Origin of the sequence: Flavobacterium arsenatis (assembly GCF_031456785.1) — a bacterium.
Lineage (GTDB): Bacteria > Bacteroidota > Bacteroidia > Flavobacteriales > Flavobacteriaceae > Flavobacterium > Flavobacterium arsenatis.
In genome coordinates this window covers 1-56,726 of record NZ_JAVDVI010000015.1, presented here as the reverse complement: position 1 = coordinate 56,726, position 56,726 = coordinate 1, and the positions used below count along the sequence as shown (strand labels likewise).

General features: G+C 37.0%; 58 protein-coding genes and 1 tRNA gene (1 of these 59 running past the window's edge). 25 read left to right on the top strand and 34 right to left on the bottom strand.

The window, feature by feature from the left end:
* A protein-coding gene (locus tag J2X31_RS15130) for a gliding motility lipoprotein GldH (RefSeq protein ID WP_310027781.1) crosses the window boundary here: on the bottom strand, positions 1-443 show its 5' portion. It extends 43 nt beyond the left edge of the window; 443 of the gene's 486 nt are visible here — the first part of the coding sequence; the start codon lies at positions 441-443; its stop codon lies beyond the left edge, outside the window.
* Positions 427-1,842: a PSP1 domain-containing protein gene (locus J2X31_RS15125; RefSeq protein WP_310027780.1), complete on the bottom strand. Its 1,416-nt coding sequence runs from the start codon at positions 1,840-1,842 to the stop codon at positions 427-429. The genes J2X31_RS15130 and J2X31_RS15125 overlap by 17 nt, the downstream gene beginning before the upstream one ends.
* A gap of 176 nt (positions 1,843-2,018) precedes the next feature.
* Between J2X31_RS15125 and J2X31_RS15120 the strand changes: the two genes are divergently transcribed.
* Positions 2,019-2,438 carry a lipocalin-like domain-containing protein gene (locus tag J2X31_RS15120; RefSeq protein WP_310027779.1) on the top strand — a complete coding sequence of 140 codons (420 nt, stop codon included), beginning with the start codon at positions 2,019-2,021 and terminating at the stop codon, positions 2,436-2,438.
* Positions 2,439-2,482: 44 nt separating this feature from the next.
* Here the strand turns inward: J2X31_RS15120 and trhO are convergent, their stop codons facing one another.
* The gene (gene trhO / locus J2X31_RS15115) at positions 2,483-3,832 is read right to left on the bottom strand and encodes an oxygen-dependent tRNA uridine(34) hydroxylase TrhO (protein WP_310027777.1); all 1,350 of its coding nucleotides are present in this window, start codon (positions 3,830-3,832) and stop codon (positions 2,483-2,485) included.
* 150 nt (positions 3,833-3,982) lie between these two features.
* Between trhO and J2X31_RS15110 the strand changes: the two genes are divergently transcribed.
* Entirely contained in the window at positions 3,983-4,480 is a 498-nt protein-coding gene (locus J2X31_RS15110; RefSeq protein WP_310027775.1) for an Xre family toxin-antitoxin system antitoxin, read from the top strand.
* Positions 4,480-4,947, top strand: coding sequence for an RES family NAD+ phosphorylase (locus J2X31_RS15105; protein WP_310027773.1), 468 nt, complete (start codon positions 4,480-4,482; stop codon positions 4,945-4,947). Before J2X31_RS15110 ends, J2X31_RS15105 begins: the two co-directional genes overlap by 1 nt.
* A 294-nt stretch (positions 4,948-5,241) precedes the next feature.
* Here J2X31_RS15105 and J2X31_RS15100 read toward each other — a convergent pair whose 3' ends face one another.
* The 4 genes from J2X31_RS15100 to J2X31_RS15085 all read right to left on the bottom strand — a co-directional run bounded on the left by J2X31_RS15100 (position 5,242) and on the right by J2X31_RS15085 (position 9,780).
* Positions 5,242-5,652: a BrxA/BrxB family bacilliredoxin gene (locus J2X31_RS15100; RefSeq protein ID WP_026703694.1), complete on the bottom strand. Its 411-nt coding sequence runs from the start codon at positions 5,650-5,652 to the stop codon at positions 5,242-5,244.
* A 112-nt stretch (positions 5,653-5,764) separates the two neighbouring features.
* Complete coding sequence (locus tag J2X31_RS15095) at positions 5,765-6,910, bottom strand: lycopene cyclase family protein (protein WP_310027771.1); 1,146 nt, start codon at positions 6,908-6,910, stop codon at positions 5,765-5,767.
* 60 nt (positions 6,911-6,970) lie between these two features.
* The gene (locus tag J2X31_RS15090) at positions 6,971-7,417 is read right to left on the bottom strand and encodes a thioredoxin family protein (RefSeq protein WP_310027769.1); all 447 of its coding nucleotides are present in this window, start codon (positions 7,415-7,417) and stop codon (positions 6,971-6,973) included.
* A gap of 101 nt (positions 7,418-7,518) precedes the next feature.
* Positions 7,519-9,780 carry a TonB-dependent receptor gene (locus tag J2X31_RS15085; RefSeq protein ID WP_310027768.1) on the bottom strand — a complete coding sequence of 754 codons (2,262 nt, stop codon included), beginning with the start codon at positions 9,778-9,780 and terminating at the stop codon, positions 7,519-7,521.
* Positions 9,781-9,868: 88 nt separating this feature from the next.
* Between J2X31_RS15085 and J2X31_RS15080 the strand changes: the two genes are divergently transcribed.
* Both J2X31_RS15080 and J2X31_RS15075 read left to right on the top strand, forming a co-directional pair.
* Positions 9,869-10,522 (top strand): metal-dependent transcriptional regulator, encoded by a 654-nt coding sequence (locus J2X31_RS15080; RefSeq protein ID WP_310027767.1) that lies wholly within the window; start codon positions 9,869-9,871, stop codon positions 10,520-10,522.
* A 1-nt stretch (position 10,523) separates the two neighbouring features.
* Entirely contained in the window at positions 10,524-11,342 is an 819-nt protein-coding gene (locus J2X31_RS15075) for a ZIP family metal transporter (RefSeq protein ID WP_310027766.1), read from the top strand.
* Here the strand turns inward: J2X31_RS15075 and J2X31_RS15070 are convergent.
* Genes J2X31_RS15070 through J2X31_RS15055 form a run of 4 tightly spaced genes read right to left on the bottom strand, consistent with a single transcriptional unit; the run spans position 11,339 to position 14,539 of the window.
* Positions 11,339-11,467 carry a FeoB-associated Cys-rich membrane protein gene (locus tag J2X31_RS15070; RefSeq protein ID WP_310027765.1) on the bottom strand — a complete coding sequence of 43 codons (129 nt, stop codon included), beginning with the start codon at positions 11,465-11,467 and terminating at the stop codon, positions 11,339-11,341. The two genes, J2X31_RS15075 and J2X31_RS15070, sit on opposite strands and share 4 nt — an antisense overlap.
* Entirely contained in the window at positions 11,468-13,570 is a 2,103-nt protein-coding gene (gene feoB, locus J2X31_RS15065) for a ferrous iron transport protein B (protein ID WP_310027764.1), read from the bottom strand.
* A 6-nt stretch (positions 13,571-13,576) separates the two neighbouring features.
* Entirely contained in the window at positions 13,577-13,810 is a 234-nt protein-coding gene (locus J2X31_RS15060; protein WP_310027762.1) for a FeoA family protein, read from the bottom strand.
* Positions 13,811-13,867: 57 nt separating this feature from the next.
* Complete coding sequence (locus J2X31_RS15055) at positions 13,868-14,539, bottom strand: SCO family protein (RefSeq protein WP_310027760.1); 672 nt, start codon at positions 14,537-14,539, stop codon at positions 13,868-13,870.
* A gap of 130 nt (positions 14,540-14,669) precedes the next feature.
* Here J2X31_RS15055 and J2X31_RS15050 point away from each other — a divergent pair, with 130 nt between their 5' ends.
* Positions 14,670-16,718 carry a M13 family metallopeptidase gene (locus tag J2X31_RS15050; protein WP_310027759.1) on the top strand — a complete coding sequence of 683 codons (2,049 nt, stop codon included), beginning with the start codon at positions 14,670-14,672 and terminating at the stop codon, positions 16,716-16,718.
* 159 nt (positions 16,719-16,877) lie between these two features.
* Here the strand turns inward: J2X31_RS15050 and J2X31_RS15045 are convergent, their stop codons facing one another.
* The 14 genes from J2X31_RS15045 to hemA all read right to left on the bottom strand — a co-directional run bounded on the left by J2X31_RS15045 (position 16,878) and on the right by hemA (position 30,054).
* Positions 16,878-17,756 carry a cation diffusion facilitator family transporter gene (locus tag J2X31_RS15045; RefSeq protein WP_310027757.1) on the bottom strand — a complete coding sequence of 293 codons (879 nt, stop codon included), beginning with the start codon at positions 17,754-17,756 and terminating at the stop codon, positions 16,878-16,880.
* Between the two features lie 63 nt (positions 17,757-17,819).
* Positions 17,820-18,533 carry a 3'-5' exonuclease gene (locus tag J2X31_RS15040; RefSeq protein WP_310027756.1) on the bottom strand — a complete coding sequence of 238 codons (714 nt, stop codon included), beginning with the start codon at positions 18,531-18,533 and terminating at the stop codon, positions 17,820-17,822.
* Positions 18,534-18,588: 55 nt separating this feature from the next.
* Positions 18,589-19,743, bottom strand: a complete 1,155-nt coding sequence (locus J2X31_RS15035) for a serine hydrolase domain-containing protein (protein WP_310027755.1) — start codon at positions 19,741-19,743, stop codon at positions 18,589-18,591.
* 59 nt (positions 19,744-19,802) lie between these two features.
* Positions 19,803-20,276 carry a methylated-DNA--[protein]-cysteine S-methyltransferase gene (locus tag J2X31_RS15030; RefSeq protein WP_310027754.1) on the bottom strand — a complete coding sequence of 158 codons (474 nt, stop codon included), beginning with the start codon at positions 20,274-20,276 and terminating at the stop codon, positions 19,803-19,805.
* 171 nt (positions 20,277-20,447) lie between these two features.
* Entirely contained in the window at positions 20,448-20,834 is a 387-nt protein-coding gene (locus J2X31_RS15025) for a c-type cytochrome (protein ID WP_310027753.1), read from the bottom strand.
* A 140-nt stretch (positions 20,835-20,974) separates the two neighbouring features.
* Entirely contained in the window at positions 20,975-21,973 is a 999-nt protein-coding gene (gene hemB / locus J2X31_RS15020) for a porphobilinogen synthase (RefSeq protein ID WP_310027752.1), read from the bottom strand.
* A gap of 90 nt (positions 21,974-22,063) precedes the next feature.
* Entirely contained in the window at positions 22,064-22,966 is a 903-nt protein-coding gene (gene hemF / locus J2X31_RS15015; RefSeq protein ID WP_310027750.1) for an oxygen-dependent coproporphyrinogen oxidase, read from the bottom strand.
* The gene (locus J2X31_RS15010; RefSeq protein WP_310027749.1) at positions 22,966-23,346 is read right to left on the bottom strand and encodes a hypothetical protein; all 381 of its coding nucleotides are present in this window, start codon (positions 23,344-23,346) and stop codon (positions 22,966-22,968) included. Before J2X31_RS15010 ends, hemF begins: the two co-directional genes overlap by 1 nt.
* Before the next feature lie 63 nt (positions 23,347-23,409).
* Positions 23,410-24,435: a uroporphyrinogen decarboxylase gene (hemE, locus tag J2X31_RS15005; RefSeq protein WP_310027747.1), complete on the bottom strand. Its 1,026-nt coding sequence runs from the start codon at positions 24,433-24,435 to the stop codon at positions 23,410-23,412.
* Positions 24,436-24,532: 97 nt separating this feature from the next.
* Positions 24,533-25,204, bottom strand: a complete 672-nt coding sequence (locus tag J2X31_RS15000) for a uroporphyrinogen-III synthase (RefSeq protein ID WP_310027746.1) — start codon at positions 25,202-25,204, stop codon at positions 24,533-24,535.
* 11 nt (positions 25,205-25,215) lie between these two features.
* The gene (locus J2X31_RS14995; RefSeq protein ID WP_310027745.1) at positions 25,216-25,902 is read right to left on the bottom strand and encodes a potassium channel family protein; all 687 of its coding nucleotides are present in this window, start codon (positions 25,900-25,902) and stop codon (positions 25,216-25,218) included.
* A gap of 11 nt (positions 25,903-25,913) precedes the next feature.
* On the bottom strand, positions 25,914-27,656 hold the full coding sequence (locus J2X31_RS14990; RefSeq protein ID WP_310027744.1) for a TrkH family potassium uptake protein: 1,743 nt from the start codon (positions 27,654-27,656) through the stop codon (positions 25,914-25,916).
* Positions 27,657-27,829: 173 nt separating this feature from the next.
* Positions 27,830-28,756: a hydroxymethylbilane synthase gene (gene hemC / locus J2X31_RS14985; protein ID WP_310027743.1), complete on the bottom strand. Its 927-nt coding sequence runs from the start codon at positions 28,754-28,756 to the stop codon at positions 27,830-27,832.
* A 47-nt stretch (positions 28,757-28,803) separates the two neighbouring features.
* Entirely contained in the window at positions 28,804-30,054 is a 1,251-nt protein-coding gene (gene hemA, locus J2X31_RS14980; RefSeq protein ID WP_310027742.1) for a glutamyl-tRNA reductase, read from the bottom strand.
* Between the two features lie 228 nt (positions 30,055-30,282).
* On the opposite strand from hemA, the gene J2X31_RS14975 reads away from it, so the two are divergent.
* The 11 genes from J2X31_RS14975 to J2X31_RS14925 all read left to right on the top strand — a co-directional run bounded on the left by J2X31_RS14975 (position 30,283) and on the right by J2X31_RS14925 (position 41,424).
* Positions 30,283-31,155, top strand: coding sequence for an AraC family transcriptional regulator (locus J2X31_RS14975; protein ID WP_310027740.1), 873 nt, complete (start codon positions 30,283-30,285; stop codon positions 31,153-31,155).
* A 2-nt stretch (positions 31,156-31,157) separates the two neighbouring features.
* Positions 31,158-32,249 (top strand): PDDEXK nuclease domain-containing protein, encoded by a 1,092-nt coding sequence (locus tag J2X31_RS14970; protein ID WP_310027738.1) that lies wholly within the window; start codon positions 31,158-31,160, stop codon positions 32,247-32,249.
* Between the two features lie 107 nt (positions 32,250-32,356).
* A complete protein-coding gene (hemH, locus tag J2X31_RS14965; RefSeq protein WP_310027736.1) occupies positions 32,357-33,388 on the top strand; it encodes a ferrochelatase in 1,032 nt (343 codons plus the stop codon).
* Position 33,389: 1 nt separating this feature from the next.
* The gene (locus tag J2X31_RS14960) at positions 33,390-34,751 is read left to right on the top strand and encodes an MATE family efflux transporter (RefSeq protein WP_310027734.1); all 1,362 of its coding nucleotides are present in this window, start codon (positions 33,390-33,392) and stop codon (positions 34,749-34,751) included.
* Positions 34,729-35,760 (top strand): PDDEXK nuclease domain-containing protein, encoded by a 1,032-nt coding sequence (locus J2X31_RS14955; RefSeq protein ID WP_310027732.1) that lies wholly within the window; start codon positions 34,729-34,731, stop codon positions 35,758-35,760. Before J2X31_RS14960 ends, J2X31_RS14955 begins: the two co-directional genes overlap by 23 nt.
* On the top strand, positions 35,750-36,295 hold the full coding sequence (locus tag J2X31_RS14950; protein ID WP_310027731.1) for a CopD family protein: 546 nt from the start codon (positions 35,750-35,752) through the stop codon (positions 36,293-36,295). Before J2X31_RS14955 ends, J2X31_RS14950 begins: the two co-directional genes overlap by 11 nt.
* Positions 36,296-36,414: 119 nt before the next feature.
* Positions 36,415-37,830, top strand: coding sequence for a sensor histidine kinase (locus J2X31_RS14945; RefSeq protein WP_310027858.1), 1,416 nt, complete (start codon positions 36,415-36,417; stop codon positions 37,828-37,830).
* Positions 37,831-38,012: 182 nt separating this feature from the next.
* Positions 38,013-38,795 carry an enoyl-CoA hydratase/isomerase family protein gene (locus J2X31_RS14940; protein WP_310027730.1) on the top strand — a complete coding sequence of 261 codons (783 nt, stop codon included), beginning with the start codon at positions 38,013-38,015 and terminating at the stop codon, positions 38,793-38,795.
* Between the two features lie 119 nt (positions 38,796-38,914).
* On the top strand, positions 38,915-39,649 hold the full coding sequence (locus J2X31_RS14935) for a lysophospholipid acyltransferase family protein (protein ID WP_310027729.1): 735 nt from the start codon (positions 38,915-38,917) through the stop codon (positions 39,647-39,649).
* Between the two features lie 55 nt (positions 39,650-39,704).
* The gene (locus J2X31_RS14930) at positions 39,705-40,691 is read left to right on the top strand and encodes an acyl-ACP desaturase (RefSeq protein ID WP_310027727.1); all 987 of its coding nucleotides are present in this window, start codon (positions 39,705-39,707) and stop codon (positions 40,689-40,691) included.
* A 79-nt stretch (positions 40,692-40,770) separates the two neighbouring features.
* Positions 40,771-41,424 carry an HD domain-containing protein gene (locus tag J2X31_RS14925; protein WP_310027857.1) on the top strand — a complete coding sequence of 218 codons (654 nt, stop codon included), beginning with the start codon at positions 40,771-40,773 and terminating at the stop codon, positions 41,422-41,424.
* Between the two features lie 53 nt (positions 41,425-41,477).
* Here the strand turns inward: J2X31_RS14925 and pyk are convergent, their stop codons facing one another.
* The 5 genes from pyk to J2X31_RS14900 all read right to left on the bottom strand — a co-directional run bounded on the left by pyk (position 41,478) and on the right by J2X31_RS14900 (position 45,992).
* Positions 41,478-42,908, bottom strand: a complete 1,431-nt coding sequence (gene pyk, locus J2X31_RS14920) for a pyruvate kinase (RefSeq protein ID WP_310027726.1) — start codon at positions 42,906-42,908, stop codon at positions 41,478-41,480.
* 6 nt (positions 42,909-42,914) lie between these two features.
* Complete coding sequence (locus J2X31_RS14915) at positions 42,915-43,397, bottom strand: IPExxxVDY family protein (RefSeq protein ID WP_310027725.1); 483 nt, start codon at positions 43,395-43,397, stop codon at positions 42,915-42,917.
* A 114-nt stretch (positions 43,398-43,511) separates the two neighbouring features.
* Entirely contained in the window at positions 43,512-44,252 is a 741-nt protein-coding gene (gene rnc / locus J2X31_RS14910; RefSeq protein WP_310027724.1) for a ribonuclease III, read from the bottom strand.
* Between the two features lie 5 nt (positions 44,253-44,257).
* Positions 44,258-45,511 (bottom strand): beta-ketoacyl-ACP synthase II, encoded by a 1,254-nt coding sequence (fabF, locus tag J2X31_RS14905; RefSeq protein ID WP_310027721.1) that lies wholly within the window; start codon positions 45,509-45,511, stop codon positions 44,258-44,260.
* Positions 45,512-45,755: 244 nt separating this feature from the next.
* Complete coding sequence (locus J2X31_RS14900) at positions 45,756-45,992, bottom strand: acyl carrier protein (RefSeq protein ID WP_014082856.1); 237 nt, start codon at positions 45,990-45,992, stop codon at positions 45,756-45,758.
* A gap of 174 nt (positions 45,993-46,166) precedes the next feature.
* Here J2X31_RS14900 and purN point away from each other — a divergent pair, with 174 nt between their 5' ends.
* The 5 genes from purN to J2X31_RS14875 all read left to right on the top strand — a co-directional run bounded on the left by purN (position 46,167) and on the right by J2X31_RS14875 (position 50,697).
* On the top strand, positions 46,167-46,739 hold the full coding sequence (gene purN / locus J2X31_RS14895) for a phosphoribosylglycinamide formyltransferase (protein ID WP_310027719.1): 573 nt from the start codon (positions 46,167-46,169) through the stop codon (positions 46,737-46,739).
* Complete coding sequence (locus J2X31_RS14890; RefSeq protein WP_310027718.1) at positions 46,736-47,143, top strand: DUF4348 domain-containing protein; 408 nt, start codon at positions 46,736-46,738, stop codon at positions 47,141-47,143. Before purN ends, J2X31_RS14890 begins: the two co-directional genes overlap by 4 nt.
* A 9-nt stretch (positions 47,144-47,152) precedes the next feature.
* Entirely contained in the window at positions 47,153-47,629 is a 477-nt protein-coding gene (rnhA, locus tag J2X31_RS14885; protein ID WP_310027717.1) for a ribonuclease HI, read from the top strand.
* A 105-nt stretch (positions 47,630-47,734) separates the two neighbouring features.
* On the top strand, positions 47,735-48,661 hold the full coding sequence (locus J2X31_RS14880) for a PfkB family carbohydrate kinase (protein WP_310027716.1): 927 nt from the start codon (positions 47,735-47,737) through the stop codon (positions 48,659-48,661).
* 137 nt (positions 48,662-48,798) lie between these two features.
* The gene (locus J2X31_RS14875; protein WP_310027714.1) at positions 48,799-50,697 is read left to right on the top strand and encodes an amidophosphoribosyltransferase; all 1,899 of its coding nucleotides are present in this window, start codon (positions 48,799-48,801) and stop codon (positions 50,695-50,697) included.
* A gap of 163 nt (positions 50,698-50,860) precedes the next feature.
* On the opposite strand, the gene dusB is transcribed toward J2X31_RS14875, so the two are convergent.
* From dusB to J2X31_RS14855, 4 genes are all read right to left on the bottom strand, one after another.
* Positions 50,861-51,853, bottom strand: coding sequence for a tRNA dihydrouridine synthase DusB (gene dusB / locus J2X31_RS14870; protein ID WP_310027713.1), 993 nt, complete (start codon positions 51,851-51,853; stop codon positions 50,861-50,863).
* A 146-nt stretch (positions 51,854-51,999) separates the two neighbouring features.
* Positions 52,000-52,512, bottom strand: a complete 513-nt coding sequence (locus tag J2X31_RS14865) for a cupin domain-containing protein (protein WP_310027712.1) — start codon at positions 52,510-52,512, stop codon at positions 52,000-52,002.
* Between the two features lie 99 nt (positions 52,513-52,611).
* Positions 52,612-53,562, bottom strand: a complete 951-nt coding sequence (locus J2X31_RS14860) for an aldo/keto reductase (RefSeq protein WP_310027711.1) — start codon at positions 53,560-53,562, stop codon at positions 52,612-52,614.
* Between the two features lie 10 nt (positions 53,563-53,572).
* The gene (locus J2X31_RS14855) at positions 53,573-54,616 is read right to left on the bottom strand and encodes a Gfo/Idh/MocA family oxidoreductase (protein WP_310027710.1); all 1,044 of its coding nucleotides are present in this window, start codon (positions 54,614-54,616) and stop codon (positions 53,573-53,575) included.
* Positions 54,617-54,772: 156 nt separating this feature from the next.
* Between J2X31_RS14855 and rseP the strand changes: the two genes are divergently transcribed.
* The 3 genes from rseP to J2X31_RS14840 all read left to right on the top strand — a co-directional run bounded on the left by rseP (position 54,773) and on the right by J2X31_RS14840 (position 56,638).
* Positions 54,773-56,101: an RIP metalloprotease RseP gene (gene rseP, locus J2X31_RS14850; protein ID WP_310027709.1), complete on the top strand. Its 1,329-nt coding sequence runs from the start codon at positions 54,773-54,775 to the stop codon at positions 56,099-56,101.
* 83 nt (positions 56,102-56,184) lie between these two features.
* Positions 56,185-56,258: transfer RNA gene (locus J2X31_RS14845), tRNA-Asn, on the top strand.
* 200 nt (positions 56,259-56,458) lie between these two features.
* Positions 56,459-56,638: a phage integrase SAM-like domain-containing protein gene (locus J2X31_RS14840; RefSeq protein ID WP_310027855.1), complete on the top strand. Its 180-nt coding sequence runs from the start codon at positions 56,459-56,461 to the stop codon at positions 56,636-56,638.
* Positions 56,639-56,726 lie beyond the last annotated feature (88 nt).

Below are 56,726 nucleotides of genomic sequence, written 5' to 3'. Positions count from 1 at the left end.
TCCAATTCTTCAACTCCGGTGATTTTTCCGGTTTGTCGAACGGCTTGTTGGATGTGTACTTTATAATTTCCAAGTTTAGGAAACTTCATCTTTTCCTTATAAAAAAGCTTACTTTCTTTGATGTCCGAAAAACCTTCTCCAAGAAGCGTGCCGTCTGGATTGGTCATTTGATATTGCAAGGTGTCAATTTTTGTTAGGCCTCCGGGTTGTTCCAAAGCTACAATCAAAAACAAGTTACTGAACTGATACTTCTCGTTTCCGCGAAGATTTACAAACAGATTGTAAAGCTTCGTTGTATCCGGTTGGTCAAAAGAAAAAGTTACGATACTGTCCTTTTTCCAAGCATCTCCAACAGATTTGTAATCGTCAAAAACTCTTTCCTTGTCGCAGGAAAATAAAAATATAGCTATTAAAACAATTAAAAAACTACTCTTTAGGTTCATCTTTCTTGTTCGGAATTATTCTGTTATCAGGTTTTGGTTCGTTAGGTTTTCTTTCACCTTGAGGGCGATTTGGCCTTGGCTTTCTTTTTTCAAAAGGCTTTTTTTCACCGGCTGGTCTAGGATTGTTTTGACCTTGTGGCTTATTTTCGTTTGCAACTGCTGGCCTATTTCCAGGTATAATCGCCGGTTTTCCACCGTTGTTTGTAATGGCAGGTTTACCTGGATTTGGATTTGCTGGTCGGTTTGCATTTGCCACAATGGCATTTTCTCCTGGCTTACGTTTTTTAGTTGGCCTTTTCTTTTTCTTCGGCTGATCAAAACGCGTTAAGCTTTCCTGACCCATTGCATTATTGAAATCTTTTTCAGGAGCAATATTATCTTCAATGGCATAATCTTCTAACGAAGAAACCTTATTTTTTAGTTTGTTTTCGGCAACAATTTCTTTTACCTGATCGATTTTCAAGACGTGCCAGTTGGCGAAATTATTGGTGTAGGCAAACCACATCAAACCTTTAAAAATATCTTGTTTTTGGCAGATGGCATCTCCTTTTTCGGTTACCAATTTGGTTTCAAAGTCTGGAAAATCCTTCAATGCATCCATATAAGTATCCAGCTCATAGTTCAAGCAGCACTTTAATTTTCCGCATTGTCCGGCTAATTTTTGTGGATTCAAGGATAGTTGTTGGTAACGTGCGGCAGAAGTATTCACGCTTCTGAAATCCGTTAGCCAAGTAGAACAGCATAATTCTCTTCCGCAAGAACCGATACCGCCCAAACGTGCTGCTTCCTGACGGAAACCTACCTGCTTCATCTCGATTCTGGTGCTGAATTCTTTAGCAAAATCCTTAATCAGCAAACGAAAGTCAATCCTGTCGTTTGCCGTATAATAAAACGTTGCCTTTGATCCATCTCCTTGAAATTCAATATCCGAAATCTTCATTTCAAGTTTTTGGGCTATGGCCAATTCACGGGCACGAACCTTCATCGGTTCTTCCTTATCGCGGGCGTTCGACCAAATATCGATGTCTTTTTGAGATGCTTTTCTGTAGATTTTAGGAATATCGGTATTCTTGTGGTTTGTTCCTTTTTTCTTCATTTGGATTTTCACCAACTCACCAGTCAAAGTAACAATCCCAATATCGTGACCAGGAGAAGCTTCGGTGGCTATGATATCCCCAATGCTTAAGGTCAGTTTTTCTGTATTTCTGTAGAATTCTTTTCGTCCGTTCTTGAAACGGACTTCAACACAATCAAAAGGCGCTTCTCCATTAGGAAGATTCATGTTGGAGAGCCAATCGAAAACGGTTAATTTGTTGCAGCTATCGGTGCCGCAAGTCCCTTTATTTCCGCAGCCTTTTGGTGCACCACCATCAGACGTTGAACAACTTGTACAGGCCATAATTTTATATAGATGTTGTGAAAACACAACTTAAAATTCGTAATATGTTTTGTGCGTAAAGATAGCAATTTTTAAATTTTGTAGATTCTTTTTTAAATTTATAAAATTTGAGGCAATCAATTGTTGTATTTTAATGTCTTTGTATATATTTGTCCTTGAATTAAAAACTTAAAAAAATGAAAAAAATTAAACTTTTTACTGCATTATTGATTACAACTTTGCTTTTTTCTTGTTCTTCTGATGACAATGGAGGTAGCACTACATCTGGCGATTTGCTTGGAAAATGGTACAACAAAGAATACATCATTTCAGGACAAACATTTCCTTATGATGATCACGAGGAATGTGGAAAGGATTATATTCAGTTTAACAGCGATGGAACTGGTGCTAGTGTAGATGTTTGGGATTGTGAAGAGGATGTAGCACCGTTTACTTACACTAGATCTGGCAACACTATTACAGTTACCTCTGATGGAGAATCAGATACTGTACAAATAACGGAACTTTCATCAACAACTTTAAAAGTAAAAATTAGCTATGATTTTAACGAAGATGGCACAGATGAAGAAGTAATCGAAGTTTACACGAGAAACTAGTTTAAAAGTTAAACAAAACGCCAGAAATTTTTTGGCGTTTTGTTTTATTCTAAAATCTTATAAATCTTATCCGAAAGTCGCACCCTAAACGGAACTGCAAAAGTCACTTTGTCACCAGGTTTTGCAGTATTGGCTTCCGCATCATTCACCAACATTTTTTCGAGTATCAATTCCTGATTTCCGGTTGTAGGTCCTGCAATTAGGATTTTATCGCCAACGTTTAACTCGTTGTTTTCCATCAAGAAAAGACCAACTTGTGCTTTCACGTAATAATGTTCTGCTTTACCTAAAATTACTTTCTTGATTTTTTTAGGAAGTATTGCTTTTTTGGCTGTAGCCAATGATTGGTCCGAGAGTTCACCTGAATGTTTAAAAGCCAATTTTTCTGATTTTCCTTTCCTGAAGACTTTGTTCCCGACTTGTTTGCCGCTTCTCAATTTTACTTGTTCCGCCAAAGGCAAATGCGTTACTTCCAGACATTCTGTCGAACAGCAATTTTCCATCGATGCCTTGCATTCATCGCATTGGATGAATAATAAATGACAACCGTCGTTGGCACAATTCGTATGATTGTCACATGGTTTTCCGCATTGGTGGCATTGGGAAACGATATCATCTGTAATTCTTTCGCCTAGACGATTATCAAAAACAAAGTTCTTCCCGATGAATTTGCTTTCCAGACCTTCTTCCTTTATTTGCTTCGCATATTGAATAATTCCGCCTTCGAGCTGGAACACATTCTTGAAACCTTGGTGCTTGAAATAGGCACTTGCTTTTTCGCAACGGATTCCTCCTGTGCAATACATCACGAGGTTTTTATCTTCTTTGAAATCCTTTAATTGCTCGTTGATGATAGGCAAACTTTCTCTAAATGTTTCCACATCTGGAGTAATTGCTCCTTTGAAATGACCTATTTCGCTTTCGTAATGGTTCCTGAAATCTACCACAATCGTGTTGGGGTCTTCCAGAATCTTGTTGAAATCTTTGGCTCGAAGGTGAACACCTTTGTTGGTTACATCAAAAGTTTCGTCGTTCAAACCATCGGCTACAATCTTGTCGCGAACTTTGATGGTGAGTTTCAAAAACGAGTGGTCGTCTTGTTCTACGGCAACATTCAAACGAATCCCTTTCATAAAATCATAGACTTCAAGCGTTTCGCGAAAGGCTTCAAAGTTGTCTGCTGGAACGCTCATTTGAGCATTTATTCCTTCATGGGCAACATAAATTCGGCCGAGTGCATCAAGTGCATTCCAAGCTACGAAAAGGTTGTCTCTAAATTTTTTAGGGTCTTCAATTTTGGCGTATGCATAGAAAGACAACGTAAGGCGTTGTTTGCCGGCTTGGTCAATGAGTTCGGCTCTTTCTTCTGCACTTAAGGTGTTATACAGTTGCATGCTATAAACGTTTTTAAGTAAAGAAATTATTTTCGGTGCAAAAGTAAGGATAATTTTTATGGGGTGGAAATGACAATTGTCATGTGTAGCCAATCAAATATTTTTTATTACAGCAAAATTGTTTTATATTTACAGTAAATATGTTTCATTATGGGAAATATTAAATCAAAAACACAACCGTTTAATACCAAGAGAAGCATTCAGAATGCATCAGGTAAAGTAATTAAAATAAAATCTACTTTAAATTCTGATGGTAAGGAATACAATTGGAGTACAAAACGAGAACTTGTTAGTGTCATTAGAGCTGGGATTCCTTATGATTCAATCGAAGTAATTAGCAAGAGGCTCAACAATCCCATAAAATCTGTTTTGGCAATTATGGGAATTCCTCAAACGACCTATAACAAGAAAAAAAGTGAACATTTATTATTGGACAGTAGAAATAGTGAATTAGTAATTTTAATTAATGAACTGATTGATTATGGTATAGAAGTTTTTAATAATGAAGAAGAAAAATTTCAACGCTGGTTGAAGAAGCCTAATTTATCTATCGGAGGAAATACTCCAGAAAGCATGCTTGATACCATTACAGGAATTAACGAGGTTAAATTTACTTTAAATCGAATTGAGTTCGGAAATCTTGCCTAATGAGAGTATTCAGGATTGAAAGAGAGCGTTATTTGGAAACCACTTTAACAGGAATTGGGGCTTCTATGTCTGAAGGTTATAGGTGGAACTCTATGAATACCAAAATCGTGTATGCGGCAGAAAGCAGGGCTTTGGCAACACTTGAAGTTTCGGTTCACTTGGATATAAGTGAGGATTTGCCAAATGATCGATACTATGTTGAAATTGAAATCCCAGATGATAGTACTATCCTAGAGGTTAATTTGGAAGATTTACCTCAAGATTGGGATGCAAAACCGCCAACTATTACTACCCAAACTATTGGAGATGATTTTGTGCATTATAATGAGGCGTCCGTTTTAAAAGTGCCTAGTAGCATTGTGCCATTAGAATTTAATTATTTAATAAATCCAAATCATCCAGACGCTACAAAAATTAAAATTATAGGTGTTGTAAGAATGGTTTTTGATTCAAGATTAAAAAAATAAAAAAAATTGACAGGAATTTATACTGAAGTTTAAAAGAAGCCTAAGTTTTTCATCTACCCCCGACTGGAGGGAAAATCCTTTTTATTTTTTTTCTTTAAAAAAATAAAAAGATTTGGAAGGAAAGGCGGGAACATGGATTAAAAAAAGCCGACAGTTGTGGTTCTGAAAAAAGCTACGAATTGCACTAATTCACACGAATGATTCGTGAAAATTAGTGTAATTCGTGGCTAAATAAAAATTCTGTCCATAAAAAAACCACGCCGAAACGTGGTTTAGATTTTGATTTTCTGTGAATTAGCAAAATTCTTTGAAGGCATCTTGAAGATTTTCTGCAATCAGTTCTGCAGGGCGACCCTCGATGTGGTGACGCTCCAACATGTGAACCAACTCGCCATCCTTGAAAAGTGCGATGCTTGGCGAAGACGGAGGAAACGGGAACATGAACCCGCGTGCTGCATCAACAGCTTCCTTATCTACTCCGGCGAAAACCGTTACCAAATGTTCTGGTTTTTTGTCGCCTGCCAAACTCATTTTTGCTCCCGGACGTGCGTTTCTTGCCGCACAACCGCAAACTGAATTCACGACTACTAATGTTGTTCCTGGCTTTGCAATTGCGTTTTCAACGGCTCCGGCACTATATAATTCTTCAAAACCTGCATCGGCTAATTCAGCTCGCATTGGTTTTACCATTTCTTCTGGATACATAACTTTAATTTTAGATTTTAGATATACGATTTTAGATTTTGCAATCTGGATGCAAAGATAATGAGAATTCTAATTTTAAAATTCAAACCCATCATAAAGATTTGTTATGATGCTATAATCGACCGATTCTGGAAAATAAAGCCTTGATGAAGAGCCATTTTGGGCATTTCCAGATGACTTGCAAATCTTCGAGGAAAGAAGTTTCTTCGTCAAGGAATTTGAAGATCAGACTTGGGTTTCCCTTTTTGAACATTGAGGAAAAAATGGTGCTTCCGAGGTGGTTTTTTTGGTCTAAAATATCGAGAAGCAACAAATCATAGAACCAGAATTTATCTCGTTTATGAAATTTTCGAAAGTCGGTTTCTTTGTTTAGAAAAGCTACTAATGCTTTTGCTTTTTTGGTGGTGTTTTTAAAGGTATAACCCGTACTGGCTTTTGTCCAACCGCCTGCCGAACCAATGTGGAGGATGTTTTTTTTGTTTTCTTTCCAAAAGGGGAAACACGTCATCGGGATATTTCCTTTTTCTTTTTCGATGATTTCGTAATTGGTAATACCTAGTTTTTGGATGTATTTTTGGATTTCGTTTTCGTATTCTTCTTTCGGGAGTAAATCTTTTGAGAATAACGTATATTCAATCAAAGCTTCGGTGGAAGAAGTTGGCAAAACATACATAAATCGGGTATTGCCTCGCTGTTCTACCGAAAAATCCATGAATGTGGCTTTCGCCGAATTGAAAACAGCTTCTTCACTTTTGATGAACCACCCGATAAAATGCTGTTGCAACAACGGATATTTGGTTTGCTTCAGCACCAATTCTGGATTGTAGATGCTGTTGAATAATTTGTTGCAAGAGAAACTTTCTTCGTTGGTTTGCACTACGACATTATTGCCAGATTCGCTGAAACCTAGAATTTCCTGATTTAAAAAGGTGATGTTTTTTTCGACAGATAATCTTTTGAAAACCTTGTTGTAGAAATCAATTCCCTTGATCATTTTGTATTGATAGGGTTTCAAATCGAGGTCTCGGGTGAATTTTTCGTTAGCAAAGAGTGCTAAATCCCATTCCTCTGAAATTATTTTTTTCCAATCGCCTTTGCCTTCTTCCCAGAAACACCAGGTTCTGTCGTTGGTTTTTTTGGTATCAATATCAAGAAGTAGAATTTGTTTTTTTTGGAATTGTTCTGAAACGACCATTTCATAAACCGTCATCAAGGCTGACAATCCTGTTCCGGTGAAGATGTAATCGTAGTGTTTCATTCTTCAAAAATAGTTTTCTTTTTTTAAACCATTAAGGAATTAAGGAAATTTAAGGGTTGTTTAATTAATTTTTTCAAGGATTTGAAGCAAGTATTGAGCATTTGTCATTGATTCGATTTGTACTAAAATATCATAATTAGGATTTAAAATTGTAATCGTTGGATAGGTTTGATTGGAAAGTGATTCGGCTAATTCGTGTATGCCTGAATTGTTTCCTTTCGGTTTAAATTTGAAGATATGATTGTTGAACGTGATGTCGTTTTTGGCTTCAGCATCAAAGGAAATAAAATAGAAAGTTTCGTTTAATTGCTTGATGACTTCCTCGTTTTTGAAAGTAGAATTTTGCATCATCTTGCAATATTTGCACCACGAAGTATGAATGAAAACGACAAATGGTTTTGGATTTTCGATGGAAAGTTTTTCGGCTTCTTCGAAAGTGTGCGTTTTTAATTGGGCAAAGTTTTGGTTTGCAATTAGGAGAAATACTAAAATTAAAAGCTTTTTCATTTGCCACAGATTAAAGGATTTTCACCGATTTTGGTTTGTGTTTTTTTAATTTTAAAATCCGCGGAAATCTGCGTCATCAGCAAAAATCCGCTTCTTAAAAATTATTTCAAAGTATATCGCAACCCAAAGAAACTACGAATCCCCTGATTTGGACCATACACATATCCCGGATCGAACGTCAAACCATAAGGATTATCAGGAGTTACCATCGCATTTCCGTTTGGATCGTATTGCACATTTTTATCGAAAGGGTCGTTTGCTCTTGCAATAATAAACGGATTTCCTTTGTTTGGTGTCCAATTCAAGAGGTTTTTTACACCCAAATAAATTTCGAAATTATTGAATTTATTAAAGGTAAATTGAATATTTTGAATGCTCCAAGTTGGTGAATATTCCTTTCTTGGGTCAAGCTCTCCCAAAAGAGGCAAACGCATCGGACCATAAATATTTCCTGTGTAATCAATATCAAGGAATAATTTTGGCAAACGATAGGAAATCGCCCAAGTTCCCGAGAATTTTTCGGTTAAAATCTGGCGTGTCTTGATGTTGTCTTCTGTTTTGGAAACATCCATATAAGTAGCACCTAGAATCAGTTTCAGTCCGTTTTGAAAAACCATATCCATGTTCGAACTTATTCCTTTTGTAACTGCAAATCCATTCAAGTTTTTATAGATAATCTGGTTCGGATTCGTGTCATAATCCGGAATAATCGAGTTCGTAAAATAGGTGTACCAAGCCGAAGTTTCAATCCCGATAAAGTTTCCGTTTTCCGAATATATTTTCTTGAGATAATTTAAATTCACGTTATAGGATTGTTCAGGTTTTAAATTTTCAAGAACAATAACTTCGCGTGAACCCGTTAAAGCCGCATGTTCCTCGGTAAAAAGATTCACGATTCGAAAACCCGTTCCAGCATTCAAGCGAAAAATATCATTGTCGGTTGCTTTGAATTTATAGGCAAAACGCGGTGTAAAAATCGAGCCGTGGTTGTCGTTATAATCGTATCTCGCTCCAAGCAAAACAGTATGTTTTTCATTAAATTTAATTTCGTCCTGAACAAAAACGCTTGGAATCCAATTTTCATCCGTTGTTGCTGTTGCCGGAGTATTATCGTTGTAAAAATTATAGCGAATGGCGGTTCCAAAAAGCAAATCGTGGTTGTTGAGTTTCTTATCCCAAGTCAGCTGACCAAAGCCAATTTTTTGCTGTGCCAAATATTTTGTATTTCCGTAAACTGAATTCTGATCGTGATCGGTATAAGAAAAAGAGAATAGCATTTTTTCGGCAACAGGAAGTTCATAAGCTCCTAATAATTCATATCGTTTGGTGTAAATGCTTTCGCCATAGACTTCATCGCCACCACGGTATTTCTTCTCCCATTGCATTTCGCCACCCCAACGATCTTCATAAAAATAACGTCCGGCAAGCGAAAACAATTTGTTGCTTTTTCGGTTGAAATTCCACTTTTGGAAAACCGAAATACGTTCCTGGAGCGTGACATCGGTAAAATTATCACCATTATTATCAATTGGATTGTCGTAGTTGAAATAATTGGTTCCGATTAAAACCGAAGCCGTTTTTCCGACATTGGCTTTAAAACCTAAATCCAAATTCGCTTCGCCCCAACTTGTCGTAAAACCATCGGCAGAAAAAACCGGAGCACTATTTGGATTTTTAGTGATGATATTAATTAGGCCTCCAACCGCTTCACTTCCGTATAAAGACGAAGCCGGACCTTTCACGACTTCAACACGTTCCAAAAGCGAATTCGGAATTCCTGACAATCCATAAACCGTTGAAAGTCCGCTGACGATTGGCATTCCATCAATCAAAACTAAAGTATAAGGCCCTTCTAGACCATTAATGTGAATGTCGCCGGTGTTGCAAACATTGCAATTCAGCTGAGGACGAACACCGTTTACATTTTGCAAGGCTTCAAAAATATTTGCCGTTGGATTCTTTTTGAAGAAAACTGGCGAATAGGTTTCAACAGGAACAGGACTTTCTGAACGGCGAACGGCTTTTAAAGTTCCAGTGACCACGACTTCATCCAAAGAGTTATTATCATCTTCCAAATTAAAATCCAGAATAAAGTTTTCATTTTCAACAATTGAAATTGTTTTCTGAATATTTTTTTTTCCGATGTAGGAAACTTGAATTTTATATTTTCCAGATGCTAGATTTTCAAATTTATAAGAACCCAAACTGTCCGTTATGATGGTTTTTGAGGTTCCAATCATTTTTACTACAACTCCATTAACTGGAATTTCATCAGCATAAATCATACCCGAAATACTTCCTTTATCTTGAGCATTAACAATTTGTGAAATTAAAATTAGAGTTATGTAGAGTATATTTTTCATTTATTTTAAATATATTTTTAGGCAAATCTAAAAATAATTTTTTAATGAAAAAAATATATATATTTGTAAAGCTAAATTTTTTATTATAATGACCTATTCTGAAGAGAATTACCTGAAGGCGATTTATCATTTATCCTTGTTCCAAAAGAAAGGAGTAAATACCAATGCAATTGCCAAGATGATTGACAGCAAGGCTTCTTCAGTAACGGATATGATCAAGAAGTTAGCCGAAAAAAACCTAGTGAAATATCAGAAATACCAAGGTGTTTCGTTAACTGCTGAAGGTTTGCTTGAAGCCAAAATGATTGTGCGAAAACACCGTCTTTGGGAAGTTTTTTTGGTAGAAAAATTGGATTTCTCTTGGGATGAGGTTCACGATGTTGCCGAAGAATTGGAGCACATCAATTCCGAAAAATTAATCAACAAGCTTGATGCTTTTCTAGGCTTTCCAACAGAAGATCCTCACGGAGATCCGATTCCGAATGCGAAAGGTGAGATCAAGAAGATGGATAAGAAGTTATTATCCGAATTAAAATTAAACCAAAAATCAATTTGTGTTGGCGTTAAAGATTCTTCTTCTAATTTTTTAAAATACCTTGACAAACAGCAAATTGCATTGGGTTCAACCATTGAAATCATGGAAAAAGAAAGTTTTGATGCTTCCTTAATCGTTTTGGTAAACGGAAATGAAATGAATATTTCTCATAAAATAGCCAGTAATCTTTATGTAAAAACAGTTTAATATGTTCGATCAAATTATTGGATTTTTTGAAAGTATAGACCCGATTTTGGCAGCTTTATTGGCTACTCTTTTCACTTGGGGATTGACTGCTTTTGGAGCATCCTTCGTGTTCTTTTTTAAGAATATGAACCGTGCAGTTCTCGACGGAATGCTTGGTTTTACTGGTGGTGTGATGGTTGCTGCAAGTTATTGGAGTCTATTGGCACCCGCCATAGAAATGAGTGAAGGCGAAGGATTTGTAAAGGTAATTCCGGCTGCCGTTGGGTTTTTATTGGGTGCTATTTTTCTGTTTAGTTTAGATAAAGTTTTGCCACATCTTCATATTAATTTCAAGGAAACCGAAGGTGTAAAATCGCCTTGGCAACGGACCACTTTATTGGTTTTGGCCATCACGCTTCACAATATCCCTGAAGGTTTGGCGGTTGGAGTTTTGTTTGGCGGTGTTGCTGCCGGAATTCCCGAAGCTTCTATTGCGGGAGCTGTAACCTTGGCAATTGGTATCGGAATTCAGAATTTTCCTGAAGGAATTGCTGTTTCTATGCCGTTGCGAAGAATGGGGATGAGCCGTTGGAAGAGTTTTATGTATGGTCAATCTTCAGCTTTGGTGGAACCAATTGCAGGTGTCATTGGTGCAGTTGCAGTAACTTTTTTCACTCCAATTTTGCCTTATGCTTTGGCTTTTGCCGCTGGTGCGATGATTTTTGTAGTAGTAGAAGAGGTGATTCCCGAAACCCAACAGGATAAAAACACCGATATTGCAACGCTAGGTTTTATTGGAGGTTTTGTCGTGATGATGAGTTTGGATGTGGCTTTAGGTTAATTACAACCACAATTATCTTCGCCACAATTTTTAGCTTTTTTCTTTTTCCAAAAAAACTTCTTAATGAGGAAAACCACTGCTATTGCAAGGGCTGAAAACGCTAATATTTCTTGAATATGGTTCATCTATTTCAATATTTGATAGGCAATTAAAGCAACCGTATAGGCAAAGATACTCATGGCAACCAACTGAATTGCAGGCCATTTCCAAGAATTTGTTTCCTTTTTCACAATGGCTAAAGTTGCCGCACATTGCATCGCAAAGGCATAAAACAACAACAACGAAATCCCTGTGGCAAAATCAAAAATTTTCTTTCCGGTTTGAGGATGAATTTCGGCTTGCATCCTATCTTTTATGGTCATTTCGTTATCGGTTCCTCCAACACTGTAAATCGTTGCAAGCGTTCCCACAAAGACTTCTCTTGCAGCAAAGGAACTTATGATGGCGATTCCAATTTTCCAATCATATCCCAAAGGTTCGATTACAGGTTCGATGCTTTTTCCCATAATCCCGATATAGGAATTTTCAATTTTATAAGATGCGATTGCATCTTCCATTTCGGTTTCAGAAAGGTTTGAATTTTCGGGAGAAGTGGTGACAATTTTCTCTGCAAATTCAAAATTATGACCAGGTCCATACGAAGCTAAAAACCAGAGAATAATAGAAATGGCAAGGATTATTTTTCCGGCTCCAAAAACAAAAGCTTTTGTTTTTTCCAAAACATTCAAACCTACATTTTTAAACAATGGAAGTTTGTAATTCGGCATTTCGACCACAAAAAAGGTCTTGTTTTTTATCTTCAGAATTTTATTTAAAATATAAGCAGAAAATATAGCAGCTCCAAAACCTAGAAGATACAACAGCATCAGCGTTAACCCTTGTGTGTTAAAGATTCCGAAGATGCGAGATTTTGGGATTACCAATGATATCAATATCGAATAAACGGGCAATCTGGCCGAACAAGTTATGAATGGCGTTACTAAAATCGTAATCAATCGTTCTTTCCAGTTTTCGATGTTTCGGGTTGCCATAATTGCTGGAATTGCACAAGCAGTTCCTGAAATTAAGGGGACGACACTTTTTCCGCTAAGTCCGAAACGCCTCATGATTTTATCCATCAGGAAAACAACACGGCTCATATAACCGCTTTCCTCCAAGAGCGAAATAAAGAGAAAAAGGAAGGCAATTTGGGGTATGAAAATGACGATACCGCCAATTCCAGGGATGATTCCTTGCGAAAGTAAATCTGTGAAAACACCTGCCGGTAAATTTTGGGCTGTAGCGGAACTTAACGAAGCAAAACTCTCGTCTATAAATTCCATAGGGATACTCGACCAATCAAAAATGGATTGGAAAATCAACAGCAAAATTGCACCAAAAATCACATAGCCCCAGAATTTGTGTGTCAAAACACGGTCGAGTTTGCTTCGGAAATCCTTCGCATTTTCGGTATCGATTGTTCTCCCAACTTTTAATACATCATTGATAAACTGATATCTTTTGATGGTTTCTTTTTGTTGCAAGCGTTTTAATTCTGAAGGTGTTTTGGCAAAATTATGCGTCTCGATTGCCTTTCGGTCAAGATTTGCAAAATTGACATCTTGCGTAATTACCAACCATAATTTATACAACAATTGATTCGGGAAAGCTTTTTTTAACCCTCCAAAATATTCTGTATCGATGCTTGAAGCATTCAAACAAGGTTCGGTAGAAACTTTATTATAATCGACAATTAATTTTTTCAGATTTTCAATTCCGAGTTTTTTTCGGGAACTAACCAATGCAATTTTGGTTTTGAGTTGTTCTTCGAGATACGGAATATCGAGCGTGATGCCTTTCAGTTCCATCCTATCGGACATGTTTATCACTAAAATTGTGGGAAGTTCTAAATCTTTTATCTGTGTAAACAATAAAAGATTTCGTTTTAGGTTTTCAACATCGGTGACCACCACCACAACATCGGGAAAATCCTTGTCGTTTTTGTTCATCAGCAATTCGATGACTACATTTTCGTCAAGCGAACTCGCATTCAAGCTGTAAGTTCCAGGCAAATCTAAAATCGTAGCCTTAAAACCAAGTGGCAAATTGCAGAAACCCTGTTTTCTTTCGACAGTGATTCCCGGATAATTTCCTACTTGTTGGTTCAAACCTGTCAGCTGGTTAAAAACCGAAGTCTTTCCAGTATTGGGATTCCCAATTAACGCTACTTTTATATTTTGATGAGACATTTAGAACTATTCTTGGATGATTTCAATCTGGATTTTTCGGGCCGTTTCGAGCCTGATGGCAAGATAACTGTCGTTTATATTCAAAAACAAAGGGTCTCCAAAAGGGGCAACTTGAAGCAATTCGACACTATTTCCCGGCAAACATCCCATCTCGATTAACTTCAAGGGAATGACCTCGATGTCAAAATCGGTGATGGTGGCTTTTTGGCCTTTTAAAAGTTGGTCGATTGTTGTTTGCAAATCTTATTTAGATTGATTTTAGATTGCGAAAGTACAAATTATTATCCTAATAAAAAGTTATTTTTCGTTTTGAGATAGCCAATTGATGTCTTCAATAAGCCTTTTGATGTCTTCCTTTTTGGTTCCGTCATAAAAACCTCTGACACGTCTTTTGGTATCTACCAGAACAAAGTTTTCGGTATGCACCATATCATAAAGTTCTTCTGGCTTTCCGGTTTTTACAGCAAGGTAGGATTTTCTTGCAATTCCATAAATGTCCTTTTTATCACCTGTAACAAGATTCCATTTGGTATCGTCAACTCCTTTTTCGATGGCATATTTTTTTAAAACCGGAACACTATCAATATCTGGCAAAACCGAATGCGAAAGCAACATTACTTTAGGATTATTTATGATGGCTTTTTGAACTTCGACCATATTTGTCGTCATCACAGGGCAAATGGTTTGGCAAGTGGTAAAGAAAAAATCGGCTACATAAATCTTCCCTTCATAATCTTTTTGAGTAATTGTTTTTCCGTTTTGATTAGTAAAGGAAAAATCAGCAATTGTGTGGTATTTGCTGACGTGTTGCATCGTACTGTCAACCAATTCAGGATTTACATCGGCCGGATTCATTATTGGAAGTCTTTTTTCTGGAGTCAGAACCCTCATAAAAAGCAAAATACAAGTTGCCGAAAACACGAGCATCACTATAAAAAAGAGTCGGTACTTTTTGAAGAACTGTAACATCTTGGAATTTTGAGGCAAAAATACGAAAACTGCAGGTTTATGTGTAACAAACAAGTGTTATTCAAATCATAATTTAAGAATATTTCAATTTGAATTCGATATTTTTGTCAATATAACATAAACCACAAGTATGAAGTTAAACAAAAACCTACTTTTTGTGATTCCAGCACTTATAGGATTCACAGGATCTCAAGCTCAAACAAAACCAGAACCGGGAATCAATATTTCCTATATGGATAAATCGGTAAAACCGAACGATGATTTCTTCCGATTTGTAAACGGTACTTGGTTAGACAAAACCGAAATTCCAAACGACAGGACACGTTGGGGTAGCTTTGATGAATTACGTCAGAATACTGACAATGATGCACTTGCGATTTTAAAGGAAGCGACTGCGAATCCGAAATACAAATCAAACACCGATCAAGGAAAAGCAGTCAACCTTTTCAGAACAATTTTAGATACAGTTGGAAGAAACAAGGCAGGAATTTCCCCTTTGAAACCTTATCTTAAAAAGATTGATGCGGTTAAAAACGTAAAGGATTTACAAGCTTTAATGGTTGAAATGGAACCAATTGGAGGTATTGGGTTTTTTGGAGCAGGTGTAGGAGCCGATGCCAAAAACAGCAACCGAAATGTGGTGACTGTAGGATTGGGAAGTCTTGGATTGCCCGACCGTGACTATTATGTTTCAGACGAAGCAGATTCTAAAGAAAAACGTGAAAAATATGTATTGCACGTGGCCAAGATGCTTCAATTTTTAGGAGAAAAGCCAGCAACCGCTAAAGCCAATGCCGATAAAATTCTTGCCTTGGAGATTGCCATGTCAACACCAAGATTGGACAGGGTTGAAAGAAGAGACCGAACCAAAACCTACAATCCAATGACGGTTGCCGATTTGCAAAAATTGACACCTTCAATCAACTGGAACGGATTTTTAGTTGGAATCGGACTTCCAAAGTTAGATTCTTTGATTGTTTCCCAACCAAAATACATGACGGCTCTTGAAAGCATCTTCAAACAAAATAGAGTAGAAGACTGGAAAGCCTATATGAGATGGACTTTGTTGAGAGATGCTGCAGGACAATTGTCTACAGAAATTGAAAATGCCAACTGGGAATTCTACGGAAAAACATTGACAGGTGCCGTAAAACAAAGACCTCGCGACGAAAGAGCATTACAAACCATCAACGGAACAGTTGGTGAAGCTTTGGGTAAATTATATGTAGAGAAAAAATTCCCAGCTGAAGCAAAAGCTAAGGCGGAGAAGATGATCAAGAATGTTTTTATAGCATTTGAAAACCGCATCAATAACCTTCAATGGATGAACAAGGCTACTAAAGTGAGTGCGATTGAAAAACTGCACAAGTCAAGAATAAAAATTGGTTACCCCGACAAGTGGAAAGATTATTCTGAATTAACACTTAAAAGTCCTGAAGAGGGAGGAAGCTATTTCAGTAATATGGAGGCCATTTCTAAATGGAGATTCAAAGAAAACATAGCCGATTTGAACAAGCCTGTTGACAAGGACGAATGGTTCATGTCGCCACAAACGGTAAACGCTTACTACAATTCTTCGTATAACGAAATTGTTTTCCCAGCGGCAATCTTGCAACCTCCTTTCTATAATTATCAGGCAGATGAAGCTGTGAATTATGGTGGAATCGGTGCCGTTATCGGTCACGAAATCTCACATGGTTTTGATGATTCTGGTTCACGATTCAATGCCGATGGAAACATGATCAACTGGTGGTCGGATGAAGATTTGAAATTGTTTACTGACCTTGGTGGTGCTCTTGCCGATCAATACAGTGCCTTGCAACCTTTGCCAGGAATTTATGTAGATGGAAAATTCACATTAGGTGAAAATATCGGAGATTTAGGTGGAGTAAATGCCGCTTACGACGGATTGCAATTGTATTTAAAAGAAAGTGGAAACCCAGGATTGATCGACGGTTTCACACCAGAACAACGTTTCTTTATTTCTTGGGCAACCATCTGGAGAACCAAAGCTCGTGATGAAGCCATCAAGAATCAGGTAAAAACTGATCCGCATTCTCCGGGATTATACAGGGCTTATGTTCCTTTGCAAAACATTGATGCTTTCTACAAAGCATTCAATATCCAAAAAGGCGATGGAATGTATCTCGAACCGGAAAAGAGAGTAAAAATCTGGTAATATTTAGGAAAGATTTGACACGAATTGCACTAATTTACACGAATTGATTTGTGGAAATTGGTGCAATTTTGTTTTAGATAGTTCCGCCCTTTCAGGGCTGTTGTGCTTGTGTTCGAGTTATGAGTAAGGCGTTGCCTTACGTTAAGTTATGTTGCCCCTTCAGGGTAAATCATCCGGTTCTGTATGGATCAGAACATCAGCAATTTCTGGAATTTCCTTGATGATGGCATCCTTCAATCGATGGGCAATTTCGTGGCCTTCGCTAACGGTAATATTTCCATCAACTGTTAAATGCAAATCTACGAGATAGGTCATTCCTGTTTTTCGGACAAAGCATTTTTCAGTATCAATAACGCCTTCTACGGTAGTGGCAACTTTCCTAATGTCTTCAATTATGTCATCATACAGATGCTCGTCTAGGATTTCTCCAAGTGCAGGTCTGAAGATCAGATAAGCATTATAGATAATGAAAAAAGAAGCAAATAATGCCGCCCAATCATCGGCAGTTTCATAGCCAGGTCCCATATATATTGCAATGGCAATTCCTATGAAAGCCATCAGCGAAGTTATAGCGTCACTCCTGTGGTGCCAAGCATCTGCTTTGAGGGAAGAACTATGGGTTTCATCACTTTTTTTAGAAACGATTCTGTAAAAAACCTCTTTGATGATTACAATTATTGCCAAGACAATTAGCGTATATTTTTCGGGAGTTTCGTGAGGCGTTTGAATGTTTTTGATGCTTTCAATGGCAATGATAGTTGCAGAAATCACCAAGAATCCTACAACTGCAAAAGTGACCAAAGTTTCGGCTCGACCGTGACCATAAGGATGATTGGAATCAGCAGGTTTGGTTGAATATTTTATACCAAAAAGCACCAAGGCGGAAGATAACACATCGGTTGTAGACTCGATAGCATCAGCAATCAAGGCATAGGAATTCCCAAAATAACCAGTGATTCCTTTGGCTAGAGCCAGAAAAAAATTACCTAAAATACTCAAGTAAGTGGCTTTTATGGCCTTGTCTTTATTAGTGCTCATTGGGGTAGATGTTGTTGCCTACAAAGATATACTATAATGATGTTATGGAATAAAAAAGATTTTTTATATATGAATGATTTCTTCCTCAATCAATAAATCTTCCCGTCTCAGGCGAAGGAAAATTTGTGCAACGGCGATGGTGTCTTTTTCGCAATACGTTACGATTCTATCGATGTCTTTTTCTACATAGAAAACGTGTCCAACTTGACTTCCGTCGATATCTCCTTTTGGAGATGGAATGCCAAGAATCTTTGTCAATAATTTTAATGATGTGAAATGTTTATAATCACCAAATTTCCATAATTCCAAAGTATCCAGATGCGGAATTTCCCAAGGTTTCTTCCCAAATAAATCCAACTTGTTCGGAATTGCAATTTGATTGATGATCATCCTTCTTGCAATAAACGGAATGTCGAATTCCTTCGAATTATGACCACACAAAAGATGCTGTGGGCCGTTATAATGATTGTTTAAAAGGTTACAGAAATCAAGCAATATTTTCTTTTCTTCACCAAAAAAAGAAGTAACCCGAAAATGGCGAATATCTCCTTTCAAGGTAAAATATCCAACCGAAATACAGACAATTTTTCCAAATTCGGCCCAGATTCCAGCACGGTCATAAAATTCTTCGGGCGAAAATTCATCTCTTCGTTGGTATTGGGTTTTTAGTCCCCACAGTGTTTTCATCTCATCATCCAACAAATCGAAATTTTCGGTTTCTGGAACGGTTTCAATATCTAAAAACAAAATGTTTTCGAGTCTGATTTTCTCAATCATAATTTCTAAAGTATAATTTGTCTAGTTGGTTATTCGTTTATTTGAAATCTAAAATCTACAATTTTTGACCCAGCATTTTATATGTTTCCTCCAGAAAAACATAAAAATCATCGCTGTGAACCGTTCCATTCGTGCTTTTTGCATTTTGATGTCCAAGTCGGACGATAATCAAATCGTCTTCTGGAATCACGATTACATATTGACCCAAATGGCCTCTCATATAGTAGATGTCCTTGTTTTTATAATCGCTCAACCACCAGCCATAACCATATTCTGGCGAATCTGCAAAGCGAGGTCGGGTTGAAGTTGCAATGAAAGTGCTGTCCAAGATTTGAACCCCGTTCCATTTTCCGTTTTGTTTATAAAGTTTTCCAAAACGGGCAAAATCCCTCGCATTACTTGCAATACAGCAATAGGCTTTCACGATTCCGTCTTCCTTGTCGGTTTGCCAAAGGGCTTCATTTTCGGCACTCATTGGTTTCCAGAATTTCTCCGAAACATAGTCGGCAAGGCTTTTCCCAACCGCTTTTTCAACACACATGGCCAAAAGCTGGGTGTTGCCACTCAAGTATTTATAGGAAGTTCCAGGAGTGTCAACACCTCTCAATCCGAGGATAACACCATTTAAATCGTCATCAAAATAGGCTCGGGTTGTAATTGAAAACGGACTATAATATGACTCGTCCCAATCCAATCCTGAAGCCATCGACGACAAGTCACCAACGGTCATTGTCGCCGATTTCTCTTCCTTAAATTCTGGAAAAAAGTCAGAAACTTTTTGGTCTAAACTTTTAATTTTTCCTTCCAAAATCGCTTTTCCCAATGAAGCCGAAACAATACTTTTGGCCATAGAAAAAGAATTCGATTTTGAATCTTTGTTATAACCGTCATAGTAGCTTTCGCTCCATATACTATCATTTTTGATGATGAGAAATGCCACAGTACCAATTTCCTGATGCATTTTTTCGAGTTCTGCCGTAGGTTTTATGGAATTATATTGTTTTGAAGTTGCCCAAGGTTGAGCAATTCCGGTTTCGATTTTTCTATTATCAAAATACTTGTAGTCTTCCAGAAAGGCCGTTGTATGTCCGTTGAAATAAATGGTTCTAACCGCTTTCAGCAGATAATCAACGTTGAAAATATACATAAAAATGATCAGGAGCATCAAAAGTCCGGCAAACCAGAGGAAGAATTTTTTTAGGAATTTCATTTGTAAAATTTTTGGCTTTCAACGAATTTACACAAAAATCTTTTTGAATGTTACATTTATTAAAATAAACTTTGCTGTGTAGTAGGATTTTCATGTTCCAACAGCCATTTTTTTCGCCATAAACCTCCAGCATAGCCTGTGAGAGAACCATCTGTTCCAATAACGCGATGACAAGGAACTACAATCCAAAGTGGGTTTTTTCCGTTGGCAGAAGCCACAGCCCGAATAGCTTTTACATCGCCTAGTTTTTTGGACAATTCGAGGTAGGAAATTGTTTTGCCGAAGGGAATATTGAGCAATTCCTGCCATACTTTTTGTTGGAAATCAGTGCCTTTTGGGTTGAGCTTGAAGGTGAAATCGTTCCGGTTTCCCGCAAAATACTCTTGAAGTTCGGCAACAGCTTCTTTGAGTACACCAGGGATTTCTTTTGTGATTTCTTTTTCGGAATCTAGAACAGAAATGCTCGAAATACCATTCTCATCTCCGATAATTTCAGTGATTCCAAGAGGCGATTTGATGTAGGCTGTTTGCATATTTTTATTTAACCGCTAAGTTCGCAAAGTTTTTACAATCCCGAAGCTTCGGGACAAAAAAACTATTTAAAAAATTCACTGCCAGCCCTGAAAGGGCGAAACAAAATAGCATAGGGCAAAGCCCTATGAACATAATATTAATAACGTTTTTTAGCCCTGAAAGGGCAAAACCTATTTCGCAAAACTATAAAAATAGGCTTCCAAAGCTTTCAATTCTTCTTCAGGAAGGTTTTTGGTGATGGAGAAATTGGTTTTCATCACTTCGTATTGACTTGGGTCGACGATTGGGTCGGCTTTTCCTTTTAGGAAGGCTACCATATCGGCATTCTTTTCTTTGTAGATCGTGGCAATTTCCTGGATGCTTGGTCCGATGATTTTTTGGTCGGGTTTGTGGCAGGCGAAGCAGTTTCCTTTTCCTTCAAAAACGGCCTGACCGAGTTCAATTTGTTGTTCTTCGGCCGTTTTTTGGGTTTCGGGATAGAGGTTTTCTTTTTGTGCTTCTTCTTTTTTACAGCTTATGAAAAGCAGGATGGTGAAGAGGATGGCTAATTTTTTCATCGTTACGGGGTGAAAGTATAAGGTATTCAAATGGTTTTTTATCTAGCCCTGATTGGAGGGATCTCGTCCTTTTAGACGAGAGGAAGGAAAGGCAGGAATATGGATTCTGAAACAAACCAAGCCTTTCGCTCCTAATTGTGCTACTTCTTGTTTAAAAGGATGGCGGCTTCCTTGGCAAAATAGGTGGAGATTAGGCTTGCTCCTGCTCTTTTGATGCACATTAATTGCTCCATCATGATCTTGTCGTGGTCGAGCCAGCCTCTTTCGGAAGCGGCCTTTATCATGGCATATTCTCCCGAAACGTGGAAAACGGTTACGGGAACGTTGACGGCATTTTTGACTTCGCGGACGATGTCGAGGTAGGCGATTCCGGGTTTTACCATGACCATATCGGCTCCTTCCTCTACATCCCACAAGGCTTCCTTGATGGCTTCAAGGCGGTTTGCATAGTCCATCTGGTAGGTTTTCTTGTCTTTTGGTACGACTACATCAGCTTCTCTTGGAGCTGAATCCAGGGCGTCGCGAAACGGACCGTAAAAAGCGGAGGCATATTTGGCGGAGTAGCTCATAATGCCGACGTTTTGGAAACCTGCCTGATCAAGTCCTTGGCGGAGTCTTAAAACTCTACCGTCCATCATGTCGCTTGGAGCAACAAAATCGGCTCCGGCTTGGGCATGGGAAACGGCCATTTTTACGAGGGCATCGTTGGTAGCATCGTTGGTAATATCGCCGTTTTCGATGATGCCGTCGTGACCGTAAATGGAGTAGGGATCTAGGGCGACATCTGGCATGACAATCATTTCCGGACAGGCTGCTTTTATGGCTTTTATGGCTTGTTGCATGAGTCCGTTTGGGTTCCAGGCTTCTTTTCCGGTGTTGTCTTTTAGGGATTCATCGACCTTTACGTAGATGTTTACGGCACGGATTCCTAGTGCGAATAATTCCTTGACTTCCTTGACGGTTAAATCGATGGAACGGCGGAAAATTCCGGGCATTGATGGGATTTCTACTTTATAATTTTCGCCTTCGGCTATGAACATTGGAAACATAAAATCTTGTGGACTTAATGTTGTTTCGCGGACTAGGCTTCTTATTGATTCGTTTGTTCTTAGGCGACGGCCTCTTTGTAATGGGAACATAATGATTTTAGATTTTAGATTTTAGATTTTAGATTCTTGATGTTTAGTTGACCTCTTTGCTTTTGAAATCAACAATCAAAATCCTCAATCTTAAATCCAGTTTATCGGATTTTCTAATACTTGAATTAATTTTTCTTCTTCACTTCCTTTTTCTGGATGATGGTCATAGATCCATTGAACATGTGGTGGCAAGCTCATTAGGATGCTTTCGATTCTACCATTGGTTTTTAATCCAAATAGGGTTCCTTTGTCGTGAACCAAATTAAATTCGACATAACGGCCACGACGGATTTCCTGCCACGTTTTTTGTTCTGGGGTGTATTCTAAATTTTTTCTTCTTTCTACAATTGGAACGTAGGCTTCTAGGAAACTGTCGCCAACTTCGGTTACGAAATTGTACCAGTCTTCCATTGACATCTCTTGTGTTTCTTTGCAATAATCGAAAAATAATCCTCCGATTCCTCGGGCTTCGTTTCGATGTGCATTCCAGAAATAGGCATCACATTGCTTTTTATATTTTGGATAGAATTCTGGATCATGCTTGTCACACGCGGTTTTGCAGGTTTGGTGAAAATGTTTTGCATCTTCTTCAAACAGATAATAAGGCGTTAAGTCCTGACCTCCGCCAAACCATTGCTGGATGATGTTTCCGTTCTCGTCGTACATTTCGAAATAACGCCAATTTGCGTGAACCGTTGGCACCATTGGGTTTTTCGGATGAATGACCAAGCTTAATCCACAGGCAAAGAAATCGGCTTCGCTAACGTTGAACATTTTTTGCATCGCTTCTGGCAATTTTCCGTGAATGGCAGAGATGTTGACGCCTCCTTTTTCGAAAACTTTTCCGCTTTCGATGACACGTGTTCTTCCGCCACCGCCTTCTGGACGCTCCCAAATGTCTTCGCGGAATTTGGCGACTCCATCGACTTTTTCAAGTCCGGCAACGATGGAGTCTTGTAGGTTTTGGATGTTTTGGTAGAATTTATTTTTCATTATACTGTTGCTTTTACCGAAGTTATCTTATTAAAAATTTCAAATGAAAACGTCTTGCTTTCCGATTGAATGTAATTATAAACCGCTAATGCCTTTTCTTTTAGATTGGATTTTTCTTCTAATAATTTATCTGAAAAAATAACCAGCAAATCCGCAAATTGTTCGGCGTTTTCCCAATCGAAATGAAACTTATCCAGATGCGAAACGAGGTTTTCGGAAGAGAAATTTAATAATGTTTCCAGATTCAATCCTAGAAATTTTAATTGGTTTTCTATTTCATCTTTATCAAAATCTGGAATATAGATCAGTTCGTTCAGCTTTTTTAATATGTTGCTGATTCGCTCGCTTTCTTGGTTTTTTAATCCTTTGTTGAGTGGCATATTTTGATTTTTAATTAAATTTTTTCGCAAACAACTTGACTGATTACTGAAAACTGTGACTGCCTACTGGCCATACTCTTTCACAGCATCCACAAAAGCTTTTGCATGATCAACCGGAATATTTGGTAAAATTCCGTGACCTAGATTTACAATATATTTGTCTTTTCCGAATTCGTCGATCATTTGGTGCACCATTTTTTTGATGGTTGGAATTGGCGAAAGCAATCTCGATGGATCGAAATTTCCTTGCAAAGTGATGTTTCCACCGGATAAATAACGTGCATTTCGTGGCGAACACGTCCAATCTACTCCAAGTGCCGAAGCCTTGCTTTTTCCCATTTCGCCAAGGGCAAACCAGCATCCTTTTCCGAAAACTATCACGTGAGTCTCGTCTGCAAGTGCCTCAACAATCTGGTTGATGTATTTCCAAGAAAATTCCTGATAGTCAACTGGAGAAAGCATTCCGCCCCATGAATCGAAAATCTGAACTGCATTCACACCTGCTTTTACTTTTTCTTTCAAATAGGCGATTGTAGTGTCCGTGATTTTTTGCAAAAGAACGTGTGCCGCTTCCGGATGTGTGAAACAAAATCCTTTGGCCATATCGAAACTTTTCGAGCCTTTTCCTTCAACTGCATAGCAAAAAATTGTCCAAGGCGAACCTGCGAAACCAATCAATGGCACTTCGTCGTTTAGCATCTCTTTGGTTAGTTTGATGGCATCCATCACATAACCTAAAGTTTCGTGAATATTAGGAACAATCACTTTTTCTACATCTTGTGGCGTACGGATTGGATTTGGCAAGAATGGACCAACACTTTCCTTCATTAAGACTTCGATTCCCATTGCTTGTGGAACTACCAAGATATCTGAAAATAAAATTGCCGCATCTGGGGCGATTCTTCTAATCGGTTGAACCGTAATTTCAGAAGCCAATTCTGGTGTTTGGCAACGGGTGAAGAAATCATATTTGTCACGCAAAGCGATGAATTCAGGCAAATATCTTCCGGCTTGACGCATCATCCAAACTGGCGGACGTTGAACAGTTTCTCCTCTTAATGCTTTTAGAAATAGGTCGTTTTTTATCATTTTTTTTGTTTTTTCCTGCAAGGTTTTCAAAACCTTGTAGGTGTTGTTTTTATGTTTCTTAATTTATACCTACAAGGTTTTGAAAACCTTGCAGGAGCTATTTAAATTTGTTTATACATTGAATAATCGTGTTTTCAACCGTTGGTTGATTGGCGACTATTATGTTTTTTGTCGTTTTTTCAAGTGCTTCAGCAGTTGTATTCCCGATGCAGAAGCAGGTTTCTTTCTTTATTTTATTGTCTTTTAGATAGCTTTCTACGGCTGATGGACTGAAAAACAATATTCCGTCTACTGGTGTATTTATTTTTTGTGGAGTCAAATGTGTTTCATATACTTCGATTTCATTGAACTTTATGTTGGCTTCTTTTAGGTAATTAGGCAAAGTATCTCTCCGAAGGTTTCCGCTGAAAAAAGTGAAGCTTTCTTTTGAATAAATTAAGGCGATTATTTCGGCTAAATCTGCAGCATAACCTGTATAGGCAATTACGTTGAAGCCGTTTTCTTCCAACAAGGCTTTGGTTTTTAATCCTACACAAAAGACATTTTTTTCTTGAAGTTTAGGTAATAATTCTTCTGCATTCTCCACTAAACTATGAACAGCATTCTGGCTTGTGAAAATGAGGTTATGGTTGATGGCTTTTAGTTCGAATGGCTTGTTTTCGGTCTTAATAAAATCGGCTTCAACCACAGAAAAATTTGCATTCAAGAGGAATTGCTTCTGATTGCTCAAAAGTTTTTTGGTGGATAATATGCGGATTTGGTTTTGCATCTTGGTTGAAATTATTTGCAATCGCAATAAAATGAAATATTTTTATTTTCTCCAAAAACAACCAAAATATCATCTTCTAACAAAACTGTTTCGGGTGTTGGAAGTCCAATGGTTTCTTTCACAATCGACTTTTTTCCAATCAGATTGACTTTTTCTCTTTTGCGAATTATCGTAACCAAGTTCAAGTGATATTTGTCAATTGTATTCAATTCCGCCAAGGTTTTTCCGTGGAATTCGGGTTTTGATTTCACTTCGGATATCGTATAATTGTTGTCCAATTGATAGTTTTCCAAAGTAGTTTTAAAATTGATTTGCTTGGTCAATCGATCGGCAGATTCTTGTTCAGGGTGCACAATACTGTGAATTCCCATTGCTTCCAAAACCGTGTCGTGAATGGGCGAAAGTGCTCTACTGATGATTTTTACATCGGATAATTTCTTGATAATTGCTGTTGTAATAATGGCAGCCCCTTCATTTTCTCCAATGGCCACCACCACTTTATCGGCATCTTTGAGAGGCAAAGCTTCATAGGCCAATTCGTTGGTGGAATCCATACAAATTACATGCGAAATTTTGTCCTTAACCAAGTTTACCTTGTCCATTTGTCGGTCCACACCAATCACTTCATTCCCAGTTTCTGTTAGGCTTAAAGCCAAAGACATACCGAAATTTCCAAGACCAAAAACTATAATTTTCATTTCAATCGGTTTTAGTTAATCAAAATATTTTCTTTTGGATATTCATAGAATTGATGGTTGATTTGACGGAGCATTCCAATCATCAAGTTGAGCATTCCAATTCTTCCTATAAACATTGTGGCTATTAAGATATATTTGCTTGGTTCTGTTAATGTGGGCGTAAAATTGAGCGACAATCCAACGGTACTGTAGGCCGAAAAACATTCAAATACAACGGTCAGTAAATCGGTTCCTTCGGGTTCAAAAATCAATAATCCTAGAATTGCAAAGCCAATCACAATCAATGAAATACAGAGAATTGCAAAAGCCCTGGAAGTTGATTCGCTGGAAATTCTTCTGCCAAAAAGCTGAATCCTGCTTTTTCCTGTTGCAATTGCAAAAATATTTAATGTTGCCAATGCAAAGGTACTCGTTTTTATCCCTCCACCTGTTGAAGCTGGCGAAGCACCAACCCACATCAAGAAAATGATAAACAGCAGTGAAGGAACTCTCATATCGGTATAGTCAATCGTGTTGAAACCTGCTGTTCTTGGTGTTACGGCGTGAAAAGCAGTTGAGGTTATTTTTCCAAAAACGGTATCATGCTCGAGAAGGATGTTGTTTTGTTCCAGTAAATACAGGAAAACAAATCCACCAATTAGCAAAATTGTAGTGGTGTAGAGTACGATTTTGGTGTTGAGTGTTACGATTCGGTTTTTTTTATGGATGATTTTTTTCTGGAACAATTCTAGAATATAATTCTTTAAATAGGAATAAAAATTGAAGATGATGGAATAGCCCAAGCCTCCAAAAACAATCAATCCCATCAAAACCCATTGAAAATAGTAGTCCAAACTAAGGTAGCTTTCACTCATTCCATTGTTTAAAGTAGAAAAACCGGCATTGCAAAATGCTGAAATCGAATGAAAGATGGAAAAAAATAATTTATTCGTAATTTCCGCTTTATCCGATATCGATGAATAGATGAAAATCGCACCAATTATTTCGACCGATAAAGTAAAAATAACGATGTTCAAGGCCACTTTCAAAACATCTTTCAGGTTGTCGTGTGAGGTGAAATCCTTGACATTCAAACCTTCTCGAAACGAAGAACTTCCTCTAAAGAAGAAGGAAAAGAAGGAAGTGAAGGTTAATATTCCCAATCCGCCAATTTGAATCAAACACAATAGAATGGTTTGGCCTAAAAGTGTAAATGTAGAGGAAACATTCAAGACGCTCAAACCTGTAACGCAAACCGCACTAGTAGAAGTAAAAAGAGCATCTGTAAAAGTTATCGTGCCGTTTGTTGCCTTAGGAAGCATTAGTAAAAAAGCACCAATCAAGATGATCACAAAAAAACTCCCCACAAAAACAATAGCAGGATTATAGTATATTTCATAAATGTAACGTACAAAAATCATCAATCGGATGATGAAATAGATGATGAGTCCGACTTCGAGAATGGTCCTGATTTTTTGAAATACTTCGAGATAATGTAAATCAATATTGACAATAGATGTGATGAGCGAAATAAACAATAGCAATCCAATTATGGCAGTATTAAAAAGTGCAATTTTCTTTCGACCGGAAGTGGTGTAGTAATAAAACTTGTAGATGTTGAACACTAAAAGTGCTACTGAAATGGAGACCAAGCCCACAAATTTTGGGGTTTTGTAAACATCGTGAACACTATAGCCAAAGTCAAACACCAAGTAGGTCAAGACGATTAAATCGAAAAAACGGTAGATGAACTTTAGTATAGAATCTTTTTGCACAGTGAAGTTTTTTTGAAATGCCAATTTTTACTATTACAAATATCGGTTATTTTATTCCGAAGTTTAACAAATAGCCCTGACTGGAGGGATCTCGTCTTTTAGGACGAGAGGAAGGAAGGCGGGAAAATGTCCCGAAGCTTCGGGAAAACAAATGCCTGATGCCTCGCTCCTGCTTATTTTTTTAATGATAATTTTATATTTTTCATCAATTCTTCGCCACCGTTGTTTAGGATTTCCTGTGCCATGTGGAAGCCCAGTTTTTTCCATTCTTCTATAGGAACTACTTTTTCGATTCCGATTTTATCTTTGCCGTCGATAGACAACAAAACGCCTTTTAATGTGATCGTATCGTTATTTTCATCGTAGGTTGCAAAAGCTCCGATGGGTGCCGTACAACCGCCTTCGAGGGTTTTTAGGAATTGTCTTTCGATATAGGTGCAAACCTCAGTTTCGATATGGTTTAATTCTGAAACGGCTTCGCGGGTAAAACTATCATCCGCCATTGCCACAACAACCATTGCTCCTTGAGCTGGTGCGGGAATCATCCAATCCAGATCGATAAAATCATCCGGTTTCAGGTTGATTCTTTCAAGTCCGGCTGCTGCAAAAACGGCTCCGCTCCAATTGCTGTCGTTGAGTTTTTGCATTCGGGTATTTACGTTTCCACGTAAATCCACCACGTTGTGAGTTGGGTATTTGTTGAGCCATTGTGCCTGACGGCGAAGACTTCCTGTTGCTATGGTTCCGATATCAGACAAGAAATCAAGATTGCCTTTGTGTACCAAAATATCCAAAACATTGGCTCTTTCCAAAACAGCTGCTTGAACAATTCCCACAGGCAAAGCTGTTGGAACATCTTTCATCGAATGAACGGCAATGTCAACTTGACCGTTAATCATTGCAATATCTAGTGTTTTGGTGAAAATTCCTGTGATTCCGAGTTCGTAAAGAGGTTTGTCTAGGATGATGTCGCCTTGGGATTTTACGGCGATGATTTCAGTTTTATAGCCTAAATCGTTTAGTTTTTTTTGGACGGTATGGGCTTGCCAAAGTGCGAGTTCGCTGTCGCGGGTTCCGATTCTTATAACTTTTTGAGACATTCTTTTTGTTTTCGAACCATTAAGAAATTAGGCTCATTAAGTTTAGATTATCTTGCTTCAATTTGAAATACTTTTTCAATCCATTCAATGCTTTCATCCACCATCGTGTTGTCGTCTTTCAGATGATTTGCAAAATGGGTGGTAATCTTCTGGATGATTCTTGCACTGATGATTTCGGCTTGTTCCTCGTTGAAGTTGGATATCTTTTTGCTTTGGAAATTCAATTCTGAATTTTTAATGGCATTTAGTTTTTCTTTTAATGCATTGATTGTTGGAGCAAATTTTCTAGCTTTTGTCCAATTCACAAATTCTTCTTTTGTTTCTTCAATGATTGCTTCAGCAGCTGGAATGTGTGACTTTCTTTTTTCAAGGGTTTCATCCGTCATTTGGGCTAAATGATCCATGTGGATCAACGTAACGCCATCCAAATCCTTAACATCTTCATTTACATTTTTCGGAATCGATAGATCTAAAATCAGCAAAGGCTTTTTAAGATTTAGAATCGCTTTGTCAACGGTTGGATTTTGAGCTCCTGTTGCCACAACAACAATATCTGCTTTTTGAAGTTCAAGATGCAATTCTGAATAATCCTTCACGATAAGGTTCAGTTTTCCCGCCAATTTCTCAGCTTTATCTTTCGTTCTGTTGATGAGGGTAATGTGCTCGTTTTTAGTATGTTTTACTAAATTCTCGCAGGTGTTTCTACCGATTTTTCCCGTTCCAAAAAGTAAAATATTTTTAGAACTGATATTCTCTACATTCCTGATAATATATTGAACCGAAGCAAAAGAAACAGATGTTGCTCCCGAACTGATTTCAGTTTCGTTTTTGATTCTTTTGCTTGCTTGAATTACAGCATTTATTAACCTATCTAAAAAAGTATTGATTAATCCGAATGACCTTGACTCGGCAAAACTGGTTTTAACTTGGCTGATGATTTCAAAATCACCTAAAATCTGACTATCCAATCCGGTTCCAACACGAAACATGTGGTTGATGGCTTCCTGATTTTTATAAACAAAACCTACTTTTTGAAATTCTTCAACCGTACCCAAACTGTTTTCGCAGATCAATTTAATCAATTGAAAAGGATGTTCTGCAAAACCATAGATTTCGGTCCTGTTGCACGTGGAAGTTACAATCAAACTTTCTATGCCTTCGCTTTTCGCCTGTTCCAGCAAACGGGTTTTGGCTTTTGCATCTAAACTAAATTTACCTCTAACTTCGGCATCCGCTTTTTTATAGCTTAATCCTACGGAGTAAAAATAGTGGTGCTTCGATAAGTTATTATTTTCCATATATACACTTTTCCAAAAAGTTCAACAAAATTATCATTATACTGTTTATAAAAGTAACGCTGTAAGGACTATTTGTATCGCTACGAGATATTTTAAACCAAAATGCCTGAAACAACGTAAATTCTATTAAATTTGTACTGAAATCAAGTCTTTGCAAATACCTTATGTAGAATTATTCTAAATAGATTTGAACTTGGTTTCAAAAAACATATACGAAAAAATATCGCTATGGGTTCTCAAGAAGAAATAAAAATTGAAGAAGATTTTATTTTGATTCGTTTTCAGAATGATGACAATGAAGTTTTTCGAGTAGAAAGACCTATAAATCAAGGGTTGATACAATTTCACTTTGGTATAAAAGGAAAGGCAAAATTTATCTTCAATCAAGGAAATTATGCCTTGGATTTGAAAGAAGAGAAGTCGTTATTACTTTATAATCCGCAAAAAGAATTGCCTCTAAATTTAGAATTGGCTCCAAATTCGTGGGTCATTTCAGTAATTGTTTCGATTAAAAAATTCCATGCCTTGTTTTCTTCCGAAGCCGATTACATCACTTTTTTGAGTGAAGACAACAAGGATAAGAAATATTATAACGAAGGAAACATCAATCCGTCGATGGCGATTGTTTTGAGCCAATTGTTTCATTTTAATCTTCATCCATCCATAAAAAATCTTTATTATAAAGGGAAAGGTTATGAATTGTTGAGCCTTTATTTCAATAGGACTGAAGACCCAAATGCAGAACAATGTCCGTTTTTGATTGATGAAGACAATGTGCTGAAAATCCGAAAAGCAAAAGATATCGTCATCGCTAATATGGCCGAACCGCCAGGACTTCAAGAATTGGCCGACCAAGTTGGCTTGAATCTGAAAAAACTCAAAATGGGTTTCAAGCAGATTTATGGCGACACCGTTTATGGTTTTCTGTTTGATTATAAGATGGATTTCGCCCGAAAACTGCTCGATTCAGGTTCCTATAATGTAAATGAAGTAGGCTTGAAGATTGGCTACAGCACCGGAAGTCATTTTATAGCCGCGTTCAAAAAGAAATATGCCACGACTCCGAAAAAATATTTGATGTCTATTAATCCAAATACATAAATATGAAGCTTGAAAATGCTCATATCGAAACCATAAAGGAACTAAAATCAGCCATTTTATCCAGTCGTTATAGGCTTGCTGTTTTGGCCAACAGCGAAATGCTTGGATTGTATTTTACAGTAGGAAAATTAATTTCTACAAAAGTAAAAGAAGAAAAATGGGGATCTAAAGTTCTTGAAAATTTATCTGCCGATTTGCAGAATGAATTGCCTGGTTTGAGAGGTTTCTCGGCTTCTAACATCAAAAAAATGCGAATTTTTTATGAATCTTGGAGTCTATATTTTACAATTGGTTCGTCAGTAACGAACCAATTTCAAAACACATCAAATGGATTAATTTCAATTAGTTCGTTGATAACGAACGAATTTGAAAATGATTTTAACAAAGTAAGTTTCACACATCACTTTGAAATTTTATCAAAAACAAATTCAATCGAGCACTATGTTTTTTACATTCAAAAAATTGCTTCAGAGTTTTGGAGTGTAAGCACATTGCAATATCATTTAAAATCAAATTTATTCGAAAATCAAGGATCAATTGCAAATAATTTCATTAAAACAATTTCAGAAAATGATTTAAGGTCAAAAGCACTATTGGCATTCAAAGACGAATATTTATTGGATTTTATAAATATCGAAGACCCCGAAGAAGAAAATGAACGTTTTATAGAAAATGAAATTGTTCGAAACATCAAAAAGTTTTTACTTTCTTTAGGAACCGACTTTGCTTTTATAGCCAATCAATACCGATTCATTTTAGATGAAAATGAATATTTTGTAGATTTATTATTTTACAATCGGAGAATGCAATGCTTGGTTGCTTTTGACTTAAAAAGTGGAAAATTCAAACCAGAATATCTTGGCAAAATGAATTTTTATCTTTCAGCATTAGATGAAATGGTGAAATTACCACATGAAAATTCTTCAATTGGAGTCATTTTATGCAAAGAAAAAAACAATAAAGTCGTTGAATTTTCATTTAGAGATTTCAATAAATCTATGGGAGTTTCTACCTATAAAACCGCAAATGAATTGCCCGACGAATATAAAGGCTTATTACCCAACGAAAAGATTTTAAAGAAATTAATGGATTGAAAAACACATATACCATTGATTCCGTATATTAAACAATAAATAAAATATAGTTAACCCCGATTAGTAAAAAAGGCAGCTTGCTTACTTTTACATAAAACAAAAAAACAATGAAAGGCGTATTATTAGTAAACCTAGGTTCTCCAAAAAGTCCCGACCCGAAAGACGTAAAACCATATTTAGACGAATTTTTAATGGACAAATATGTGATAGATGTTCCATTTTTATTGAGAGCCTTGCTGGTTCGAGGAATTATTTTGAGAAAACGCCCGGAAGAATCGGCTCATGCTTACAAGAAAATTTGGTGGGACGAAGGTTCGCCTCTTATTGTTCTTTCTGAAAGAATGCACAAAAAAGTTCAGGCAAAAACCGAAATTCCGGTTGCATTGGCGATGCGTTATGGCGAAATGACCATCGAAAAAGGTTTGCAGGAATTGCACAATCAAGGCGTGACCGAAGTTTTGCTTTTTCCACTATATCCTCAATATGCAATGGCTTCTACATTGACGATTTTGGTCTTGGCCGAAAAAATCCGAAAAGAAAAGTTTCCACAGATGAAATTCACCGATGTTCCTGCTTTTTACAACAAGCCAGACTATATCAAAAACCTTTCGGATTTAATCCAAAAAAATCTGGAAGGATATGAATATGACCAATTGGTTTTTTCGTATCACGGAATTCCGGAGCGTCATATCAGAAAAACAGATGTAACGAAATCACATTGCAAGATTGATGGTTCTTGTTGCAACACGCCTTCTGCAGCTCACGCTTTTTGCTACCGTCATCAATGTTATGAAACCACAAGATTGGTTGTAGAGCAGTTGCAAATTCCAAAAGACAAATATTGTCAAACGTTCCAATCGAGATTGGCTGGCGACAAATGGCTCGATCCTTATACTGATGTTGAAATTGACAAAATGCCATCAAGAGGCATCAAGAAAATTGCTGTTGTGACTCCAGCTTTCGTGACCGATTGTTTGGAAACTTTAGAAGAAATTGCCATGAGAGCCAAAGAAGATTTCGAGTCGAATGGTGGCGAAGAGTTTTTGGCAGTTCCGTGTTTGAACGACAACGACGACTGGATTCAAACCGTTACAAACTGGATCGAAGAATGGACTGTTGCCGAAACCGTAACGGCATAAAATGGCAGTTTCCTCGGAAGAATTAGGAAAAAAGGACATTAAAAAATTGCTTGTTCAGCAAGCGGTTCCATCATCAATCGGGATTTTATTTATGTCGGTTAATATCTTGGTGGATACCATTTTCGTTGGACAATGGATTGGATCATTGGCAATTGCAGCCGTGACCGTGGTTTTACCCATTACTTTTTTTATTTCTTCTCTGGGAATGGCAATTGGTGTTGGAGGAGGTTCGGTGCTTTCCCGGGCTTTAGGGTCTAATGATAAGGAAAAAGCACTGTTTACATTTGCCAACCAAATCATGATGACGTTTTTATTGGCGTCGGTATTTGTAATTTTCGGACTTTTTTTCAGTGATGAAATGCTGACGCTTTTTGGTGCAAAAGGAAATATTGTTGCTCCAGCAAAAGAATTTTTCCTTCCGATAATTATAAGTGTTCCATTTCTCGCACTTTGTATGATGGGAAACAACATCATTCGGGCTGAAGGGAAAGCTAAATATGCAATGTTTGCGATGATAATTCCGGCTTTTGTGAATATCATCCTCGATATTATTTTCATCAAAATGATGAATATGGGAATGCTTGGAGCTGCTTTGGCTACAGCCATTTCCTATTTTACATGCTTTGTTTTCGTCCTCTGGTTTTTTGTGTATAAAAGCGAATTGAGATTGGAAATCAGACATTTTAAATTTCAAATTCCGTTGATAAAGGAAATCACAGAATTGAGTTTCGTTACTTTTTCCCGTCAAGGTGTTGTGAGTGTTTTGTCGATAATCCTCAATCATACTTTATATACTTATGGTGGCGAACATTCAATTGCCGTTTACGGAATTATAAGCCGAATGCTGATGTTTGCCCTATTTCCAATCTTAGGAATCACACAAGGTTTCTTGCCTATTGCTGGTTTTAATTATGGAGCAAAAAATTTTGACAGGGTAAAAGAAAGTGTAAATGTTTCTATAAAATATGCCGCACTTTTGGCGACTGTAATCTTCGTTGTAATTTTAATTTTAGCCAAACCGATAGTAGCTGTTTTCACGAACGATCCAGAAGTAATTGCCGAAACACCAAATGCCTTGAGATGGGTTTTCGCCGCTTCACCCATTATCGCAATTCAGCTGATTGGAGCTGCCTATTTTCAAGCTGCCGGAAAAGCTAAAAAGGCGTTGTTTCTCACTTTAACCAAACAAGGATTTTTCCTGATTCCGTTAGTGCTGATTTTACCCCATTTTTTTGGTATTTTTGGAGTGTGGGTTGCTTTTCCAATTGCCGATATTTTATCGACAATTATCACAGCCTATTTTCTAAAGAAAGAAATGAATACGGTTTTAATACAGAAAAATGGAATTGATAACACCTTCTAATTATAACGAAACACTTATTGAGCTTAAGAAGAGGATAAATCTTGCTCAATACAAAAGCTTTTCCGCTGTAAATACTGAATTGATTTTGATGTATTTGGACATTGGAAAAGTACTTTCAGAAAAATTAAAGACCGGTTGGGGAGATGGTATTGTTGATGTTTTATCTAATGATTTACAGTCTGAATATAGTGGAGTTAAGGGTTTTTCTTCTAGGAACTTGAGAAGAATGAAATTGATTTATGAAGAAATTCATACAAATATAATTTGGACACAGCTTGTGGCCAAATTGCCTTGGGGACATACAAACATGATTTTTGCCAAGATTAAAAATGATGAAAAGAGGACCTTTTATCTTCAGAAATGTTTAGAGAGAGGATGGAGCAGAAGCATTTTAGAAGAGGAAATAAAGTTTGATGCTTATTCAAAACAGGTCAATTTCCAAAGTAACTTTGAAAACACAATTGTTGATGATAAAGTCATAGCCTACCGTTTATCCTTTAAAGATGAATATAACTTATCATTTTTAAATCTTGAAGACACTCATACCGAGAGAGAACTTGAAACGGCAATAGTGGAGAATATTTCTAAAACTTTGGGGCAGTTCGGAAATGACTTTGCTTTTATGGGGAGACAATTTAGATTAGAAGTTGACAATAAAGAATATTTCATAGATTTATTGTTTTATCATCGGAAATTAAAATCAATGATTGCCTTGGAATTGAAAGCATCAGAATTTAAACCTGAACATAGCCAACAACTTAACTGGTATTTACATCTGTTAGATAAAACAGTAAAATATCCAGAAGACAATCCTAGTATCGGAATTCTGCTCTGTAAAAGTAAAAGCAAATTAACAGTTGAGTATGCTTTAGAAATGGCAAATAATCCGATGGGAATAGCAACTTATAATTATAAACAATTACCTAAAGAGATTGCCAAATTTTTACCAACCGAAAAAGAACTCAAAAAAATATTCAATGATGCTGAAAAACTAAACAATGGACTATAACTACCTAAAATCCTTACATCTAATTTTTGTAATAACTTGGTTTTCCGGGCTATTTTACATCGTCCGATTGTTTGTCTATCAAATTGAAGCTTCTCAAAAAACATCTCCTGAAAAGGAAATTTTGCAAAAGCAATACAAAATAATGACTTATAGGTTGTGGTACATCATCACTTGGCCATCAGCAATTTTAGCAAGTATTTTTGCTTTTTGGATGCTATTTTTCACCGATTTAGGAAGTGCCTGGCTCAAGATGCCTTGGATGCATGTCAAGCTTGGCTTCGTTTTTGCGTTGTATTTATACCATTTAAAATGCCACCAGATTTACCTTCAATTGCAAAAAGACGAAATAAAACATTCATCAAATTTTATGCGATTGTGGAATGAAGGAGCGACAATAATTCTTTTTGCAGTCGTTTTTTTAGTCATTTTAAAAAGTGCCGTCAATTGGATTTATGGTGTTGTTGGAATCATTCTATTTTCGGTAATTATAATGTTAGGATTCAAATTTTATAAAAAAATCAGAGAAAAGAAATAGATTGCAGTCTCAATTTCAGTTTATAAACGTAATCCAAATAACTGCGACAGAAAACGGAAAAAATGCTAAAAAACGTCAAAATAAAACGAGTATCACTACGAATCAGGATTTTTCTCTCGATGATTGTCCTTACCTTGATAGCATCGGTTTTGATGGCTTCGATTTCTATTTTTCAATTCAAAAACGAAGCAAAAGATTACCATCAAGAACGTTTAGAGCGAAAAGAAAACGCCATAAAAGAACACATCAATTTTATTTTGGCCACGACAACCTATCCGTTGACTGAGCAAAACTTACCGCTAATTTTTAAGGATAAAATTCACGAGTTGGCCGACATTCACAGTCTTCAAATCAACATTTACAGTCTAAAAGGAGAACTTCTTAAGTCTTCAAAAGCCTCCTTTTCGATAGACACAATTGCTCCACCTGTTCCAGATTATATGCTGAAACTGGTGCAATCTTCAATGGAAAAAAGATATGTAGATGTAAAAAACATCGAAGGAAAAAAATACCGATCTTCTTTTAGTCAAATAAAAGATTTAAAGTTCAAACCCCTTGGAATATTGAACCTTCCTTATATTGAAGATGATGGTTTTTATGATCGTGAGCTCAAAAATTTCCTGATCCGTTTGGGTCAAGTCTATTCCTTTATGTTGGTTATTGCCTTCGCTTTGGCCTATTTCCTTTCGAGCTACATCACCAAATCATTAAAATCCATTTCAGATAAAATCACCGAAACCAGCCTGAATCAAAAGAACGAAAAAATTGAACTTCAGGACAGTTCCCAGGAAGTCAGTTTGCTGATAAACGCCTACAATGCGATGGTCGATAAGTTGGAGGAAAGTGCCCTAAAACTCGCACAAAGTGAACGAGAACAAGCCTGGCGAGATATGGCAAAACAAGTCGCACACGAAATCAAGAATCCACTCACGCCAATGCGATTGACAGTTCAGAATTTCCAGCGAAAATTCGACCCAAATGATGTAGAAGTCAAGCAAAAAGTAAAGGATTACTCCGAAACGTTGATCCAGCAAATCGACACGATGAGTTCCGTGGCTTCGGCCTTTTCTAACTTTGCATCAATGCCAGCCCAACAAAATGAAACACTCAATGTTGTAAATATTGTAGAACTTGCCTTGGAGATTTTCAACGAAGATTACCTCTATTTTCATTCCGAAGAAAAGGAAATCATCACCATTATGGACCGGACTCAACTCATCCGAATCATCACAAATTTGGTCAAAAATGGTATTCAGGCCATCCCCGATAATCAGGAAAACAAGTCGATAATTGTTGCCGTCAAAAAAGTACACAATACGGTTTTAATTACAGTTGAAGACAATGGAATCGGAATCGAAGAACAAAATATTTCCCGCATTTTCGAACCAAAATTCACCACCAAAAACAGCGGAATGGGACTCGGACTCGGCATCATCAAAAACATCATCGAAAACTATAAAGGAACCATCACGTTTGAAAGCAATTTCGGAAAAGGCACCATTTTCACCGTGTCGCTTCCTATAATTAATGAATAATTTGGAGCAAATCGCTCGGGCATTTGTTCCATCCATTTTCCTGCTTTCCATTGCAATCCTTTTCATTTTTAAAGAAAAAATAAAAAGGATTTCCATTGCAATCAGGGCTATTTAAATAAAATTTTTAGAACTTTGGAAACTTTCTTATTCACAACATCGAATATATAATCAAACATAAAATCATGAGCTACGAAAATATTTTAGTTGCCACCGAAAACAACATTACAACAATTACCATCAATCGTCCAAACAAGCTGAATGCTTTAAACAAAGCCACAATTGCCGAGTTGCACCAAGCCTTCAAAACTGCCGAAGCTGACACCGCAACACGAGTTATTGTACTAACCGGTTCGGGCGAAAAGGCCTTTGTTGCAGGAGCTGATATTTCAGAATTCGCAAATTTTTCTGTAGAAGAAGGAGCACAATTGGCACAACAAGGACAAGAACTATTGTTCGATTTTGTTGAAAATCTAAAAACGCCAGTCATTGGAGCCGTAAACGGATTTGCACTTGGTGGCGGTTTGGAACTGGCAATGTCGTGCCATTTCAGGGTAGCTTCCGAGAATGCAAAAATGGGCTTGCCAGAAGTTTCCTTGGGAGTAATTCCAGGCTATGGCGGAACCCAACGGTTGCCTCAATTGGTAGGAAAAGGCAAAGCGATGGAAATGATCATGACTGCCGGAATGCTCAATGCCGAAGAAGCAAAACAATACGGATTGGTGAATTACGTAGTTCCTCAAGCAGAACTTTTGGATTTATGCAACAGCATTGCCCAAAAGATAATAAAGAATTCTCCCGTTGCGATTTCAAAAGCGATTAAAGCTGTAAATGCCAATTTCAAAGATGGTGTAAATGGATACGAAACTGAAATAAAAGCTTTCGGATATTGCTTTGGAACCGAAGATTTCAAGGAAGGGACAACTGCTTTTCTTGAAAAGAGAAAGGCTGAATTTTCTGGAAAGTAAAGTAAAAATAAAGATTACAAAGAAAGGAGCTTGTTATATTTGACAAGCTTTTTTGTGTAAATCTCAAATTTCTTCAACAAATATATATTTCTTATTTTTGCTTTCAATTTTTAAGAAAAATGGAAAAAATCCTATCATATCCAATCTCGTTTGTCAGCATGATTTTGTTCCTGTTGACATTGGTGCTGTTTCATCCCATTCAATGGATATGTTTTACTGTTTTCGGTTATCAAGCACATAAAAAAAGTGTCGATTATCTGAATTTGGTATTGTTGAGAATCGGACATTTATTAGGAACAACTTATAAGGTTGAGGGTAGGGAATTGATTCCAAAAGGTGTTCCAGTTATATTCGTAGCCAATCATCAAAGTTTGTACGATATTGTTGGGATTATTTGGTTCATGCGAAAATTCCATCCAAAATTTGTCAGCAAAAAGGAACTTGGAAAAGGAATTCCGAGTATTTCCTACAACCTAAATCACGGCGGTTCCGTACTTATAGATAGGAAAGATCCAAAACAAGCTATTCCAACTATTAAAAAATTATCGGAATACATTGAAAAGCACAATCGTTCGGCAGTTATTTTCCCAGAAGGGACAAGAAGCAAAACCGGAGTTCCAAAAGAATTTGCCCAAAGCGGATTGAAAATTCTCTGCAAATATGCACCTTCCGCCTATGTGGTTCCGATAACGATAAACAATTCTTGGAAATTTGTTAAATATGGCTTTTTTCCCTACGGTTTAGGAAATCGCCTTACCTTTACAGTTCATAACGCTTTAGCTGTCAAAGAGTATCCGTTTGATGAAATTATGCAAAAAACAGAAAAAGCAATTGTAGAATCCGTAAAATTATAAAAGAATTAGGGAGGGAAACAAATCCCAATTCCTAAATCTAAAATCCTAAATAAAAATGTCTATACACAACGTACGACTAGAAGTAATGCAGTTATTGGAGAAGAAAATTGATACTTTTGTGGATCAATTTCTTATTCCTATTGAAACAATTTGGCAACCGACCGATTTTTTACCAAATTCACAAGATGAAAATTTCTTTGAAGAAGTGAGAGAATTAAGAGAAATTGCTAAAGATTTACCCTATGATTTTTGGGTAACGCTTGTTGGCGATACTATAACCGAAGAAGCTTTACCGACCTACGAATCATGGTTGATGGATGTTGAAGGAGTAGATCAGATTGAAGCAAATGGCTGGTCGAAATGGGTCAGAAACTGGACCAGTGAAGAAAACCGTCATGGTGATTTGTTGAACAAATATCTTTATTTGTCAGGTCGTGTCAACATGCGAGAAATCGAAATCACGACACAACATCTAATTGCCGATGGTTTTGATATCGGGACTGGACGTGATCCTTATAAAAATTTCGTTTATACCAGTTTTCAAGAATTGGCGACTTATGTTTCGCACAACAGAGTTGCTCAATTGGCAAAAACGTATGGCGATAACAAACTTTCAAAAATTTGCAAGATGATTGCCGGAGACGAAATGCGTCATCACATGGCCTATAGCGAATTTGTAAACCAGATTTTTAAAGTTGATCCAAGCGAAATGATGTTGGCTTTCCAATATATGATGAAACAGAAGATTGTAATGCCTGCTCAATTTTTGAGAGAATCTGGAGAGAAAATCAGTTCTGCTTTCGAAAGTTTTTCTGATTCTGCACAACGAATTGGCGTTTACACGGCAAGCGATTATGTAGATATCATGCAAAAATTAATCAACAAGTGGGAGATTGATAAAATCAGTGATTTGACTGATGAAGCCGAAAAAGCAAGAGATTATCTGATGAAATTGCCTGCAAGAATGGCTAAAATTTCAGAAAGAATCGTAATTCCGGCCGAATCGCAAATTTTCAAATGGGTTGAACCTGCAAGAATATAATTTTAAATTTTAAATTTTTAAATGTTGAATTTTGAGCACGTTCTTGAAATTCAACATTTTTTTTATGCTTAAAAACAAAATGGAACATTCAAGATTAATACAAACAACGATCAATTTCGTAAAGGAAAAACTCGAAAATGCAGAAGGTGGACACGATTGGTTTCACATCGAAAGAGTTTATAAAAATACTTTGTTGATTGCAAAGGAAGAAGAATGCAACTTGCTGGTTTGTCAGTTAGGAGCTTTGTTGCACGATATTGCAGATAGTAAATTTCATGGTGGCGACGAAACCGTAGGGCCAAAAACCGCAAGAGATTTTCTCGAAAAAGAAAATGTATCAGAAGAAATCATTGACCACGTCATTAAAATCATTGAAAATATCTCATTCAAGGGAGGTAATTTTGAAAAGAACTTCACTTCAATTGAGCTTGACATTGTTCAAGATGCCGACCGTTTGGATGCCATTGGAGCCATCGGAATTGCGAGATGCTTCAACTATGGCGGATTTAAAAATCGTGCTTTATATAACCCCGAAATCCTTCCGAATTTAAACATGAGTAAGGAGGAATATAAAAACACGGACAGCCCAACCATCAATCATTTCTATGAAAAATTATTGATGCTGAAGAATAAGATGAATACTTCAACCGGGAAGCAAATTGCTGAACAACGTCATCTTTATATGGAAGGTTTTTTGGAGCAGTTTTTTGCGGAATGGGAAGGGAAGAAATAAAAAAAGCCGACTTGTTTAAAAATCAAGCCGGCTTTCATATATGAACGCTGAAACTATTCTATTTCAGAGACTCTCAAGGTATTCACCATTCCTTTATCAGTAACCGGCATAGCTGCAAGGTTGATCAAGAAATCGCCTTTTTCTACATATCCTTTTTGTCTTGCGATTTCGTTTACATCGGTAACGGTGTCATCCGTACTCACGAATTTATCGTAATAGTATGATTTCACACCCCAAAGCAAGTTCAATTGCGTCAAGATTCTTTTGTTTGATGTAAACACCAAAATATGAGCTTGTGGTCGCCAAGCCGAAATTTGGAAAGCCGTATAACCACTGTTAGTCAAAGTACAAATTGCTTTCGCCTTGATTACATTGGCCATCATGGCAGCATGATGACAAATCGATTTGGTGATGAATCTTTTTGTTCTAACCTGTGGTGTGTTTTGTGGCACGATGATCAGCGGAGAATCTTCAACTGCTTCAATAATCTGTGTCATTTTTTCAATAACTTGAACAGGGTAGTTTCCAACAGAAGTTTCTCCAGATAGCATTACCGCATCGGCACCATCCATTACAGAATTCGCTACGTCATTAACTTCCGCACGAGTTGGTGTAAGGCTTGTAATCATCGTTTCCATCATTTGAGTGGCAACGATAACAGGAATTCTAGCTGTTTTAGCTCTGTTGATTAATTTCTTTTGGATAAGTGGCACTTCATGGGCTGGAACTTCAACACCCAAATCTCCACGGGCTACCATCAAACCATCACAATAAGCAACAATTTTATCAATGTTTTCTACACCTTCAGGTTTTTCGATTTTAGCAATGATTGGAATTTTATGATCAGAATGTTCCATGATCAAATCTTGAAGTTCCATCAAATCCTCTGCTGTTCTAACGAATGAAAGAGCAATCCAATCTACTTTATTTTCTATTGCGAAAAGAGCATCTTTAATATCTTTTTTGGTCAAAGCCGGAAGCGAAACCTTTGTATTCGGAAGGTTAACTCCTTTTTTAGATTTCAAAGGTCCACCTTGAATAACTTTACAGACTACTTCAGTAGAGCCGTTAGTTTCAAGTGCTTCAAACATCAGTTTTCCATCGTCCAAAAGGATTTTTTCTCCTGGTTTAACGTCTCTAGGAAATTCCTTGTAGTTCATGTAAACTCTTTCGGCAGTTCCTGGAACATCTTCGGCAGTTTGAAACGTGATGATGTCGCCAGGGTTAACCACAACATCTTCCTTCATTACTCCAACGCGAAGTTTCGGACCTTGTAAATCGGCCAAAATTGCTGTTGTGTAACCAAATTCTTCATTCAAAGAACGAATCATGTCGATTCTTTCGCTAACATCACTATAATCAGCATGCGAAAAATTGATTCTGAAAACGTTAACTCCCGCATCAATCATATTTTTCAATACTTCTTTCGTGCTGCATGCAGGTCCTAGGGTCGCTACAATTTTAGTTTTTTTGTTTGTTGACATTGTTTTTTAAAAAATTAAATTGTTTTTTGATTTGATTTTATCGGTTTCAACTTTATAAACCGTTGAAACCCTATCAATTGTATTTATGTTATTAATAATTAATTCTATGGTTTCTTCCGCATTTTCTACTTTCAAAAAATAATCTACTTTTTTGAATTCGGGTAAAAAATAAACATTGGTTGAAATTTCTAAAACTGAATTTGTAAATAAATTGGTTTCTTTACTCTTGTCTTGAACCGTAATTTCATTTTTATTCTGAATAAGGCTCCAGCAAACTTCCTCTTTTAAATTTTCATATTTGTATTTTGAAAAATAGGTTTCGCCATTCTTGGTCGTAATCTGAATTTCCTCTTTACATTTATTCAAAATAATGGGCAATTTTTGATTGATGAAATAGGCAAGACGATAATCTTCTAATGAAGTATGAATTGCAATTAATTCATAATCAATTTCGTCAAATTCATCAATGTATAATTTATGGATGGCCATTTTTTGATACAAAATAAGCCGTAAATATAGTATTTCTAAACCATAAAAAAGAGTAATAAATTGAACTTAACGTTAATTTATCAACGAAAACGATATAGTTTTGAGGATTTGATTTTATTTTGTGTTAATTTTTTCTTGAAATGCAAAATAAGCCCTTTGGGAAGCTTTTTCTTCTGCCTTCTTTTTTGATGTAGCTCTTGCCTTTGCAATTACTTTTTCATCAATGCTTAATTTAACGCCAAAAAGTCGTTCACCTGTGATGGCATTGTCTTCAAAAACATCATAATGAAACGTTCTCTTTTCCTTTTGACACCACTCAATAAGTAAACTTTTGTAGCTGATAACTTTTCCTTCCAAACGGGCAATATCAACATAAGGTTCAATGACTCTTTTCTGTATGAATTTTTCGCATTGTGGATAACCTTGATCGAGATAGATGGCTCCAACCAAAGCTTCAAAGATATTTCCGTGGATGTTTTCGCCAAAATGTTGAGTTGGCACTTTGCTTTCTACAAATCGGATGAGGTTCAAATCTCTTCCAAGTTCATTCAAATGTTCACGGCTTACTATTTTTGAACGCATTTTCGTAAGATAGCCTTCATCTCCAGAAGGAACTTTGTTAAACAAATGTGCAGCAATGACAGAACTTAGCATGGCATCTCCTAGAAATTCAAGACGCTCATAACTAATGGGCTTTCCGTTTTTGTCAAGCTTGTTTAGCGATCGATGCGTGAACGCTTTTCTGTAGCAATCGAGGTTTATTGGCTTGAAGCCAAGGATTATTTCAATTTCATTAAAAAAAAACCCGTCTTCTTGAGAACGGGATTTTACAAATATTTTTTTGAGAAAGCTCATTAAGATTATTCTGCTATTTTTTTGAACAAAACGCAAGCATTGTGACCACCAAAACCAAAGGTGTTGCTCATTGCCACATTTACTTCTCTTTTTTGAGGTTTGTTTAGTGTCAAATTCAATGATGGGTCAATGTTTTCGTCTACAACTTCATGGTTGATTGTTGGAGGAACAATACCGTATTTCATGGCTAAAATAGAGGCAATAGCTTCAATCGCACCTGCAGCACCAAGTAAATGTCCTGTCATTGATTTTGTAGAATTGATATTGATGTTTTTTGCATGATCGCCAAAAACAGCACTAATTGCTTTCAATTCTGCAACATCACCAAGAGGTGTTGAAGTTCCGTGTGTGTTGATGTGATCTACATCTTCTGGATTCATTCCTGCATCTCTCAAAGTGTTTTTCATTACTGCGATAACACCAATTCCTTCTGGATGTGGAGCGGTCAAGTGATAAGCATCTGATGACATTCCGCCTCCGCCAATTTCGCAATAGATTTTTGCTCCACGGGCTTTTGCATGTTCGTATTCTTCCAAAACCAAAGCACCAGCACCTTCACCCAAAACAAATCCGTCACGAGTAGCGTCAAAAGGTCTCGAAGCTGTTTCAGGAGTTTCGTTTCTTGTAGAAAGAGCATGCATAGAGTTGAATCCGCCCATTCCTGCGATTGTAACTGCTGCTTCAGAACCCCCTGAAACGATGACATCACACATTCCTAAACGGATGTAGTTGAAAGCGTCAATCAAGGCATTTGCCGAAGAAGCACAGGCAGAAACAGTTGTATAGTTTGGTCCCATATAGCCATTTCTCATAGAGATATGAGCTGGAGCTATATCGGCAATCATTTTCGGGATAAAGAAAGGGTTGAATTTTGGAGTTCCGTCACCTTTGGCATAGTACATCACTTCGTCTTGGAAGGTTTCCAATCCGCCGATTCCTGCACCCCAAATTACACCTACTCTGTATTTGTCAACATTGTCATCCGTAAGTCCGGCATCTTTGATTGCCTCGTCACTTGCAGCAATAGCATATTGAGCAAATTTGTCCAATCTGCGGGATTCCTTACGATCCATATAGTCTTCAATATTGAAGTTCTTTACTTCGCAGGCAAATTTTGTTTTATGCTTTTCAGTATCGTAATATGTTATTGGAGCAGCACCACTTTTACCACTGATCAACGCATTCCAGTATTCTTCTATGGAATTTCCAATAGGAGTAAGAGCACCTAATCCTGTTACAACAACCCGCTTTAATACCATACGTATAATTTTATAGTTTCTATCTAAACAAATAATACCTATGTTTTCTTCTATGTTAAATCATAAAAAGACATAGGTATTACACAATATTTTTATTTGGTTGATTGAATTTCAATCTGTAATTTCAATTTAAAAAAAAATAATAACACCCGATTTATAAAATCCCAATATTCAAATAACAAATTCCAATACTGGGATTTGGATTTTCAATTTTTGGAATTTTTAAAGCTCGGGTGTGATTTTATTATTTTTTAGCTTCTTCGATGTAAGAAATAGCCTGACCTACAGTAGCGATGTTTTCCGCTTGGTCGTCTGGAATTTGAATATCAAATTCTTTTTCGAACTCCATGATAAGCTCAACAGTGTCTAATGAATCAGCTCCTAAATCATTTGTGAAGCTTGCTTCTAATACAACTTCGTTTTCGTCAACGCCTAATTTGTCTACGATAATCGCTTTTACTCTTGATGCAATGTCTGACATAATCTTTAATTTTAAAATTTAATTTGTTGGCAAAAATAAAAAACTTTATTTTAAAACCACGTTTTAGTTAATAAATATGAGTACTAATTTATAAAATTTATTTCACAAAGGCCTCTAAAATTTATTTATTATCATTTATTATTCTTTTTTTTGCGTAATAATTCCAGCCACAAAATGAAAAACATCCTAATATTTGCTTCGGGTTCAGGAACCAATGCCGAAAATATCATCTTGCATTTTAATAAAACCAAAACGGCCAAAGTGGTTGCTGTTTTTTCTAATAATCCAAATGCGAAAGTCTTAGAAAGAGCAAAAAACCTGAATGTTGAGCATTTTGTTTTTTCAAAAGAAGAACTTTCCAGCGAAATTGTCCTGAATAAAGTGAATGAATTCCAACCCGACTTGATTGTTTTGGCAGGATTTTTATGGAAATTTCCTCAAAATATAATTGAAGCATATCCCAACAAAATCATCAACATCCATCCTGCATTGTTGCCAAAATATGGTGGGAAAGGAATGTATGGAATGCACGTTCACAAGGCTATTCTCGAAAATAAAGAACCTGAAACCGGAATTACCATCCATTATGTAAATGAACATTATGACGAAGGCGAATTTATCGCTCAAGAAAAAGTGTCGATAACAGATTGCCTTTCGGCAGAAGAAATAGCCGCGAAAGTGCACGAGTTGGAACAAGAATACTTCCCTCAAGTCATTGAAAAGCTTTTAAAAATATCAAAAGTATGAAACATATATTGTTTTTAGTTTTTATTTGCCTTACGGGTTGTGGACGAGGAGGTAAGATTCAGAGTACATGCAAAGAAGATTTCGATTCCTTTTTTGAAAAATTCGCAACTGATAGTCTGTTCCAAAAAAAGCATGTGGATTTTCCAATTATGAAATACTATTCTGATGAAGATTTTCCACTTGACATGATGGAAAATATGATTGATGAAGAGTCTTTTGAAGCCATTTATTTTCAACATAACACAAGAAGAACAAATGATACTTATGAAATTATCATAAAGAAAGAAACTGACAGCGTTTCTTGTTATAAACGAGGTATCAACAATCCAATTAATATTGAATATATTTTTACTTGTAAAAAGAATTCATGGTTTTTAGTTAAGATAGTTGATAATACCGATTAAAAAGTTGCTATGCATCAAGTTCATATATATACAGACGGAGCTGCAAAAGGAAACCCTGGAAATGGCGGTTATGGCGTAGTGATGGAATGGGTTGGAAAACCTTATAAGAAAGAATTTTACGAAGGCTTTCGCTTGACGACCAATAACCGAATGGAACTTTTGGCCGTAATTGTAGGTTTGGAAAAACTGAAAGTTCAAGGTACAAAGGTCCTGGTTATTTCCGATTCTAAATATGTAGTGGATGCTGTCGAGAAGAAATGGGTTTTTGGTTGGGAGAAAAAAGGTTTCGCAGGCAAGAAAAACCCTGATCTATGGATGCGTTTCCTCAAAATTTACCGCAAACATCAAGTAGATTTCAAATGGATCAAAGGCCATAACAACCACCCTCAAAACGAACGTTGTGATGAACTTGCCGTTATGGCTTCGCTTGGTGATGAACTTTCGGTTGATGCTTTTTATGAAAAACAAGGTGAAAAATTATTGTAAAATACTGTTTTTCAGTTAAATAATTTAGTAAAACTTTACAATTTCAAAACGTTGCAACTTTGTAAGTTATGAAGTATCTTTGCACCCTAATTCCAAAAGTAAAAAATGAATAAATTGCTAATTGTCGGGACAGTCGCTTTCGACGCTATTGAAACTCCTTTCGGGAAAACGGATAAGATTTTAGGTGGAGCTGCCACATACATCGGACTATCAGCTTCTTTTTTTAATCTAAAATCAGCAATTGTTTCAGTAGTTGGAGACGATTTTCCACAAGAACATTTGGATTTATTGACCGAAAGAAATATTGATATTTCAGGTTTGGAAATCGTTCCTGAAGGAAAAACCTTCTTTTGGAGCGGTCGCTACCACAACGATTTGAATTCAAGAGATACACTTGCAACAGAATTAAACGTTTTGGCAGATTTTCAACCAAAAGTGCCACAGGATTTTAAAAATTCTGATGTGGTAATGCTAGGAAACTTGCATCCATTGGTTCAAAGCAGTGTTCTGGATCAAATGGAAACCCAACCCAAATTAGTGGTCCTAGACACTATGAATTTTTGGATGGATTGTGCCTTGCCGGAATTATTAGACGTGATCAAAAGAGTTGATGTTATTACCATCAACGATGAGGAAGCCCGCCAACTTTCGGGAGAATATTCTCTTGTTAAGGCTGCTGCCAAAATCCATACGATGGGACCAAAATACGTGGTGATCAAAAAAGGAGAACACGGAGCATTATTGTTCCATAATAAAGAGGTTTTCTTTGCACCAGCATTGCCACTTGAAGAAGTTTTTGACCCGACAGGAGCTGGAGACACCTTTGCAGGAGGATTTGCAGGATTCATTACGCAAAGCGAAAACATTTCTTTCGAGAACATGAAAAACGCCATCATCTACGGTTCAAACCTTGCTTCTTTCTGTGTGGAAAAATTCGGAACCGAAAGAATGGTTGATCTTGATAAAGAAGAAGTTGTGAACAGGCTGAAACAGTTCAGAGCCTTGACACAATTTGATATAGCATTACAATAGAAAAATCACGCCTCGGAAACGGGGCGTTTTTGATTAAAAATAAACAAAACCAGATTCAAAAATTGCCCCAAACAGCATCTGTGATAATTTGTGAAATCTGTGTTTAATGATAATAACTACACAACAACTACAACACAATGAGCGATTCAATTAAACACGAATGTGGTATTGCCCTTTTAAGATTAAAAAAACCACTCGAGTTTTACAAGGAAAAATACGGTTCGGCTTTCTACGGGATACAAAAAATGTATCTCCTTATGGAAAAACAACACAACAGAGGTCAAGACGGAGCGGGTTTTGCAAGTATAAAACTTGATGTCGAAGCTGGAGAACGATACATTAGCAGAGTTCGATCGAATGACCCTCAACCAATTCAAGATGTTTTTGCTCAAATCAATGACAGGATCAATGAAGAATTGGCTTCTCATCCAGAATATGCTGATGATGTTGCGGCTCAAAAAAGAAATATTCCTTATATCGGGGAATTGTTTTTAGGTCATGTTCGATATGGAACTTTTGGCAAGAACAGCATCGAAAGCGTTCATCCATTTCTTCGTCAGAACAATTGGATGCACAGAAATCTTATCGTAGCCGGAAACTTTAATATGACGAATGTTACCCAACTTTTCAACAGTTTGGTTGAATTGGGTCAGCATCCCAAAGAAATGGCTGATACCGTTACCGTTATGGAAAAAATTGGTCATTTTCTAGATGATGAAGTTACCGATTTGTACTTGGATTGCAAAAACGAAGGACTTTCAAAAAGAGAAGCTTCTCCAGTAATCGCCGAAAGATTGGATGTTAAGAAAATTTTGAAAAGAGCATCAAAAGGATGGGATGGCGGTTATGCAATGGCGGGACTTTTCGGTCACGGAGATGCATTTGTTTTCAGGGATCCAGCAGGAATTCGTCCGGCTTATTTTTATGAAGATGATGAAATTGTAGTCGTTGCTTCGGAAAGACCTGTGATTCAAACGGTTTTTAATCTTGAATTCGAAAAAATTCAAGAACTTCAACCGGGTCATGCCTTGATCATCAAGAAAAACGGAAAAGTTACCGAAGAGGAAATCATTACACCAACTGAAAAAAAAGCATGTTCATTTGAGAGGATCTATTTTTCAAGAGGTAGTGATGCCGAAATTTATCAGGAAAGAAAAGACCTTGGAAAGTTGATCTTGCCAGCGGTTTTGAAAGCAATTGACAATGATACAGACAACACCGTTTTTTCTTATATTCCCAATACAGCCGAAACTTCTTTCTATGGAATTGTGGAAGCGGCTCAGGATTTCTTAAACCAAAGAAAGAATAATTACATTCTAGAAAATAAAGATACTTTAACGAAGGATAGTTTGCAGGAATTATTGTCTGTAAAAATCAGAACGGAAAAAGTAGCGATAAAAGATGCAAAACTAAGAACCTTTATCACTGAAGATAGCAGCCGTGATGATTTAGTGGCACACGTTTACGATGTTACGTACGGCGTTATCAAACCAACCGATAATTTGGTGATTATTGATGACAGTATCGTTCGTGGAACGACTCTAAAAATGAGTATCATCAAAATGATGGACCGTTTGAAACCGAAAAGCATTATTGTAGTTTCATCGGCACCACAAATCCGCTATCCTGATTGCTACGGAATTGATATGGCAAAACTGGAAGGTCTTGTAGCGTTTAGAGCAGCATTGGATTTGTTGAAAGAAAGAAATTTATACCATGTTGTAGAAGACGTTTACAAAAAATGTAAAACCCAAGAAAATCTCAATGATGATGAGGTTGTAAATTATGTAACCGAAATTTATGCTCCTTTCCAACCACAGGAAATATCGGATAAGATTGCTGAAATGTTGAGTTCTCCAGAAATCAATGCCGAAGTAAAGATCATCTTCCAAACGGTTGAAGATTTGCACAAAGCATGCCCTAAAAATTTAGGTGATTGGTATTTTACAGGAGATTATCCGACACCAGGAGGAAACAGAGTTGTGAACAAGGCCTTCATCAATTTCTATGAAGGAAACGATGCCAGAGCCTATTAAAAGCAACTAAATATGCAGTTCATCGGATTTAATATGCAGTTCATCGGATTTTTTTGTTAGTTCATAACCAGCATAATACATTTGGTCTACCATAACATTAGTAGGTTAAGTTTATGGTAGATTTGGGGCAAAAAAGGTGAAAGCAATTTCACCTTTTTTATTTTTATACCAATTCCATTCCGCTATATCTTTCCAAGACTTCGTCAAAAGTAGCGAAGATGAATTCAGGGTTTTCGCTTGAAACCATTCTTGATCTGAACTCCTTGAAGTTAGGCAATCCTTTGAAGTAATTTGTGTAATGTCTTCTTGTTTCCAAGATGCCAAGTTTTTCGCCTTTCCAGTCCATTGCCCATTGCAGATGGTTTCTGGCGGCTTCCACTCGATCTTCAATATTTGGTTTTGGCAGATGTTCTCCGGTTTCAAAAAAATGCTTGATTTCATTGAAAATCCAAGGATATCCAATTGCAGCACGACCAATCATCATTCCGTCAAGACCAAATTTATTTTTATATTCCAATGCTTTTTCTGGAGAATCGATATCGCCGTTTCCAAAAATGGGCATTGTAATTCTTGGGTTGTTTTTTATTCTTTCGATATGGCTCCAATCGGAATGACCTTTATACATTTGGGCTCTAGTTCGTGCATGAACGGTCAAAGCCTGAACACCAATATCCTGCAATCGTTCGGCAACTTCATCGATGTTGATGGAATTTTCGTCCCAACCTAAACGTGTTTTCACCGTTACAGGAAGATGAGTACTTCGGATAACGGCTTTTGTCAATCGAACCATCAAATCTACATCTTTCAAAACTCCGGCTCCAGCTCCTTTGCAAACGACTTTTTTCACCGGACACCCAAAATTAATATCAATCAAATCTGGGTTTACTGCTTCAACGATTTTTGCCGACATTGCCATTGCTTCTTCATCTCCACCAAAAATCTGGATGCCGACAGGACGTTCATAATCGAAAATATCCAATTTCTGACGGCTTTTTATGGCATCACGAATCAATCCTTCAGAAGAGATAAACTCGCTGTACATCAAATCGGCACCATGAAGCTTGCACAATCTGCGAAAAGGCGGATCGCTAACGTCTTCCATCGGAGCTAATAATAAAGGGAAATCGGGTAATTCTATATTGCCTATCTTGACCATCTTCTGCATTTTGGTGCAAAATTACAACTTTTTTTTAGAAAGCGGTTTTGAGGGTTAGCAGTGGAAAAAAACCAACACGAATTGCACTAATTTCCACTAAATCAAGTTGTGAAAATTAGTGCAATTCGTGTTGTGTGAAATAGAGGTTATTTCTTCTCCCGCCAAAGCGAAATTAATCCTTCCATTTTTCCATAAATAGGATCCATTTCCGGAAGCGGCACTTTGCTGATGTTCTCGTCTGCTTTTGGTCGTTCGCTTTCTTCTCCTTTCAAGATGTCGTATTCCATTCCGTCAGGATAGGCTCCAATTACACCAAAATCATAGGAAGCTTCAATCTTTTTATGTCCCACTCCTGCGGGAATTGCAACAGCATCTCCTTCTTCCAAGGTGATTTTTTCGCCGTCTTCTCCTCCAAATTGAAGTGTTGCATAACCGCTGTAAATTCCCATCACTTCGTGGGTATTACTGTGGTAATGATGGTAGTCATAAACGCCGTTGTTCCAAGAATTTGTCCAATTTCTATCGGCAAAATGCTGGGTAATAAAATCAGCATCTGCTTTTTCTTCCGAAAATACATTCTTGTAAATCAAAAGCGGAAGCGGACTGTTCGGAATTTTTCCATCGTCCTTAAATCTCAATTGTATCGGTTCCATTTCCATAACTGCTTTATTTTAGGTCTATAAAATTAAAGCAATAGGAATCGATTTCTATTATAAGATTTAAGTATAAATTTCTGGATTTACCACTTTATAGGATAACTACCAAGCACTATTGGCTGTTAGAAGTGCAATTGAATTGGCATCCAAATCTAATTCCGGTGCTTGAATGATGCTGTCTAATTGCGAAAGGCTCGTTGCACTTACGATTGGTGCCGTAACAGATGGTCGTTGAATCAACCAAGATAACGCAACCGAAGCTGGAGTTGTATTGTATTCTTTTGCTACAACGTCGAGTGCTTCTAAAATCCTGAAACCTCTTTCGTTGAAATACTTTTCCATACCGCCACCTCTCGGACTTTTCCCAAGATCATCTTTGGAGCGGTATTTTCCAGTAAGAAATCCGCTTTCCAGCGAGTAATACGTGATAACGCCTAAATTGTGTCCGAGGCAAACGGGTTCCAAACCATTTTCGAAGGCTTCTCTTTCGTATAAATTATAATGTGGCTGGAAGGTTTCATAAGAAGGAAAGCCTTTTTCAGCACTAACGGCCAAAGATTCTTTCAGCCTTTTTACACTCATATTGGAAGCACCAATCCATCTTATTTTTCCTTGTTTTACAAGTGTGTCGTATGCTTCAAGCGTTTCTTCAACTGGAGTTTCAAGGTCGTCGAAATGGGTTTGGTATAAATCCAAATAATCGGTTTGAAGTCGTTTTAGGGAGTCTTCAATGGCTTTTAGAATGTATTCTTTTTTGAGTCCTTTTTTACCATTTCCCATATCCGAACCAACTTTTGTAGTAAGGATTATGTCGTGTCTGTTTTTCTTTTCCTTCATCCATTTCCCGATGATTTTCTCGGATTCCCCGCCTTTATTTCCTGAAATCCACCTCGAATAGACATCAGCGGTATCGATGAAGTTAAAACCCGCATGGGTAAATCCGTTCAAGATTTCAAATGATTTTTTTTCGTCTATTGTCCATCCAAAAACATTTCCGCCAAAGGCGATAGGATACACTTGTAAATCTGTATTTCCGAGTTGTCTTTTCTCCATTGATTGTAGCTTATAATTGAATAACCTGCTTTTGCTTGTTGCTTTTTATGGCTCCTTCGATAATCCGCATTGTGTTGATGCCATCTTGAGCGGTAACCGGTTCTTCTGTGTTTTGGGTGATTGAGGTATAAAGTTCGTCAAAAAAACCATAGTAATTTCCTTGAAGTGTCGGAATATTTTCGTGGATGATTTTTCCTCCACTTTCGGTGTGGAGCAAACCTTCTTGGCTCCTGGATTCGGTTCCCCAATTTTTTAAATTTGGTTTCTTACCGATTTTTAAAGCATCTTCCTGAATGTCGCCACGCTTTTTTAGGAACGAGCCGTTTTTTCCATGAATGACAAAAGATGGGATGGCCTCCCTAACAAACAAACTAGCTTTCAATCTTACGCGAAAGCGGGGATAATAGAGCAAAATATCGGTGTAATCATCAACTACCGAACGGTCTCGGGTAATCCTCGAATCGGCAAAAACAGCCTCAGGGAAACCAAACAAAAACAAAGCCTGATCAATTAGATGTGGACCTAAATCCATCAAGATTCCAGATCCTGAACTTGGTGTTTCTTTATGTGTTTTTATGCTTAAACTCGGACTATAGCGATCAAAATGAAATTCGGCTTCTGTAATTTCGCCCAAAAGATCCTTGTCTAAAACATCCTTTACGGTTTTGAAATCGCTGTCCCATCTTCTGTTTTGAAAAACCGACAGTTTCAATTTTTTTTCCTTTGCCAAACTTGCCAATTCTTCTGCTTCGGCAACTGTGGTGGTAAAAGCCTTTTCAACCAGAACATGTTTTCCTGCCAATAACGCTTTTTTAGCATAATCAAAATGGGTGTCGGTTGGCGTGTTCACAATCACCAGATCAATTTCATCATCTTCTAAAATGCTTTCCAAGCTTGGATAGCTCTTTGTTTTGGGATATTCTTTTCGGATGAGCTGTTTGCTTCTTTCCCAAGAACCAACAAGCTCAAAGCCTTCGTGAAGTTCCAGAAAAGGAGCGTGAAAAACCTTTCCCGACATACCGAATGAAAGCAGGGCTGTTTTAATCTTTTGCATTTTGTTTTTTGATTAGGATAGTAAATTTAGTGGACATTCTCCATATTAAAAATTCATATCCTTATTATTAACAAACATTTAAAACCACTGAAAATTTTTATACCGTGATAAATAAACAGAAAACATTACTTTTGTGCGTTATAAAAATAAAATCAAATGATACAATTAGGGCAAATCCTATTTATACTTTCCGTATTGGTTATTCTTCACGAGCTTGGACACTACGTAGCGGCCAAAATATTTAAGGTTAGAATTGAAAAATTTTATCTTTTTATGGATGCTGGTTTTGCATTGGTAAAAAAGAAAATCGGAGAAACAGAATGGGGAATTGGATGGTTGCCAATTGGTGGATATGTAAAACTTTCAGGAATGATTGATGAAAGTATGGACACTGAACAGATGAAAACGCCTCCTCAACCTTGGGAATTTCGATCTAAACCAGCTTGGCAACGATTGATCATTATGTTAGGTGGGATTATTGTAAACATTATTCTGGCCTGGTTCATCTATACGGTTGTGTACAGCACTTACGGACAAAAATATATTTCAACGGAACGCATTCAAGAAAACGGATTGGTTTTTGGTGAAGTGGGTCAGAAAGCCGGTTTCAGAAATGGAGATAAAATCATGGAGGTTGATGGTAAATTTCAACCGAATTTCAACCGAATGGCATTGGATGTTTTGCTTGGCGATAATGTTCAAGTAGAACGCGACAACAAGAAAGTAAATTTGGTTCTGACGGATGAAATGAAGGCCGAAATCATTGGGAAAGAAGGAAAACAATTCATGGGCCCAAGATGGGTCAATGTAAAAATAGACTCTATTTTTCCAGACTCCAATGCAAAGAAAGCCGCACTTAAAATTGGTGATAACATTGTCGGGATCAATGGAATTAAAGTGACGTATTTTGACCAGTTTGGTGATGAATTGGCGAAACATAAAAATGATTCTGTGATGCTTGACGTAAACAGAAACCAACAAGTAATCCAAATCAAGGCTTTAGTAACTAAAGATGGTACTTTGGGCTTCAAACAAAAAACAAAAGCACTGAAGGATGATTATTTAGTTAACAACCAACTAACAGTTGGAGAAGCAATTCCAGCAGCTGTAAAAGAATCATGGTCGTTGTTGGTTTATAACGTAAAACATTTCAAACTGATTTTAAGGCCAAAAACGGAAGCCTACAAGCACGTAAAAAGTCCGGTGGGAATTGCCAGAGCTTTGCCAGATGAATGGAACTGGGAGTTTATATGGAACTTTACAGCATTGTTTTCCATTGGTTTGGCGTTTATGAATTTGCTTCCGATTCCAGGTTTGGATGGTGGTCACTCTCTATTTATAATTGCCGAAATGATTACTGGAAGAAGATTAAGCGAAAAAGCGGCAGGTTATGTTCAAACCGTAGGGATGATTATCTTATTGAGCCTAATGGCTTTAACTTTCGGGAAAGATATCTATCAATTAGTGGCGGATAAGTTTTTCTAAAAATAATGAAAAATTTATTCGAAAATATTTGCAGAAAATAAATTAAGCCCTATATTTGCACCGCTTTAAAAGGCAATACGCCTTCCTCCTTAGCTCAGTTGGTTAGAGCATCTGACTGTTAATCAGAGGGTCCTTGGTTCGAGCCCAAGAGGGGGAGCACAAAACGAAAGACTTCACAGAAATGTGAAGTCTTTTTTGTTTTTACCTACTTCTCTAAGAAACTTCCTTTAGAATTAGGAGACTTAAAGCTTCCCTATATTTTATCTCTTACCTTTTCAAGAAATCCATACTTGTAGCCAGTACCATAAAAAAGGCACACCACTTTTAATCTTCAATTCTAATGAAAATCAATAAACTATCCATTCTGTTTTTATTATTTTAAAAGATGTAAAAGATTTTATCAAATGGAAATTCAAGCAAAATGAAATATTACTTAAAGATTTAGATTATTCATTTATAGTTGAGTTTGAGTACTATTTAAAGACAGAAAAGCATCAAAAGCAAGTAGACAAGTTAATAAAAACCTTTAAAACCTGAACTCGATTAATAAAAGACCGCTAATTGGTTAGTTTTAATTGTTTCGTATTTTAAAGAAGGTTTTTTCGGCAGAAAATTATAAGCAATT

What these genes read in the sequence shown, in the direction of transcription:
- pyk (WP_310027726.1), bottom strand. Translation starts at nt 42,908, where the DNA reads ATGTCAACAAACAAAAAAACTAAAATTGTAGCGACCCTAGGACCTGCA.
- J2X31_RS15080 (WP_310027767.1), top strand. Translation starts at nt 9,869, where the DNA reads ATGACCTATTCTGAAGAGAATTACCTGAAGGCGATTTATCATTTATCC.
- J2X31_RS15070 (WP_310027765.1), bottom strand. Translation starts at nt 11,467, where the DNA reads ATGAACCATATTCAAGAAATATTAGCGTTTTCAGCCCTTGCAATAGCA.
- J2X31_RS14940 (WP_310027730.1), top strand. Translation starts at nt 38,013, where the DNA reads ATGAGCTACGAAAATATTTTAGTTGCCACCGAAAACAACATTACAACA.
- J2X31_RS15000 (WP_310027746.1), bottom strand. Translation starts at nt 25,204, where the DNA reads ATGCAAAACCAAATCCGCATATTATCCACCAAAAAACTTTTGAGCAAT.
- J2X31_RS15090 (WP_310027769.1), bottom strand. Translation starts at nt 7,417, where the DNA reads ATGAAAAAGCTTTTAATTTTAGTATTTCTCCTAATTGCAAACCAAAAC.
- J2X31_RS15085 (WP_310027768.1), bottom strand. Translation starts at nt 9,780, where the DNA reads ATGAAAAATATACTCTACATAACTCTAATTTTAATTTCACAAATTGTT.
- J2X31_RS15030 (WP_310027754.1), bottom strand. Translation starts at nt 20,276, where the DNA reads ATGCAAACAGCCTACATCAAATCGCCTCTTGGAATCACTGAAATTATC.
- hemB (WP_310027752.1), bottom strand. Translation starts at nt 21,973, where the DNA reads ATGTTCCCATTACAAAGAGGCCGTCGCCTAAGAACAAACGAATCAATA.
- J2X31_RS14935 (WP_310027729.1), top strand. Translation starts at nt 38,915, where the DNA reads ATGGAAAAAATCCTATCATATCCAATCTCGTTTGTCAGCATGATTTTG.
- feoB (WP_310027764.1), bottom strand. Translation starts at nt 13,570, where the DNA reads ATGTCTCATCAAAATATAAAAGTAGCGTTAATTGGGAATCCCAATACT.
- trhO (WP_310027777.1), bottom strand. Translation starts at nt 3,832, where the DNA reads ATGCAACTGTATAACACCTTAAGTGCAGAAGAAAGAGCCGAACTCATT.
- J2X31_RS14875 (WP_310027714.1), top strand. Translation starts at nt 48,799, where the DNA reads ATGAGCGATTCAATTAAACACGAATGTGGTATTGCCCTTTTAAGATTA.
- J2X31_RS14855 (WP_310027710.1), bottom strand. Translation starts at nt 54,616, where the DNA reads ATGCAAAAGATTAAAACAGCCCTGCTTTCATTCGGTATGTCGGGAAAG.
- J2X31_RS14930 (WP_310027727.1), top strand. Translation starts at nt 39,705, where the DNA reads ATGTCTATACACAACGTACGACTAGAAGTAATGCAGTTATTGGAGAAG.
- J2X31_RS14915 (WP_310027725.1), bottom strand. Translation starts at nt 43,397, where the DNA reads ATGGCCATCCATAAATTATACATTGATGAATTTGACGAAATTGATTAT.
- J2X31_RS14955 (WP_310027732.1), top strand. Translation starts at nt 34,729, where the DNA reads ATGGAATTGATAACACCTTCTAATTATAACGAAACACTTATTGAGCTT.
- J2X31_RS14975 (WP_310027740.1), top strand. Translation starts at nt 30,283, where the DNA reads ATGGGTTCTCAAGAAGAAATAAAAATTGAAGAAGATTTTATTTTGATT.
- J2X31_RS14970 (WP_310027738.1), top strand. Translation starts at nt 31,158, where the DNA reads ATGAAGCTTGAAAATGCTCATATCGAAACCATAAAGGAACTAAAATCA.
- J2X31_RS15050 (WP_310027759.1), top strand. Translation starts at nt 14,670, where the DNA reads ATGAAGTTAAACAAAAACCTACTTTTTGTGATTCCAGCACTTATAGGA.
- J2X31_RS14860 (WP_310027711.1), bottom strand. Translation starts at nt 53,562, where the DNA reads ATGGAGAAAAGACAACTCGGAAATACAGATTTACAAGTGTATCCTATC.
- J2X31_RS15110 (WP_310027775.1), top strand. Translation starts at nt 3,983, where the DNA reads ATGGGAAATATTAAATCAAAAACACAACCGTTTAATACCAAGAGAAGC.
- J2X31_RS15075 (WP_310027766.1), top strand. Translation starts at nt 10,524, where the DNA reads ATGTTCGATCAAATTATTGGATTTTTTGAAAGTATAGACCCGATTTTG.
- J2X31_RS15120 (WP_310027779.1), top strand. Translation starts at nt 2,019, where the DNA reads ATGAAAAAAATTAAACTTTTTACTGCATTATTGATTACAACTTTGCTT.
- J2X31_RS15105 (WP_310027773.1), top strand. Translation starts at nt 4,480, where the DNA reads ATGAGAGTATTCAGGATTGAAAGAGAGCGTTATTTGGAAACCACTTTA.
- purN (WP_310027719.1), top strand. Translation starts at nt 46,167, where the DNA reads ATGAAAAACATCCTAATATTTGCTTCGGGTTCAGGAACCAATGCCGAA.
- hemH (WP_310027736.1), top strand. Translation starts at nt 32,357, where the DNA reads ATGAAAGGCGTATTATTAGTAAACCTAGGTTCTCCAAAAAGTCCCGAC.
- rnhA (WP_310027717.1), top strand. Translation starts at nt 47,153, where the DNA reads ATGCATCAAGTTCATATATATACAGACGGAGCTGCAAAAGGAAACCCT.
- J2X31_RS15010 (WP_310027749.1), bottom strand. Translation starts at nt 23,346, where the DNA reads ATGCCACTCAACAAAGGATTAAAAAACCAAGAAAGCGAGCGAATCAGC.
- J2X31_RS14960 (WP_310027734.1), top strand. Translation starts at nt 33,390, where the DNA reads ATGGCAGTTTCCTCGGAAGAATTAGGAAAAAAGGACATTAAAAAATTG.
- hemC (WP_310027743.1), bottom strand. Translation starts at nt 28,756, where the DNA reads ATGTCTCAAAAAGTTATAAGAATCGGAACCCGCGACAGCGAACTCGCA.
- rseP (WP_310027709.1), top strand. Translation starts at nt 54,773, where the DNA reads ATGATACAATTAGGGCAAATCCTATTTATACTTTCCGTATTGGTTATT.
- J2X31_RS15025 (WP_310027753.1), bottom strand. Translation starts at nt 20,834, where the DNA reads ATGAAAAAATTAGCCATCCTCTTCACCATCCTGCTTTTCATAAGCTGT.
- J2X31_RS14950 (WP_310027731.1), top strand. Translation starts at nt 35,750, where the DNA reads ATGGACTATAACTACCTAAAATCCTTACATCTAATTTTTGTAATAACT.
- J2X31_RS14880 (WP_310027716.1), top strand. Translation starts at nt 47,735, where the DNA reads ATGAATAAATTGCTAATTGTCGGGACAGTCGCTTTCGACGCTATTGAA.
- J2X31_RS14900 (WP_014082856.1), bottom strand. Translation starts at nt 45,992, where the DNA reads ATGTCAGACATTGCATCAAGAGTAAAAGCGATTATCGTAGACAAATTA.
- J2X31_RS14945 (WP_310027858.1), top strand. Translation starts at nt 36,415, where the DNA reads ATGATTGTCCTTACCTTGATAGCATCGGTTTTGATGGCTTCGATTTCT.
- dusB (WP_310027713.1), bottom strand. Translation starts at nt 51,853, where the DNA reads ATGGTCAAGATAGGCAATATAGAATTACCCGATTTCCCTTTATTATTA.
- J2X31_RS15095 (WP_310027771.1), bottom strand. Translation starts at nt 6,910, where the DNA reads ATGAAACACTACGATTACATCTTCACCGGAACAGGATTGTCAGCCTTG.
- hemF (WP_310027750.1), bottom strand. Translation starts at nt 22,966, where the DNA reads ATGAAAAATAAATTCTACCAAAACATCCAAAACCTACAAGACTCCATC.
- J2X31_RS15125 (WP_310027780.1), bottom strand. Translation starts at nt 1,842, where the DNA reads ATGGCCTGTACAAGTTGTTCAACGTCTGATGGTGGTGCACCAAAAGGC.
- J2X31_RS15035 (WP_310027755.1), bottom strand. Translation starts at nt 19,743, where the DNA reads ATGAAATTCCTAAAAAAATTCTTCCTCTGGTTTGCCGGACTTTTGATG.
- J2X31_RS15100 (WP_026703694.1), bottom strand. Translation starts at nt 5,652, where the DNA reads ATGTATCCAGAAGAAATGGTAAAACCAATGCGAGCTGAATTAGCCGAT.
- J2X31_RS14865 (WP_310027712.1), bottom strand. Translation starts at nt 52,512, where the DNA reads ATGGAAATGGAACCGATACAATTGAGATTTAAGGACGATGGAAAAATT.
- J2X31_RS14995 (WP_310027745.1), bottom strand. Translation starts at nt 25,902, where the DNA reads ATGAAAATTATAGTTTTTGGTCTTGGAAATTTCGGTATGTCTTTGGCT.
- rnc (WP_310027724.1), bottom strand. Translation starts at nt 44,252, where the DNA reads ATGAGCTTTCTCAAAAAAATATTTGTAAAATCCCGTTCTCAAGAAGAC.
- fabF (WP_310027721.1), bottom strand. Translation starts at nt 45,511, where the DNA reads ATGGTATTAAAGCGGGTTGTTGTAACAGGATTAGGTGCTCTTACTCCT.
- J2X31_RS15040 (WP_310027756.1), bottom strand. Translation starts at nt 18,533, where the DNA reads ATGATTGAGAAAATCAGACTCGAAAACATTTTGTTTTTAGATATTGAA.
- hemA (WP_310027742.1), bottom strand. Translation starts at nt 30,054, where the DNA reads ATGGAAAATAATAACTTATCGAAGCACCACTATTTTTACTCCGTAGGA.
- J2X31_RS15045 (WP_310027757.1), bottom strand. Translation starts at nt 17,756, where the DNA reads ATGAGCACTAATAAAGACAAGGCCATAAAAGCCACTTACTTGAGTATT.
- hemE (WP_310027747.1), bottom strand. Translation starts at nt 24,435, where the DNA reads ATGATAAAAAACGACCTATTTCTAAAAGCATTAAGAGGAGAAACTGTT.
- J2X31_RS14890 (WP_310027718.1), top strand. Translation starts at nt 46,736, where the DNA reads ATGAAACATATATTGTTTTTAGTTTTTATTTGCCTTACGGGTTGTGGA.
- J2X31_RS14925 (WP_310027857.1), top strand. Translation starts at nt 40,771, where the DNA reads ATGGAACATTCAAGATTAATACAAACAACGATCAATTTCGTAAAGGAA.
- J2X31_RS15055 (WP_310027760.1), bottom strand. Translation starts at nt 14,539, where the DNA reads ATGTTACAGTTCTTCAAAAAGTACCGACTCTTTTTTATAGTGATGCTC.